General features: G+C 63.3%; 48 protein-coding genes (2 of these 48 cut by a window edge). 13 read left to right on the top strand and 35 right to left on the bottom strand.

Annotated features, from left to right (window positions below):
- From tsaD to INT40_RS07195, 8 genes are all read right to left on the bottom strand, one after another.
- A protein-coding gene (tsaD, locus tag INT40_RS07160; RefSeq protein ID WP_193071433.1) for a tRNA (adenosine(37)-N6)-threonylcarbamoyltransferase complex transferase subunit TsaD crosses the window boundary here: on the bottom strand, positions 1–272 show its beginning. The gene continues 808 nt to the left of window position 1, outside the view; the window shows 272 of its 1,080 coding nt (coding positions 1–272); its start codon is at positions 270–272; its stop codon lies beyond the left edge, outside the window.
- Entirely contained in the window at positions 269–898 is a 630-nt protein-coding gene (locus INT40_RS07165; RefSeq protein WP_101574118.1) for a hypothetical protein, read from the bottom strand. The genes tsaD and INT40_RS07165 overlap by 4 nt, the downstream gene beginning before the upstream one ends.
- Positions 895–1,833 (bottom strand): aldo/keto reductase, encoded by a 939-nt coding sequence (locus tag INT40_RS07170; protein WP_257930238.1) that lies wholly within the window; start codon positions 1,831–1,833, stop codon positions 895–897. The genes INT40_RS07165 and INT40_RS07170 overlap by 4 nt, the downstream gene beginning before the upstream one ends.
- Positions 1,834–1,983: 150 nt before the next feature.
- The gene (locus INT40_RS07175) at positions 1,984–4,290 is read right to left on the bottom strand and encodes an HtaA domain-containing protein (RefSeq protein WP_193071432.1); all 2,307 of its coding nucleotides are present in this window, start codon (positions 4,288–4,290) and stop codon (positions 1,984–1,986) included.
- A gap of 89 nt (positions 4,291–4,379) precedes the next feature.
- Positions 4,380–5,729 carry a hypothetical protein gene (locus tag INT40_RS07180; protein WP_193095803.1) on the bottom strand — a complete coding sequence of 450 codons (1,350 nt, stop codon included), beginning with the start codon at positions 5,727–5,729 and terminating at the stop codon, positions 4,380–4,382.
- Between the two features lie 2 nt (positions 5,730–5,731).
- The gene (locus INT40_RS07185; protein WP_193071430.1) at positions 5,732–6,577 is read right to left on the bottom strand and encodes a heme ABC transporter ATP-binding protein; all 846 of its coding nucleotides are present in this window, start codon (positions 6,575–6,577) and stop codon (positions 5,732–5,734) included.
- A complete protein-coding gene (locus tag INT40_RS07190; RefSeq protein WP_193071429.1) occupies positions 6,574–7,740 on the bottom strand; it encodes a FecCD family ABC transporter permease in 1,167 nt (388 codons plus the stop codon). The genes INT40_RS07185 and INT40_RS07190 overlap by 4 nt, the downstream gene beginning before the upstream one ends.
- Positions 7,740–8,924: a heme/hemin ABC transporter substrate-binding protein gene (locus INT40_RS07195; RefSeq protein WP_319020869.1), complete on the bottom strand. Its 1,185-nt coding sequence runs from the start codon at positions 8,922–8,924 to the stop codon at positions 7,740–7,742. Before INT40_RS07195 ends, INT40_RS07190 begins: the two co-directional genes overlap by 1 nt.
- Before the next feature lie 287 nt (positions 8,925–9,211).
- Here INT40_RS07195 and INT40_RS07200 point away from each other — a divergent pair, with 287 nt between their 5' ends.
- On the top strand, positions 9,212–11,671 hold the full coding sequence (locus INT40_RS07200; RefSeq protein WP_193071428.1) for an LPXTG cell wall anchor domain-containing protein: 2,460 nt from the start codon (positions 9,212–9,214) through the stop codon (positions 11,669–11,671).
- 141 nt (positions 11,672–11,812) lie between these two features.
- Positions 11,813–12,475, top strand: coding sequence for a heme oxygenase (biliverdin-producing) (locus tag INT40_RS07205; RefSeq protein WP_193071427.1), 663 nt, complete (start codon positions 11,813–11,815; stop codon positions 12,473–12,475).
- A gap of 28 nt (positions 12,476–12,503) precedes the next feature.
- Here the strand turns inward: INT40_RS07205 and INT40_RS07210 are convergent, their stop codons facing one another.
- From INT40_RS07210 to INT40_RS07235, 6 genes are read right to left on the bottom strand one after another with little or no spacing between them, the layout of a single operon-like run.
- Positions 12,504–12,965 (bottom strand): GNAT family N-acetyltransferase, encoded by a 462-nt coding sequence (locus INT40_RS07210; protein ID WP_193071426.1) that lies wholly within the window; start codon positions 12,963–12,965, stop codon positions 12,504–12,506.
- A 22-nt stretch (positions 12,966–12,987) separates the two neighbouring features.
- A complete protein-coding gene (gene tsaB, locus INT40_RS07215; RefSeq protein ID WP_193071425.1) occupies positions 12,988–13,671 on the bottom strand; it encodes a tRNA (adenosine(37)-N6)-threonylcarbamoyltransferase complex dimerization subunit type 1 TsaB in 684 nt (227 codons plus the stop codon).
- On the bottom strand, positions 13,668–14,318 hold the full coding sequence (gene tsaE / locus INT40_RS07220; RefSeq protein WP_101574123.1) for a tRNA (adenosine(37)-N6)-threonylcarbamoyltransferase complex ATPase subunit type 1 TsaE: 651 nt from the start codon (positions 14,316–14,318) through the stop codon (positions 13,668–13,670). Before tsaE ends, tsaB begins: the two co-directional genes overlap by 4 nt.
- Positions 14,318–15,544 (bottom strand): alanine racemase, encoded by a 1,227-nt coding sequence (gene alr / locus INT40_RS07225; protein ID WP_193095804.1) that lies wholly within the window; start codon positions 15,542–15,544, stop codon positions 14,318–14,320. Before alr ends, tsaE begins: the two co-directional genes overlap by 1 nt.
- Before the next feature lie 49 nt (positions 15,545–15,593).
- On the bottom strand, positions 15,594–17,237 hold the full coding sequence (locus INT40_RS07230) for an NAD(P)H-hydrate dehydratase (RefSeq protein WP_101574125.1): 1,644 nt from the start codon (positions 17,235–17,237) through the stop codon (positions 15,594–15,596).
- A gap of 10 nt (positions 17,238–17,247) precedes the next feature.
- Entirely contained in the window at positions 17,248–18,537 is a 1,290-nt protein-coding gene (locus INT40_RS07235) for a M20 metallopeptidase family protein (protein ID WP_226830904.1), read from the bottom strand.
- A 54-nt stretch (positions 18,538–18,591) separates the two neighbouring features.
- Between INT40_RS07235 and INT40_RS07240 the strand changes: the two genes are divergently transcribed.
- Complete coding sequence (locus tag INT40_RS07240) at positions 18,592–19,221, top strand: GNAT family N-acetyltransferase (protein WP_226830905.1); 630 nt, start codon at positions 18,592–18,594, stop codon at positions 19,219–19,221.
- Positions 19,222–19,307: 86 nt separating this feature from the next.
- Here the strand turns inward: INT40_RS07240 and INT40_RS07245 are convergent, their stop codons facing one another.
- Positions 19,308–19,778, bottom strand: a complete 471-nt coding sequence (locus INT40_RS07245) for a holo-ACP synthase (RefSeq protein WP_193095805.1) — start codon at positions 19,776–19,778, stop codon at positions 19,308–19,310.
- 75 nt (positions 19,779–19,853) lie between these two features.
- Complete coding sequence (gene glmS, locus INT40_RS07250) at positions 19,854–21,728, bottom strand: glutamine--fructose-6-phosphate transaminase (isomerizing) (RefSeq protein ID WP_101574127.1); 1,875 nt, start codon at positions 21,726–21,728, stop codon at positions 19,854–19,856.
- Between the two features lie 89 nt (positions 21,729–21,817).
- On the opposite strand from glmS, the gene coaA reads away from it, so the two are divergent.
- Together coaA and INT40_RS07260 are read left to right on the top strand one after the other, a co-directional pair.
- Positions 21,818–22,855 (top strand): type I pantothenate kinase, encoded by a 1,038-nt coding sequence (coaA, locus tag INT40_RS07255; protein ID WP_193095806.1) that lies wholly within the window; start codon positions 21,818–21,820, stop codon positions 22,853–22,855.
- Positions 22,856–23,122: 267 nt separating this feature from the next.
- Positions 23,123–24,985 carry an ABC transporter ATP-binding protein gene (locus tag INT40_RS07260; protein WP_193071423.1) on the top strand — a complete coding sequence of 621 codons (1,863 nt, stop codon included), beginning with the start codon at positions 23,123–23,125 and terminating at the stop codon, positions 24,983–24,985.
- A 316-nt stretch (positions 24,986–25,301) separates the two neighbouring features.
- On the opposite strand, the gene INT40_RS07265 is transcribed toward INT40_RS07260, so the two are convergent.
- The 4 genes from INT40_RS07265 to rplM form a co-directional block, all read right to left on the bottom strand.
- Complete coding sequence (locus INT40_RS07265; RefSeq protein WP_193071422.1) at positions 25,302–26,369, bottom strand: hypothetical protein; 1,068 nt, start codon at positions 26,367–26,369, stop codon at positions 25,302–25,304.
- A gap of 367 nt (positions 26,370–26,736) precedes the next feature.
- On the bottom strand, positions 26,737–28,089 hold the full coding sequence (gene glmM / locus INT40_RS07270) for a phosphoglucosamine mutase (protein WP_193071421.1): 1,353 nt from the start codon (positions 28,087–28,089) through the stop codon (positions 26,737–26,739).
- Positions 28,090–28,350: 261 nt separating this feature from the next.
- Positions 28,351–28,866 (bottom strand): 30S ribosomal protein S9, encoded by a 516-nt coding sequence (rpsI, locus tag INT40_RS07275; RefSeq protein WP_101574132.1) that lies wholly within the window; start codon positions 28,864–28,866, stop codon positions 28,351–28,353.
- A 35-nt stretch (positions 28,867–28,901) separates the two neighbouring features.
- Positions 28,902–29,345, bottom strand: coding sequence for a 50S ribosomal protein L13 (rplM, locus tag INT40_RS07280; RefSeq protein WP_101574133.1), 444 nt, complete (start codon positions 29,343–29,345; stop codon positions 28,902–28,904).
- A 316-nt stretch (positions 29,346–29,661) separates the two neighbouring features.
- Between rplM and INT40_RS07285 the strand changes: the two genes are divergently transcribed.
- Positions 29,662–32,340 carry a hypothetical protein gene (locus tag INT40_RS07285; RefSeq protein ID WP_193071420.1) on the top strand — a complete coding sequence of 893 codons (2,679 nt, stop codon included), beginning with the start codon at positions 29,662–29,664 and terminating at the stop codon, positions 32,338–32,340.
- Positions 32,337–34,538 carry a hypothetical protein gene (locus tag INT40_RS07290; protein ID WP_193095807.1) on the top strand — a complete coding sequence of 734 codons (2,202 nt, stop codon included), beginning with the start codon at positions 32,337–32,339 and terminating at the stop codon, positions 34,536–34,538. Before INT40_RS07285 ends, INT40_RS07290 begins: the two co-directional genes overlap by 4 nt.
- 13 nt (positions 34,539–34,551) lie before the next feature.
- Here INT40_RS07290 and INT40_RS07295 read toward each other — a convergent pair whose 3' ends face one another.
- From INT40_RS07295 to INT40_RS07305, 3 genes are all read right to left on the bottom strand, one after another.
- The gene (locus INT40_RS07295) at positions 34,552–37,125 is read right to left on the bottom strand and encodes a bifunctional metallophosphatase/5'-nucleotidase (RefSeq protein ID WP_193095808.1); all 2,574 of its coding nucleotides are present in this window, start codon (positions 37,123–37,125) and stop codon (positions 34,552–34,554) included.
- A 188-nt stretch (positions 37,126–37,313) separates the two neighbouring features.
- Positions 37,314–38,168: a tRNA pseudouridine(38-40) synthase TruA gene (gene truA / locus INT40_RS07300; protein ID WP_193095809.1), complete on the bottom strand. Its 855-nt coding sequence runs from the start codon at positions 38,166–38,168 to the stop codon at positions 37,314–37,316.
- Complete coding sequence (locus INT40_RS07305; RefSeq protein ID WP_193095810.1) at positions 38,165–38,776, bottom strand: LemA family protein; 612 nt, start codon at positions 38,774–38,776, stop codon at positions 38,165–38,167. Before INT40_RS07305 ends, truA begins: the two co-directional genes overlap by 4 nt.
- Positions 38,777–39,033: 257 nt before the next feature.
- Between INT40_RS07305 and INT40_RS07310 the strand changes: the two genes are divergently transcribed.
- On the top strand, positions 39,034–40,188 hold the full coding sequence (locus INT40_RS07310) for a glycosyltransferase family 4 protein (RefSeq protein WP_257930234.1): 1,155 nt from the start codon (positions 39,034–39,036) through the stop codon (positions 40,186–40,188).
- Positions 40,189–40,204: 16 nt separating this feature from the next.
- Here the strand turns inward: INT40_RS07310 and INT40_RS07315 are convergent, their stop codons facing one another.
- Positions 40,205–40,768, bottom strand: coding sequence for a cysteine hydrolase family protein (locus tag INT40_RS07315; protein WP_101574138.1), 564 nt, complete (start codon positions 40,766–40,768; stop codon positions 40,205–40,207).
- 238 nt (positions 40,769–41,006) lie between these two features.
- On the opposite strand from INT40_RS07315, the gene INT40_RS07320 reads away from it, so the two are divergent.
- Positions 41,007–41,204: a hypothetical protein gene (locus INT40_RS07320; RefSeq protein ID WP_193095811.1), complete on the top strand. Its 198-nt coding sequence runs from the start codon at positions 41,007–41,009 to the stop codon at positions 41,202–41,204.
- Positions 41,204–42,118 (top strand): hypothetical protein, encoded by a 915-nt coding sequence (locus tag INT40_RS07325; protein ID WP_193095812.1) that lies wholly within the window; start codon positions 41,204–41,206, stop codon positions 42,116–42,118. Before INT40_RS07320 ends, INT40_RS07325 begins: the two co-directional genes overlap by 1 nt.
- 14 nt (positions 42,119–42,132) lie before the next feature.
- On the opposite strand, the gene INT40_RS07330 is transcribed toward INT40_RS07325, so the two are convergent.
- The 8 genes from INT40_RS07330 to INT40_RS07365 all read right to left on the bottom strand — a co-directional run bounded on the left by INT40_RS07330 (position 42,133) and on the right by INT40_RS07365 (position 49,597).
- The gene (locus tag INT40_RS07330; protein WP_226830906.1) at positions 42,133–42,771 is read right to left on the bottom strand and encodes an energy-coupling factor transporter transmembrane component T family protein; all 639 of its coding nucleotides are present in this window, start codon (positions 42,769–42,771) and stop codon (positions 42,133–42,135) included.
- The gene (locus INT40_RS07335; protein ID WP_193095813.1) at positions 42,768–43,538 is read right to left on the bottom strand and encodes an energy-coupling factor ABC transporter ATP-binding protein; all 771 of its coding nucleotides are present in this window, start codon (positions 43,536–43,538) and stop codon (positions 42,768–42,770) included. Before INT40_RS07335 ends, INT40_RS07330 begins: the two co-directional genes overlap by 4 nt.
- Entirely contained in the window at positions 43,535–44,236 is a 702-nt protein-coding gene (locus tag INT40_RS07340) for a biotin transporter BioY (protein ID WP_193071412.1), read from the bottom strand. Before INT40_RS07340 ends, INT40_RS07335 begins: the two co-directional genes overlap by 4 nt.
- 93 nt (positions 44,237–44,329) lie before the next feature.
- On the bottom strand, positions 44,330–45,910 hold the full coding sequence (guaA, locus tag INT40_RS07345) for a glutamine-hydrolyzing GMP synthase (RefSeq protein ID WP_193095814.1): 1,581 nt from the start codon (positions 45,908–45,910) through the stop codon (positions 44,330–44,332).
- A 44-nt stretch (positions 45,911–45,954) separates the two neighbouring features.
- On the bottom strand, positions 45,955–46,392 hold the full coding sequence (locus INT40_RS07350) for a DUF3817 domain-containing protein (RefSeq protein WP_101574144.1): 438 nt from the start codon (positions 46,390–46,392) through the stop codon (positions 45,955–45,957).
- Entirely contained in the window at positions 46,389–47,378 is a 990-nt protein-coding gene (locus INT40_RS07355) for an SURF1 family protein (RefSeq protein ID WP_193095815.1), read from the bottom strand. Before INT40_RS07355 ends, INT40_RS07350 begins: the two co-directional genes overlap by 4 nt.
- A 31-nt stretch (positions 47,379–47,409) precedes the next feature.
- Positions 47,410–48,543, bottom strand: coding sequence for a GuaB3 family IMP dehydrogenase-related protein (locus INT40_RS07360; RefSeq protein ID WP_101574146.1), 1,134 nt, complete (start codon positions 48,541–48,543; stop codon positions 47,410–47,412).
- A gap of 151 nt (positions 48,544–48,694) precedes the next feature.
- Positions 48,695–49,597 carry a LysR family transcriptional regulator gene (locus INT40_RS07365; protein WP_193095816.1) on the bottom strand — a complete coding sequence of 301 codons (903 nt, stop codon included), beginning with the start codon at positions 49,595–49,597 and terminating at the stop codon, positions 48,695–48,697.
- Between the two features lie 226 nt (positions 49,598–49,823).
- On the opposite strand from INT40_RS07365, the gene INT40_RS07370 reads away from it, so the two are divergent.
- Positions 49,824–50,594, top strand: a complete 771-nt coding sequence (locus INT40_RS07370) for a LysE family translocator (protein ID WP_101574148.1) — start codon at positions 49,824–49,826, stop codon at positions 50,592–50,594.
- Between the two features lie 134 nt (positions 50,595–50,728).
- Here the strand turns inward: INT40_RS07370 and INT40_RS07375 are convergent, their stop codons facing one another.
- From INT40_RS07375 to panB, 3 genes are all read right to left on the bottom strand, one after another.
- The gene (locus tag INT40_RS07375) at positions 50,729–52,417 is read right to left on the bottom strand and encodes a mechanosensitive ion channel (RefSeq protein WP_226830907.1); all 1,689 of its coding nucleotides are present in this window, start codon (positions 52,415–52,417) and stop codon (positions 50,729–50,731) included.
- Between the two features lie 351 nt (positions 52,418–52,768).
- Entirely contained in the window at positions 52,769–53,620 is an 852-nt protein-coding gene (gene panC / locus INT40_RS07380; protein WP_193095817.1) for a pantoate--beta-alanine ligase, read from the bottom strand.
- The gene (gene panB / locus INT40_RS07385) at positions 53,620–54,585 is read right to left on the bottom strand and encodes a 3-methyl-2-oxobutanoate hydroxymethyltransferase (RefSeq protein WP_413463553.1); all 966 of its coding nucleotides are present in this window, start codon (positions 54,583–54,585) and stop codon (positions 53,620–53,622) included. The genes panC and panB overlap by 1 nt, the downstream gene beginning before the upstream one ends.
- A 263-nt stretch (positions 54,586–54,848) precedes the next feature.
- Between panB and nadA the strand changes: the two genes are divergently transcribed.
- The gene (nadA, locus tag INT40_RS07390; RefSeq protein ID WP_193095819.1) at positions 54,849–56,132 is read left to right on the top strand and encodes a quinolinate synthase NadA; all 1,284 of its coding nucleotides are present in this window, start codon (positions 54,849–54,851) and stop codon (positions 56,130–56,132) included.
- A gap of 7 nt (positions 56,133–56,139) precedes the next feature.
- Positions 56,140–57,671, top strand: the 5' portion of a protein-coding gene (nadB, locus tag INT40_RS07395) for an L-aspartate oxidase (protein WP_193095820.1). Its footprint extends 244 nt past the window's final position; only the first 1,532 of its 1,776 coding nucleotides appear in the window; the start codon lies at positions 56,140–56,142; its stop codon lies beyond the right edge, outside the window.

A 57,671-nucleotide genomic window follows, 5' to 3' on the forward strand; every position in this document is an offset into this window, starting at 1 on the left:
ATCAGCGCACCGCTGAGGCCGGGACCCGCAGTCACCGAGATGGCGTCGAGGTCGCCCAGCTCAATGCCTGCCTGATCGCAGGCAGAGGCAATGGCCGGTCCGATGGCCTGGACATGTGCCCGTGAGGCAACCTCGGGGACGACACCTCCGAAGCGAACGTGCTCATCCATCGACGATGAGACCGTGTTGGTCAGCAGCGTCCGTCCCCGAACGATCCCTACCCCGGTCTCGTCACACGAGGATTCGATGCCCAGCACCAGCGGTTCGCTCATACGTCGTTCGACCCGCCCTCACTGTCCTCGGGTTCGGGTTCTGCGGTGCCAGCAGTCGCCGCTTCAGCAGTCTCGGCTTCGCTGTGCTCAAGTTCGAGATCCGCGTAGAGCGCGAGCAGCTCTTCCTCAGTGGCTTCGACGACGTCGAGTCCCAGGGATCGGGCGAACAGCCGCATATGGGTGTCCCACATCGGTCCGAAGTCCGCAGCCTTGAGGCGAGCGCTCTCCACATCGGGTGCGGACTGGGTGAAGATCAGCAGGGTCGCGTCCCCGTCGGTGAGTTCGAGGGGCAGCAGCTGCACTCCGAGCACACCGAAGTCCTCGAGTTCGACGAGCACATGGTCTTCGACTTCGCTGCTGAGGATCTCACCGTGCAGTTTGGTCTCACCCAGATCGAAGGTGATCGCGGGATTGGCATCAGCGCCCGGGCTGCCTGCGTCGCCTTCACCATCGCCACTGCCATCTCTCGCAGCCTCACCGATGGCGAAGGCGGCGAACCATGAGTTCGCGGTCTCGGCGTCGACGAGCTTGGACCAGACGGTCGCAATGTCGACGGCCAGCGGCAGTTCGATGACGAGATCGGTGCCGTTCTCCCAGTTCACAAGGCGTGGGCTGGTACTCGTCATGCTTCCACCCATGCTTCGTTGAGGGCCGTGATCTCGTCATCGGCCAGCTGCAGTTCGGTTCCTGCGAGCAGTTCCGTGAGCTGCTCCGGCACCCGCGCCGAGGCGATGGTGGAGGGAATGAAATCGTGTGACAACTGCCAGGCCAGGGTGGTGGCGGTCATCGTGGCGTTGTGCGCCGAGGCCACGTCGTCGAGGATCTCAAGGGCGCGAAGTGCCTCTTGGTTATCGAGGAAGTCGGCAACTCGTTCACCGCGCACGCTTCCGGTGGCGTCTCCCCCGGTGTGCTTTCCGGTGAGGAATCCCGAGGCCAATGAGTGGAACGGAAGTTCAGCGATGTCATTCGATCGCAGGAAGGCCTGTTTCTGTGGGTCCACAGCACCGCGGGACACGAGATTGTACCGGTCCTGGACGACACGATAACGGGCCAGGGAGTATTTCGCGCTGATCTTCATGGCCGACTGCAGACGATCCAGGCTGAAGTTGGAGGCGCCGAGGTAGCTGACCTTCCCGGAGCGCACCAATGCGTCGAAGGTCTCCGCCACTGCCACCTGATCGACGTTCTCGTCATCGGTGTGGGCGTAGTAGACGTCGACGTGGTCCGTTCCGAGGCGACGCAGGGAGGCGTCGACGCATTTGCGGATATTGGCCGGGTCTAGGCCCTTGTGCTTCGGATGCATTCCCACCTTGGTCGCGATGACCATGTCATCGCGGTTGCCTCGCGAGGCCATCCATTCGCCGATGATGGTCTCCGACTCTCCGCCGGAGTTGCCTTCGACCCACACGGAATAGGCATCCGCTGTGTCGATGAAGTTTCCACCCGCCTCGGCGTAGGCGTCGAGGACTGCGAAGCTCTGATCTCGGTCCGCACCCCAGCCGAAGGGATTGCCTCCCAGATGCAGCGGGTGGACCATCAGATTTGTGTCAGCCAATTGCACTCTTTCCATGGCCCCAGCCTACCCTTTGGCCGACCTGACCAAAGGGTCCGGACCACGTTATGAGCCAACATGGCCCGGCCCCTTGTACAGCACAGCCAATGGCAGTCGCACCGGCGGGATCGGTCCGACTCAGGGCAATCTGGGCCCGACTCAGACGAGGTCCGAGGGGTCGAGCCCGATACTGCGCCTGATTCCCGACCGGATTCCGAAGCCGGCGACAACTGCCACAGCCAGTCCCGTTCCCATCACGATCCACACACGGACCGGAACCTCGGAAGCCGCGCGCTTCTCCTCGGCTTCCTGGGCGAAGACCGTGTCATCGTCGATATCCGAGCCCTTCTTCACAGTGTCGTCCTTCTTGCTGTTCGCCGACTGCTTCGCACCGGCGCCTGATCCTGTTCCGGATCCGGCCCCTGATCCTGCCCCGGCCCCAGCACCCTGTTGTCCCGAGCCTGCTGATCCGCCGCCACCCTGCTGCTGGCCCTGACCGCTTCCGGCTGCCGGTGAATAGTCAGAGGCCACCGGCGAGTAGTCGCCGAGGGCGACGGTCAGCGGTTCGGCGACCTTATAAGGATCGCGCACACCGCCGGAGGTGAACCAGTACGAGTACTGCCCGGTTTTGTGCTGGAAGTCGACGAAGTCCTGCGGGAATGAGCCCCAGTAGGCTGAGTTCTCACCGTTCTTCTCCGCCTGTGCCGAAGCATTCTCATCCGAGCCGCCAATCGAGCTGCCGGAGGATCCGGACTTACCCTTATCGTCGTATTTCACTCCGAGGAAGTTCGGCTGCGCGGTGATATGACCGTCGTCGAGGAGCGCATCGACGTCGATGTCATTGAGTTTCGCCATTGTCACAGTCGTTGGCTTGAGCTCAACCCACTTGGACGCGTCGAACATGTCGGCACCATAGCCGCTCAGCGACGCCTTGAGCGTGCCCTTCCCGTTCGAGTCCACGTCGAGGACCGGGTCTGTGGCCGACCAGTAGGTCATGCCGCCGTAGAAGGCGACGGTGAAGCTGCCCTTCCACTGCACGCTCACGCGGGAGTCGGTCGCTGTCACAGCCCCCTGAGTCAACTTGACCCGTGATTGTGTCCACGATCCCTTACGCGTGGTGGAGACAGTCTCACCGGCGGAATCGAGGCACTTATTCGCCCAGGTCGCCTTTTTGAACGCGGACCCGTCGGGCTTTTCGATGGTCACATTGCCTGCAGATGATTTGTAGACACCGTCCTTCTCAGTCCAGACCGCCGCTGCGCCCGTGTCTTCGGCCTTGCCCGCGGAGAGGAAGTTGCATCCACCATAGAACGCTCCGGCGTTGGCTTCTTGATTGAGCGACCAATAGAGCGTAGCTGAGCCGTCGCCGGTGGCACCCCCGCCGCTGCCGTCGCCCTTGCCATCCGAGTCTCCCCCACTATCCTTGCCGTCTCCGTCCCCTCCGTCGCCGTCGTCACTGCCTTCACCGCCGTCGCTTGGCTTGTCAACAGGTTTGCCGTAGCCGACCGTGACCGGGTTGGTCTTCTTCCGCGGCTGCAGAGTCGTCTCCGAACCGGCGGAGGTGAACCAGTACGAGTCTTGCCCGGTCTCGACATTGAAGTCGATCCAGTCCTGAGGCATGGCACCCCACCAGGACTCGTTCTCGGCAGTCTTCGGTGCTTGTGGGTTGCGTCCTTCCGTGTCGGTTTTCACCCCGAGGAATTCAGGAGTGAACTCGAACCCGTCGTCAGTGACGTCGACATCGCCCTTGTCGATGTCGACGATGGTCCCCTGAAGTGGTGTGAGTTTGTTCCAGATGCTGGGGTCATCCATGTCCGCGCCGTAGCCGGAATAAGTGCCAGTGATGGATCCCCTGCCGTTCTTGACCTCGAGCTTTGGATCGGAGATCGTCCAATAGGTCATGCCACCGTAGTAGACGAAGCTCCAGGAGCCGTCCCATTCGATCGTGGCGCTGTTGGTCTCGGGGTCGACGGTGCCAGTGCCGTTGACGATCCGGACGCTGTCACCCGTGTGGTTCTTCTCGGCTGCGGCGTTGGTCTTGCCGTTGACCGATGTGCCGTCAAGCGTTCGGCACTTAGTCTCATAGTTCGAGTATTGCGTTCCATTGGATTTGAGGATGGATGTATTGCCTGCCGTGAAGTTGCCGCCGGCATCGGTCTTGAACACCGCACCCGCGTCTTCGGCCTTCCAAATCCTCGCACTGCCAGCGTCTCCGGCTTCACCGGCGACGAAGAAGTTGCACCCGCCGAAGTATGATCCGCCGGTCGACTCGTCGTTGACCGACCAGTCGAAGACGGCGTCCTCAACGTCCCTCTTACCGGTCGGCTCATCCGTCGCACCGTCCGAAGAGCCGTCGGCCGCCGTCGTTTCCTGAGGAGTCGAATACGGGGCCGACATCGCCTGTGCCGGGGCAGCGAAGCCGAGACCCACCAGCCCGAGCGCGGCAATTCCGGCGGCTCCTCGCACGAATGCACTCCGTAAGAATGAGGAGATTCCAGTTCTCATCGTTCTTCGTCTTCCGTTCTCGTCCGCGTGGACGGTACGTGGTGTCGTTGTCATGATTTCGTCGTCGGCAGGGTTGTCGTCTCTGTGTTGTCCGCTGGGACAGACGACAGCACCCTGGTGTCCCTCTCTTCTGCCGGCTCTGTCGCGGCATGAGCCGGAGCGCCGCCGGTCGGATCTGTCCAACCGCGGGCCGCATCACCGTCGCCTTTCTTCTCGTCTTGGAAGAATGCGATGACCTGGGGAGGCAGTTTTCCGGTGCCGGCTCCCTGATGAGTCGACTGCGCCACAGCACGCTCGGACCCGCGTTCGAGCTTGGCCAGCTTCAGTTTCTTGCGGCGCTGCATCTTGATCCTCCGTTTCTGCAGCTTGTGCTTGGTCTTGATCCGCTTCTTCTCTCGTCGGTCGCGTTCCTTCTCCATCGCGGCCGGACTGACGCCGAGCAGGAGGCTCTTCACCGCGAGATACCCGCCGATGCCGAACCCGAGGCCGATCGCGATGATGCTGCCGAGCACGAGGACACCGGCCAGAATGGCGAAGAAGATCAGCCACGATGTGCTCATCGGAGGTTCACTCGCGACGGGCGCGACTACCGGAGTCTGGTTGCTGGTGTCAACGGGCGAGACTGCGTCGGAGCCGCCTGCAGCCGCTGCGGTTTCGGCGTCCTTGCCAGCGGTCGTCTCGGTATCGGTCGTCTCAGCATCGGTCGTCTCGGCATCGTCCTGCTTGGCCGATTCGTCTTTCTTCCCATCGTCTCCGGAATCCTTGTTCTTGCTGTCCCCGCCTCCGGCAGCACCTGCTGCGGAGAAGTCGACCGGGGTGAATGATTCGTTGTTCGCGTTCGTCACGCCGTGAGCGCCGATCGTGATGATTCCGCATTGGACCTCGGTGCAGTCCACCTGGGTCTCGTTCTGCGAGCGGTCGTAGGTCGTGAACTTCGATCCAGGTATCCTGATCGTCGCGTTCCAGGCACCGTTGCTCGCGAGTTCACCGCCGTTTGCTGCTTCGGCAGTGCTGCTGCCCGGGAAGGTCACGAAAACCTGGTACCCGGTCGGGTTCGTCTCATCGTCGTAGACGTAGCGGTAGTTCGTTCCCGTGGCTCCACCCTTGCTCGGCCGCCAGCTGCCGCCCGGGTCATCGACCCAGCCGAAGAGCACGTAGACGCCGCCGAATCCGTTCTTCACGGACTGGAATCCGGATCCCGAGAGGTCGAGTGAGAACTCCCCGTCGGCCTTCGGAGTCCCGGACACCGACACCTTCGGCGCGGCCTGGGCCGGGCTCGGGTTCGCCATCGTCGTGGCCAGCCCGAGGACCAGGGCCAACAGGCTCGCGATCGTAAACATGGTGAGGATCTTCTTCACCGGCGCCGAGGCGGTCGCCGGCTTCAGTGCTGTGTTGAACATGGTCAGCTGTCCTTTCGACCGGCTCGCACCGGCACCACGAGTGGTGCCCCGGTGTTCGGGTCGGAAACGATTGTCACGGGGTAGTCGTAGACCTCACTGACGAGGTCGGCAGTGAGAATGTCGGTGGGTGGTCCCTGAGCGACGATGGTGCCGTCGGAGATCACGGCGATCTGGTCCGCATAGGCACCTGCGAGGTCGAGGTTGTGGACGATGATGACCACGGCACCGCCTGTCGCCGCGTATTCTCTGGCCTGTTGCAGGACGAGCTCCTGGTGCCGGATGTCCATCGGCGCCGTGGGTTCGTCAAGCAGAAGCGCGGGTGTCGCCTGCGCGAGCACTCTGGCAAGTGCCACTCGTGCCTTCTCACCTCCGGAGAGCGAGGTGAACTTCCGGGCGGCGAACTGGACCGTCTCGGTCCGGGACATTGCTCCGGACACGATGAGGTCGTCGTGCCGTGATTCGCGCGTTCCGACCCACGGGGACCGTCCCATCTCGACGACCTCAAGGACGGTGAAAGGGAAAGCGAGGCCGATGTCCTGAAGCAGCACGGCACGTCGCATAGCAAGCTCCCTCGTCGACCACGAGTGCTCCACCTCGTCGTCGATGATGACTTTGCCGGCGTCGAGTTCGACGTCCGCGGTGATGACATTGACCAGCGTCGATTTGCCGGCACCGTTGGGCCCGACGACGGCCAGCACCTCACCGCAGCGGATGTCGAGGTCGATGCCCTTGAGGATGCGCTTCTCGCCGAAGCTGACTTCGGCCTCCTGGACGGAGATGATGGATCGACCTGCGACCGGGAATTCCGGACGTCGGGTCGAGGAACGATTCAGGGATATGACACTCATGCCCATCCTCCGGATTCTTTTCGACTGCGTCTGATGAGATAGAAGAAGAACGGTCCGCCCACCAGTGAGGTGAGCATCCCGATCGGCAGATCGGCGAATTCGACGAGTGTTCTCGCCGCCAGGTCGGCGATCGACAGGAGCACTGCACCGCCCAGCACACTCGCCGGAAGCAGCAGACGGTGACCGGGGCCGATGACCATGCGGATGATGTGAGGCACCACGAGTCCGACGAAGGCGATGATCCCGCAGAAGGCGACGGCAGCGGAGACGAGGAGTGCCACGATCACCATGACGATGATGCGCAGCCGTTCGACGTTGATGCCGACGTGTCGTGCGCTCTTCTCGCCCAGCGACAGGATGTCGAGACCCGGTGCCAGTGTCTGGGCGATGATGATGCCGAACACGATGAGCGGAAGGATGAGCCCGACCTGTGACCAGAGGCTGCCGTTGAAGCTGCCCATCTGCCAGAACACGATCTGCTCTCGGGCAGAGGTCGGCGCAGCGAACGTGATGTAGGCGATGGCCGCCCCCGCGATCGCATTGACCGCAACACCGGTGAGGACGAGAGTGATGACCTCGGTGCGTCCACCTGACCGGGAGACCGCGTAGACGATGAACGTCGTGAGCAGTCCGCTGGCGAACGCGAGCGCCGGAGTCGTGAAGCTGCCGAGGAAGCTCCACCCGAAGAGGATCGACGCACTGGCGCCGACGGCCGCACCGGAGGAGACGCCGACGACTCCGGGTTCGGCCAATGGGTTGCCGAAGACACCCTGCATCATCGAGCCGGCCACGGCCAGCGCGGCTCCGACCAGAACGGTCATGACCACGCGGGGGAAGCGCACCTGCCACAGTGCTTCCTCACCGAAATCGTGGCTGGGTCCCGGGAGCCAGTCGATGCCGACCTTGCTCAGCAGGGATCCGATCACTTCGAGGGGTGGAATGAAGAGCTGGCCGATGGCAGCTGAGAGTATGCAGGCAGCGATGAGCGCGAGGAAGAGCACGAGGAACAAGGTCCCTGCTCGGCCCGTGCGCTGTGAGCGGATGCGCTGCAGATCGACACCGTTGCCAGCGGACTCTTTGCCCGCGTTCTCGTTCGGATTCGTCGAGGCCAGCTGTTGGTCACGACGCAGAGGGAGATCCCGCGTTTCGATGGATTCACTCATCAGTCGTCTTCGTCCAGTTCTTCATTGATCTCTTTCAAGCGCTTGTCGATGGATGCCGGTGGATGTTCAGGGTGGTAGGCGAGCTCGGGGGCGTAGATCGATGTGCCCAAAGCTGCGATGACCTCGGCCGAACGTGGTCCGAAGCTCATCACCTCGTAGTCGCTCATGTCGATGATTCGCCTGTTCTCGCCCGCCGGCGTCTGCTTGATGCCGGGCAGCTCAAGTGCCTTGTCGACGCCTCCCACCGAGGCCAGGCCGAGGGTCATGACGATGATGATGTCGGGAGCGGCCTTGATGAGGGCCTCGGAGTTCGTCGGCGACATGCCCTTGAAGCCGACCTCAGCCGCCACGTCGCGGGCGGACACCGACTGGATGAGGGAATCGGCGCCGGATCCGACGCCGAACCAGTAGTAGATGCTTCCGCGCAGGTAGAGGAACACGGTGCGAGGTCGATCGGCGGGATCCTCCGGAGCAAGCTTCTCTACGGCCTTCTGTGTGCCGTTGATCTCGCGAACGGTGCGCTCAGCGAGCTTGTCGCCGAGCTCAGGTACGCCCAGAGCACTCGCCACTTCGCGAATCTGCGGTCCGGCTGAACGCACGCCGTCCTCATAAGAGGATGAGATGAAGATCACAGGAATTCCCGCGTTCCGCAGCTGCATCTGAGCGTCGTAGGGTCCGATCGTCGAATCAGTGAGGATCACGTCCGGGGACAGCGCCAACACTGCCTCGGCGTTGATCGCATGTCCCCCCTGAGTGATGAGTGGCAGCTGTTCGGCGCCAGGAACGAGTTGGGTGAAGTCGGTAGCGATATCGCGGCCAACGAGGTTGCAGGCGAGCCCGAGACCGACGACAGCAGCGGCGATTCCGCCGTTCTGGTTCATCGCAAGGATCCGATCGGTCTTCTTCACTGTCTGGCGAGCCCCGTCAGCGCTCTCGACGGTGACAGGCAGATTCGCCTCGTGCTCGGTGGTGTCGGATACCGGCGGGATCTCTTCGGACTGGGCGTAGGCTGTCGTCGGTCCCGTGATATCGGTCGGGTCAGGGAGCGTGGACCTGTCGACCTCGGGAACCTCGGGAAGGTTGGGTGCTTGACGCGCGGGTGGCTGCAGGCACTCGGTCTCACCTTGGGCGTTGATCGATCCGATGTTGTGCAGCCCGTTGTTCCACAGCAGAACGGCAACCACGCATCCGCCCGCAATCCAGGCGGTTCGACGGAACGAACGCCGACGATGGACTCGTCTCAATTGCCACTTCATCATGAGTTACCCGGGTATCTCCATCGGTAGCTTTAATAAGGCAAGGCTACCTTCATGAAGGTTAGGCACACCTTGGTTTTTTACGATATATCTGTGTAGTCTATTTATCGTTCAGCATTTCCACAACTTTTGCTGATGACGAATCCAGGTTCTATTCACGGACCTGGGACCAAACCTTTCAATGCCGTCTTCGGCAAGAAGATTGAGGAGAATCTATGTCGCAGAGGAGTGTGCGCGCGAGTGTCTCGAAAACACGACGCATCACACCAACACTGGCTGTCGGCGCCGCATGTGCGGCGGTCACCGGTCTGCTGGGTCTCGGAATGTCGGCGCCGGCATTTGCCGCGGACAAAACCGTCGATGACGCAGTCTTCGACTGGTCGGTCAACGATGAGTCCACGGGCGGATCGTATTTCGGCGGGTGCAACTTTCTCGTCGCAGGCGAAGCCGGGGACGCCGGCAGCGCGAGGATCTGGAACAAAAACGATGCCAACGAGGTCTACCCGACCGATGCTGACGGCAACTTCGTCGACGGCAACACGTCGATCGTCAAGACCAACGACAGGAAGTCGACGTTCGCCACGAAATGCCAGACCGGCGATGGAGTATCCGTCAACGGCAAGATCAATGCGCAGGCCGAGAACAATCACACCGGGGACCGGATCGAGATCAAGAATGGTACCGGAACCGTCGATCCTGATGGCAACAATGCCTCAATCCAGTGGGACGGCTCCTGGAGCTTCGCCTACTACGGGGGCATGACCTACTGGACGATCTCCGACCCGAAACTCGAGGTCAAGAACGGCAAGGGCACGATCACCGGCACCTACTCCGGCTACGGTGCGGACATGGATGACCCCAGCATCTGGCTGAAGCTCACGCCCCGTGAGGGCGACGTCGTGGAGATCCAGAATGGTGATGTCGATGTTACCGACGAAGGTTTTGAATTCACTCCTGACTACCTCGGTGTCGAGACCGACACCGAAGGACGCAATCCGCAGGCACCAAAGAACTCTGAGAATGAATCCTGGTGGGGTGCCATGCCTCAGGACTGGATCGACTTCAATGTCGAGACCGGTCAGGACTCGTACTGGTTCACCTCCGCCGGTCCGGCGACATCCATCCAGCCGCGCAAAACGACGAACCCAGTCACGGTCGAATACACGGCGAAGGCCCCAGCGTCCGATGTCGCGACTTCTCACTCCGTGAAGTCTGCTTCAGCTGCGGACGGCCTGGCCGTCAACGTCAAGGGCGAAGGCTACGACAACCTTCCCAACTCCAGCCTTGGCACTCCAGCGGCCGGCGTATACGCCGCGGTCGTCGACCGTGAGCTCGCCAGCGATGACATCACCGCAGGAAACACCGCCGGCGTGCAGTATGTGCGACCCACGCAGATCAACGACGGAAAAGTCGATGTCGACGTAGTCGCCGAAACCAACGCTCTCAGCAAGGACAAGGACTACGACCTCGTCACCTGGGTAGCCCATGGTCTCGCCCAGGGCGATGCGCTGCTCTACCGCGAAGCCATCAAGTTGACCGACGAGCAGAAGCAGGCTCTCTTCCCGGGCGATGACACGGACGAGGCAGCAGCCGAGACCGACGCCGCAGGAAACGACGATGGTGTTGAAGCCAGTGCCGAAACCGACGGCGCAGCCGACGGAGAAGAAGCAGAGGCCGAGACCGACGGCGCAGCCGATGGCGCCGAAGCCGAGACCGATGGTGCCGAAGCTGAAGCCGAGACCGATGGTGCCGAAGCTGATGGCGCAGAGTCCGACGATAAGGGCTCCGCTGACTCCGACGGCGCAGCCGACGTGTCCGAAGCAGCTGCCGAGGCTGATGGTGCCGCTGACGGTGCAGAGGCCGATTCCGCAGATGCAGCCGACGGATCGGAAGCCGAAGCCGATGACACGTCCGCAGCCGATGGCGCAGAGGCCGACGATAAGGGCTCCGCTGGTTCCGAAGGCGACACCGACGGGTCCGAAGCAGCTGCCGAGGCCGATGGTGCCGCTGACGGCGCGGAAGCCGACAGCGCAGCCGACGGTGACGACTCCGACGGATCTGACGACGGTGCCGATGACAAGCCTCAGACTCCCCAGATCGGCGACCAGACAGTCGGCGAGAACGGTGAGATCAAGGGCACAACGGCCCCGAACGCCGAGGTGACCCTTTCCTGGGCACCTGCAGGCAGCACTCCGCAGTCTGCGACCAACGTCACGGTCTTCGAGGATGAGGTTCCCTCCACCGGCACCGCAACCGTGACTGCCGATGACGAAGGAAACTTCACGGCCAAGGCCCCGTCGGAAGCTGGCGCCTACGCCTACTCTGCTGTGACCACGGTCGAGGGTGTTCCCTCCGATCCTGCTCAGTTCACTGTGACTGTGGAGCCTTCTGCTGATGATGGTTCCGCCGGTTCGGCCGGTGGAACAGAAGCCGCCGATGGAGGAGCTGGGCCCGCCGACGGCGGATCCGATTCCGCAGAAGGTGCATCCGACGGGACCGGTGGAACTGCGGGTGCAGGCGGCGAAGGCTCATCGTCTTCAGGATTCGACACCGGCAACTCTGACGGATCGAATCTGCCGCGCACCGGAGCCGAGCTCGCGACCCTGCCGATCGCAGCAGGTCTGATAGTGCTCGGTGCAGCATCCGTGATGTTCTCTCGGATGCGCAAGCGTTAGACTGCATCTCAACAAGGAATGTAGTCAACCAGTGAGATCGTCCCGGTTCGGTGTCTTCTCACCGAACCGGGACGGCCTCACAACCAACAATCTCATCACGAACCGATTGCCGGTTCATCGGTCTCTCAATGAGGAGTCATCATGACTGAAACATTCTCAGCTCGTCTCAAGGCCAGCACAGCCACGATCCACGACGAGGTCGAGCACACCAATTTCATGGTCGATCTCATGGAGGGCAGGCTCGACGCACACGCCTACGCGCTCCTACTCACGCAATACGCTCCTATCTATGCAGCCCTCGAAGCGAAGTCCTCGGAGTTCGCCGCGGATCCGATCTTTGCACCGTTCTATGACGCGGGTCTGTTCCGAACCGAGCGCATCCACAGCGACCTGCAGAAGCTGGCACACGACGGCTTGCCACTCACCAGCAGCGCCGAAGCATATGCGGACCACCTCAACCGGCTCACGAAACCGGAACAGCTCATCGCCCACCACTACACGCGCTACCTCGGGGATCTCTCCGGCGGACAGGCCATCGGCGCTCTCATGGGACGCCACTACTTCGTGCCCGCCGAGGCGCTGACCATGTGGGACTTCGCCGAGGTGGGCAAGACGAAGCCGTACAAGGACGCCTACCGCAGTCGTCTCGATGAAATCGGGGCGGCCGGTGGTGATGAACACTTGGTCATCGAGGAGACGATGACGGCGTTCAGGCTCAACGGCAGACTCCTCGCCGAACTCACGACCAAAGTTCAGGCTCCCGCCACTGCCACTGTCACTGCCACTGCGACTGCAATGTCTTAGTCCGCAATGTCGCAGACTGCGGAGGTTCCTAGGAGCGATAACGCATGAGGATCGCGTCGGCACCCGGGTAGTAGTCGGGGCGTCTGCCCCATTCGCAGAATCCGCAGGAACGGTAGAGTCCCAGCGCCGGTTCATTGTGCTCATCGACCTCGAGGTGCACCACTTCCGCTCCCCTGCTCTGGGCCCAGTCGATCCCAGCCTGCAGCAGCAGGCGTGCGATGCCCTTGCCCCGTCCCGCCTCGGTGGTGGCGATGGTCATGACGTCGCCTTCTCCGCCGCCAGCGGACATGACGATCCACCCGGCCAGCGCCGAGGTGGGTGTCCGTGCCGCGAACATCACCGTTCCAGCCTGCGCCTTCACCGCCCAGTAGTAGGCGTGCGTCCACGCGGTGGGGCCGAAGATCGCGGCATCGTTGTCCGCGACCTCCTCAAGCTCCCACCAGCGCAGTTCGCAGATGTTGGCCTGTTCGTGCACCGAGCCGTCACTCATTTCAGGCTGCTCATCGGTGTGCTCATTTCAGCGAACTCTGCCGAGCGGGCGTGGCTTTGGCATCAGGCTCTCGCAGGTATTCGGGAACCGGTTCGACCAGCTCACGACCGGCTGCGATCTCACGGGCTGCGGCCAGCGCAAGGTATTCGGCACGCGGGTCGACGATCTCCGGGACGCTGGGTACTCCGACTACCTCGGGATAGAGGAGGAATCCGCGACCGACACGGCCCCCGATGTCCGTCTGTCCCACAGCCGCGAGGACCTCGTCAACCTCGGCGGGTTTGGCGACGAAGGGCCCGGCCTGCAATGAGGCGTCGAAGCTCTCGTAGACGCTGAAATACACTTCCTTGCGTCGAGCATCAGCAGCGATGAGCACGGAGCCCGTCGTCTGAGCATTCTTTCGGCGCAGCTCCTCGGCGAGCGCGGCCTGCGACAGGAGTCCCCTGACCGGGATACCGCAAGCCTGGCCCACGGCGATGCCCGCAGCGATCCCGACACGCAGCCCGGTGAAGGGGCCCGGACCGATACCGGTGACGACGAGGTCGGGCCGGGCAGGATTCTCAAGCACCCGAGCCAGTGCCGGGCCGATGAACTCGACATGTCGGCGCTGGTCATCGGCCTGTTCTGCCGCCAGCACCGTCTCGGATTCGGTATCGACCAGAGCCACGGACGCGGCCTGGGAGGTGTCGATGCTGAGTATGATCACTGCTTGTCCTCCTCGTCGACGGATCCTAATGGCCCGTCGAATGTGCTGATCTCAACCGCACCGGCCAAGCCGCGAAGCGATTCGCTCACCTGCTGCAGTCGTGCATCCCACGTGCTGCCATGGCCGTGCAGTTCAACGATCCGTCGTTCGTCCTCGTCAGCCTCGTCGTCGGCGTCCGCCGCAGCCGCGCCGTCGGCATCCATGCCGGCCACAGCCTCACCGTCAGTGCCTTCTGAGGCGTCAGAGGTATCGGCTTCGAGGCCGAACATCGGGGTGATCGTGAGCCCGAGGTAGTCTGTGCTCAGCTGTTCGGCGAGTCCGGCACCCCATTCGACGACGGTGATCGACTCCTCGAGTTCCGAGTCGAGGTCAAGGTCTCCCAGCTCCTCGGCGTCGGAGAGCCTGTAGGCATCCACATGCACCAAGGCAGGTCCGTCACCGAGCGAGGGATGCTCGCGGGCGATGACGAAGGTCGGTGAGGTGATCCGTCCGGCGACGCCCAGGGCCCGTCCCAGGGATTGCGTGAAGGTGGTCTTTCCCGCGCCGAGGTTGCCGCTGAGGATGAGGAGATCACCTGCCTGCAGGTGCCCGGCAAGCACCTCGGCGAAGGTCCGCATCTGCTCAAGTGACGTCAGCCGAAGCTCCATCACAGACCCGCACCTTGGTTGGGTTGTGCCGCACCCTGGGTGGGTTGTGATTCCACTTCCACGCGGTCGACGCGGGAGCTGATGCGGGTGACGATCTCGTAGTTGATCGTATCGGCCCAGTCTCCCCACTCGGTTGCGCTGGGACCGCCGGGGCCGAAGATGACGGCTTCATCTCCGATGGCGATCTCGCCGGCACCGACGTCGACGATCATCTGGTCCATCGCGATCCGGCCGACGACCGGATACCGGGTGCCGCGGATGGAGACCTCGGCCTTATTCGACGCCGAGCGGGCGATTCCGTCGCCGTAGCCGCCGGGCACCAGAGCGAAACGGGTGTCGGCTGCAGCGGTGAACGTGAACCCGTAAGATGCGCCGTGCCCGCTGGGGATGTCCTTGAGGTTGACGACCTGGGAGACCAGCCGCATCACCGGCACCAACCCCAGATCCTGCGAATCCTGATCACCGAGCGGAGACAGACCATACAGCGACAGACCGACCCGAGCCGAAGTGCCCGGGAACGGTGAGAGCGTCAGCGCTGCCGGTGAGTTCGCGATGTGGACGTCGAGTCGATCCGATTCGCCGAGGTGGCCCTGAGCACCGTCGAGCAGCGCTGTGAGTTCCCGGTGGGCCGAGTCGAAGATCTGCGTCTGCTGCCCGGTCTCGACACGCTCGGGTTCATCGGCCACGGCGTAGTGGCTCATAAGACCCACGATTTCGATCCCGGAGTCCCTCGCAGTCGCACCCGAGTCTGCGAGTTCCTGCAGGTACCCAAGCGCACGTTTCCAGCCAGCGGGGGCCAGACCGTTGCGGCCGAGTCCGGTATCGACCTTGAGATGGAGGCGGGCCGTGGTATTCGTGCGATGGGCCGCGTCGCGCAAACGGTCGAGGCACTCGACCGTGGACACGCCCAGCTCGATCGACTCCGCAACGGCAGCGTCGAGATCGGTGTTCGGCCCATACAGCCACGCCATGATGTTCACGTCATCGCCCAGAATTTCGCGCAGCCTCAGCGCCTCGTCGATCGTGGCGACGCAGAAGTCGCGCCAGCCGGCTGTGTAGAGTCCGCGGGCGACGATGTCGATGCCGTGACCGTAGGCGTTGGCCTTGACGACGCATTTGAGGCGGGCGGGTGCGAGCAGCTCGGCGAGGACTGCGGCGTTGGCGCGCAGTGCGGTCACGTCGATCTCGGCCTTGACCAGTGCCCCTGAAGAATCGGTTGATGTCACTGGATAAGAATACCGTGGACCGTCATCCCTCAGTCGAACAGGGACCTGCTCACTCGATGAGGGATCCACCGTGGATGAGTTCCCCTGCCACCTCGGCGACAGCATCGCCCAAGGCTCCGGCGTTCACGGACCGACGACCCGCGGCATTGTGCACCAGCACGCCGAGGCCTGCGATGTGGGCAAGCTCGCGTTCCGGGAGCGGATTTTCGGCCGAAGAATGCTGGTTCCTGGCGTGGAAAGTCGCCACCAGGGCACCGATGATCCCGGCCAGAACGTCCCCCGACCCGGCGGTGGCCAGGCTGGCGGGTCCGACTTCGGGGAGCACGCAGAACCCATCGGGAGCGGCGATGACCGTCTGGTGGCCCTTGAGCAGAACAATACAACCACTGGACTGTGCGGCTCGCTGCGCCCAGCCGATGGGGTCAGCGTTGATCCGGCTCGCGGTGATGATCTCGCCGAGCAGCCGGCTGAGCAGCCGCGCCAGCTCTCCGGCGTGCGGGGTCAGGACGACTGGCCTCTCGGCCAACCAGGTGCCCTTGAGCGATTCTGCACGGCCGACCATGTCCAGCGCCCCGGCGTCGAGGACGACAGGGACATTCGTATCCGCCAACTCGTCGACACAGGCGTGGACGTATTCGTCCTCCGGGTCGCCTGGGCCCATGACCACAGCATTCATCCGTCCCGGAGCGGTGACCACCTCGGCATGGAGGCCGATGACGTAGTCGGCGACCATCTGAGACCCCAAGGAACGGACCATGCCGACACCGCAGTTGACCGCCGAGGTGGTGGTCAGGACTCCCGCACCCGGGTACGCCTCGGACCCGGCGAGGATGCCGACGACTCCGCGGTCGTATTTGTGTCCGTCCGGTTGGGGACGGGGGAAGTCCACATTGAGATCATCGGTGTCGACCACCTCGGCGGTGGCCTGCTTCTCATCGAGTTCGAGTCCGATGTCGACGAGGTGGACTGTGCCGGTGAATGGGTCGACGCGGGGGTCGATCAGCACGGTTTTGAGACCGCCGAAGGTCACAGTGTGGTCGGCGTGGATGCGATCCTTCGCACCTGCTTCGTCTGGGGAGAGGTCGGAGGGGACGTCGACGGCGATGACCGTCTGTGTGATGTGCGTGCCGGAGTTGATGCTGGTGCTGGTGCTGGCACTGGCGTCCGCGCTGGACGAGCGTCGCCAGTCGCGGATGAGCGAGGCGATGTGCTCGGGAAGACCGGGACGGCCGCCGATGCCGAGGATTGCATCGAGGACGAGATCGGACCGATTCAGTTCCCGCAGGACATCGACGCGCAGGCGATCGGACACCTCCGTGTGCGAACGATCAGGCACCTCGGCGTCCGCGTCTGCGGTCTCTTCTGAATTCGGGAAGCCGATGACGACGGCACCGGCTCGACGTGCCGCGGCCAGGCCCTGATCGTGGGTGTGATCGAAGAGTGTCACGACGGTGATGTGCGCCCCGCGCTGGGCCAGTCCGGCGGCGGCGAAGAGCGCGTCCCCGGCATTGTTGCCCGGACCAGCGAGCACGCACACCCGAGTGCCGAAGATCTGGCCCCGAGTCGCTCGCAGCCTGTCGGCGGAGAACCGAGCCAGGGCTCGTGCAGCCCTGGCCATGAGATCGACGCCGGCGTCGAGGAGGGGGCGTTCGGCCTCGCGGATGACAGTGCTGGGGTAGGCGAAGACTGACATCAGTGGTTCCTCATTCCTGGGCCAGACGAGCGAGCTTGCGACCGGCCAGATGAGCCAGGAACAGTGCCTGATCGGCCAGACCTTCGTCGCTGTGTCGGGCTCGGGGCGAATGGTTGGCTTCGCGTTCCTCGACGGGCAAGTTCGGCACCGCCACACCGAAGTGGCCGTACGCGCCGGGAACCTGTTCGAGTACGCGGGAGAAGTCCTCGGATCCGGGGATCGGATTCGGGCGGACCACGGCACGGTCGGCACCGAAGAGGTCGGCGAAGGTCTCGAGGAAGAAGTCGGCTTCCTCGTCATCGTTGATCGTCGGCGGCAGGACTCGCTCGTAGTCGACCTCTGCTTCGAGGCCATGTGCGGCCACCAGTTCGGTGACCAGCTGCGGAAGCTCGGCATCGGCACGGGTGGTGACTTCGTCGGAGAAGGAGCGGACACTGACGACAAGCTGGGCGAAGTCGGGGATGACGTTCGGGGCGGTGCCGCCGTTGAACTGGCCGACGGTGATGACGAGGGGATCGAAGATGTCGAAGCGCCTGGTCACATACTCCTGGAGCTGGCCCACCAGCATCGCACCGACTTGGATGGGATCGCGGCCGGTTGCCGGTCGGGAGGCGTGGGTGCCTTTGCCGCGGACGGTGATGGTCATCTTCGAAAACGCCGCCATGTACGAGCCGCGACGGCAGTAGGCGACGCCGAGGTCCTGGTCGGCGGAGACGTGAATGCCGAAGGCGGCCTTCACCCGCGGTCCTGCCGCGTCGAGGACACCTTCGTCGATCATCTTCCCTGCCCCGTCATAGCCTTCTTCACCGGGCTGGAACATGAAGACGACGTCGCCGGGCAGGGAGTCCCGGTCACGGTGGAGGAGCTTGAGCGCACCCACCAGGCCAGTCGTGTGCAGGTCGTGGCCGCAGGCATGCATCCGCCCAGTTGTGGCCGCGAAGTCGAAGCCTGTCGCCTCCGGCACAGGCAGACCGTCCATGTCTCCACGCAGCAGCACGGCGGGCACCACACCGGTCGAGTCCTTCTTCCGGTCGCCTCCGCGCAGCACGACGACGAGTGAGGAGAGTCCGTTGCCCTTCGTCACCTCGACGTCGAGGCCTTCGATGGCTTCAAGGACGAGTTTCTGTGTGATGGGCAGGTCAAGCCCGACCTCTGCGTTTTCGTGCAGGGCACGGCGCAGAGTCACGAGGCCACCTGCGATGTCCGCGGCATCCTCTGTAGTCGGGAGGTGGATGTCCGTGATGGTTGGACTCTGTGCGCTGTCGGCAACGATTTCAGCGTAGTCGGGAAGTGAGTTCATGGTCCCGAGTCTATTACCGTGCCAGCTGCTCCAGGGTCGTGCTCTTCACCTGAAATGGATGAAGGAGGAAATAGCACCGCCAACTCCATCGACCGCTGCGGCATACTGATGACCATGGTCCATGAGGTCACCCATCAAGGAATGAACCATCCGCGCGCACATCAGAATCAGATCGCCTTCCGTTCAGAACGGCTGAGTCTGCGTCCGTGGGCAAACAGCGATGCGGCCTTCCATCGTGGGCTCTGGGAGGAGCGCGACGAACGCGTTCCTGCCTGGCGGCGCATTTCGGTCGACGGTCATCCGACTCATGCGGAGATGGAGGCCTGGATTCGCACCTGCAGACCAGCGCCGGAACCGGGGCTGCTCGTCGTGGAGAACAGACTGACAGCGGTCCGCATGGGATATTGCGGACTCGTTGACAACAGCGTGGGTCAGCCCGACGAACCGGAGTTGGCTTACGATTTCCTGCAGGAGTTCTGGGGACAGGGGTTCGCGACCGAGGCCTCCCGTGTGGTCATCGATCGTGCACTGGAGATCGGCTACCGATGTTTATCCTCCACTGTTCGCGTGTGGAACACCGCCTCGCTCCACGTACTCGGCAAACTGGGCTTCGTACTCACCGGGGAAAGGGAGCACGACGCTGTCCATGGCGATTCGCTTCTGCTGCGACTATCGCTTCGATGACGGAAGAGTTCGCTCAGCTGAGTCTGCGCCGGCTATCGCGCAGACTGCTTCCTGCCCTCTGCCGTCGTGGCGGGCCGACGATGCGTCTACTGCTTCGGGATCTCACCCAATCGCGCACCCGGCCCGTACATCGACTGCGTGAAGTGCTCGACTTCCCCGTCCACGCCGGGACTCAGCGATGCCCCCTCGCCTTCGACGATGACGAAGGTCATGGTGAGGTTCGCATCATGGGTGATCGAGAGGTGGATGTTCGTGGCGCCGATGCGGTGGAAATGTTCGAGCACGAGACCCCGCAGGCGAAATGAGGGCGCACCAGATCTCGCGGGGACCACCTCGGCGGATTGCCAGGGCAGCCATCCGGGGAATCCGATGGCTTTCTTCAGTGCCTCCTTGGCGGAGAATCTAGCTGCCAAGGAGGCATCCGTCCGGCGTTTGCCGTTGCGTTTGAGCTGTTCGGCGGGGGTGAGCAGGCGATCGAGCAGTTCGGGGACACGCTCGATGTGCTCGGCGAAGCGCGGCACATCGGCTATGTCGGTTCCGATTCCCAGAATCGCCATGTCTCTCCCTTAGCTCTGCAGTCGCAGCCGCAGCTGTCGCGGGCGGTCCGGAGGCCTGCCCGCTTGCACTGAGTCTTACTCCACGGTCACGGACTTGGCGAGGTTGCGTGGCTGATCCACGTCGAGGCCTTTGGCCGTGGCCAGTTCCATCGCGAAGATCTGCAGCGGAACCGTGGTCAGCAACGGTGCCATGAGTGTCGTCGTCTGGGGGACGTAGATGACCTCGGACGCGAATTCCTGGACCTCTTCGTCGCCCTCTTCTGCTATGACTACGGTGTTGGCGCCTCGGGCCCGGACTTCCTGGATGTTCGAGATGACCTTGGCGTGCAGGGAATCGCGGCCGCGCTTGGACGGCACGACGATGATGACGAGCTGACCATCGTCGATGAGTGCGATCGGGCCGTGCTTGAGTTCACCGGCGGCGAAGCCCTCGGCGTGGATATAGGCGAGCTCCTTGAGCTTGAGCGCACCTTCCATCGCCACGGGGTAGCCGACGTGACGACCCAGGAACAGCACCGAACCGACATCCTGGTTCCGCTGTGCCAGTGCCTGGACCTGCTCCTTGTCGTTGTCGAGGAGACTCTGAACCTTCGCGGGGATGGTCTGGAGTTCGTTGAGGATGTCGCCGATCTCGTCGCGGAACTTGTTGCCGCGCAGCTGTGCCAGGTAGAGGCCCAGCAGGTAGCAGGCCACGACCTGTGAGAGGAAGGCCTTCGTCGAGGCGACGGCGATCTCCGGACCGGCGTGCGTGTAGAGCGCGGCATCGGATTCGCGGGGAATGGTGGATCCGAAGGTGTTGCAGATGGCGATGACCTTCGCGCCCTGCTGACGAGCGTGGCGCACGGCCATGGTCGTGTCCATGGTCTCTCCCGACTGGGAGATTGCGACGACGAGGGTCTTCTCATTGACCACGGGATCGCGGTAGCGGAACTCGTGGGCGAGTTCGACCTCGACTGGCACACGGCACCAGTGTTCGATCGCGTACTTGGCGACCTGGCCGGCGTAGGCCGCGGTGCCGCAGGCGATGACGATGATCTTGTCGATGGTCTTGAGCACGGTCTCGTCGATGTGCATCTCATCGAGTGTGAGCTTGCCGTCGATGTCGAGGCGGCCCAGCAGTGTGTCCGCGATGGCCTGCGGCTGGTCGTGGATCTCCTTGTCCATGAAGGAGGGGAATCCGCCCTTTTCCGCAGCAGCGGCGTCCCAGTCGACTTGGTATTCAACGCCGTCGACCTCGTTGCCGTCGTTGTCCGTGATGACCACGGAGTCCGGGGTGATGGTCACGACTTGGTCCTGACCGATCTCTACTGCGGTGCGCGTGTAGTCGATGAAGGCTGCTACGTCGGAGCCGAGGAAGTTCTCTCCCTCGCCCAGGCCGATGACCAGGGGCGAGTTGCGGCGTGCGGCGACGACCTGTCCGGGAGCGTCGGCGTGGACGGCCAGGAGGGTGAAGGCACCTTCGAGCTGGGTGGCGGTCGCGCGCATGGCCTGTGTCAGGTCGCCGGTGTCCTGGAAGTTCTTAGCCAGCTGAGCAGCCGCCACCTCGGTGTCGGTCTCGGACTGGAATTCGACGCCCTCGGCGATGAGGTCGCGCTTGAGCTGGGCGAAGTTCTCGATGATGCCGTTGTGGATCAGCGCCAGCTTTCCACCGTCGGCCACATGCGGATGGGCGTTGAGGTCGGTGGGTCCACCGTGGGTGGCCCACCTGGTGTGGCCGATGCCTGTCTGCGCCTTCGGCAGCGGGTTGGCCTCGAGCTCATCGGTCAGCGCCGAGAGCTTGCCCGCCTTCTTCGCGGTCTCCAGATCACCGGCAGGAGTGACAAGGGCGACTCCCGCAGAGTCATAGCCCCGATATTCGAGCCTCTTCAGGCCGCTGAGCACCACATCGAGCGCCGAGTGATCAGCATTGTCAACGTCTGCTTTGGATACATAACCAACGATTCCACACATGAGAGGAATTTTACGCAATCGAGTCAAGAATCGTTGCATCGACCACCTCGGCGATCCATGAGGGCATGACGCATGACACAATTGTGCCCATGCCTCATGTCGATCCTATCCTTGACCGTGCGCGGCGCCTGGCCGGCCTCAACATCGGACGTAAGCCCGAGGTCGAACCGACGTCCCCGTTCTGGGAGTTCGATCGAGACGTCTGGGGCACGCTGGCCCAGGCCACTCCCCTGCCGTTGAAACAGCGCGACATCGAACGCCTGCGCGGGCTGGGCGAACGGATCAACCTCGACGAGGTGGCTCAGGTGTACCTGCCCCTGTCCCGCCTGCTCAACCTCTACGTCTCCGCCCGGCGGGCCAAACACGAGATGACCCGCGAATTCTTCTCACCGCTTCACGAGGTCGGCTTGGAACCGCAGGAAGCTAAACGGACCCCCTTCGTCATCGGCGTGGCCGGCTCCGTCGCCGTCGGCAAGTCCACCACCGCCCGTGTTCTGCGCGAACTCCTGGCCAGGTGGCCCGACACTCCCCGGGTCGAACTCATCACCACCGATGGCTTCCTCTACTCCAATGCCGAACTCGATCGCCGACGGCTCAACGGGCGCAAGGGCTTCCCCGAGTCCTACGACCGGCGCAAACTGCTGCGGTTCATCTCGGCCGTGAAGTCCGGTTCGCCCGAGGTCCGCGCACCCGTGTACTCGCACCACACCTACGACATCGTCCCCGGCGCCGAGGTGGTTGTCCGCTCCCCCGATGTCCTCATCGTCGAAGGCCTCAACGTCCTCCAACCCGCCCGTCCCCGCAGCGACGGGACTCTGGGCCTGTCGATCAGCGACTACTTCGATTTCTCCGTCTACGTCGATGCCCGTTCCCGGGATATCCGGCAGTGGTACATCTCCCGCTTCCTCAAGCTCAAGCACGGTGCCTTCCAGGACACGGACTCCTACTTCCACCGCTATTCGAAGCTTGATGACGACGAGGCGATCACCCTGGCCACGGAGATCTGGGATTCGATCAACTTCCCCAATCTGCGTGAAAACGTCCAGCCCAGCCGCGGCCGCGCCGACCTCGTGCTGCACAAATCCGCTGACCACACGATCCGCAAGGTCCAGCTGCGCAAGCTCTGAGGTCTGCGCGGGAGGACGCGCAGGCGCGACGGTGCGCATGAGCCCCTCGGGCGCACCGTCAGCGACCTGCCGGGCGTGAGGTCTCTCACGTCGGGTCCTGGTCCGAGCCGATGAGGAAATAGATTCCGGGTTGTGATAGTTGCACTCAGTGCATGCTTCGGAGCCTGCCTTGTTTCTGTGGTCTGGTTTCGAATCGAAGGACAGCTGTGTCCGTTTGCGTCTCTTCGACCCTGACGCATAGGAACACCACCAGGAAATGAGGCCGATATGAGTCTGCAGTCAGCACATAGGGTGATGTACACCTCTGTGTCGAGCAAGAAGACCCCGAAGACTTCCATCAAACCCGGGACCTATCGCCGCATCGCCTCGTTTGCGACCCGGCACAAGGCCAGGCTCATCGTCTTCCTCACCCTGTCCATCGGCACAGCGGTCATCGGCGTCCTCAACCCTGTCCTCGCCGGCAAAGTCGTCAACGCGATCACCGGTGGTGGACCCGTCGCGACCGTCGTCTGGCTGGCCGTGGCGATCGGAGGACTGGCGATCGCGGACGCCGCGATCTCGATCTTCAACAGGTACCTGTCCTCGCAGATCGGAGAGGGTCTCATCTTCGATCTGCGCACTGCGGTCTATGACCATGTGCAGAAGATGCCGATCGCCTTCTTCAACCGCACCCGCACGGGCGCTCTGGTCTCGCGCCTGAACACCGATGTGATCGGGGCTCAGCGGGCGTTTTCCAACACGCTCTCGGGCATCGTGTCGAACTTCGTGTCCCTGATGCTGACGGTCGGAGTGATGGTCACGATCTCCTGGCAGGTCACAGTGCTCTCGATCCTGCTGCTGCCGCTCTTCATCATCCCCACCAGACTGCTCAGCGGAAAGCTCGCGGACCTCCAGTTCCGGGCCGCCGACAACAGTGCGAGCATGTCGACGCGCATGACAGAACGCTTCTCGGCGGGAGGTGCGACTCTGGTCAAGCTCTTCGGCGATCCGAAGACCGAATCAGACGAGTTCTCCGATCGTGCCGATCAGGTCCGTGACATCGGCGTCAAGGTGGCCATGCTGCAGTCGACCTTCGTGTCCTCTCTGACACTGGTCTCTGCACTGGCGCTGGCACTCGTCTACGGTGTCGGCGGCGTGCAGGCAGTTCTCGGTAACCTCAACGCCGGCCAGGTCGTTACCCTGGCACTGCTCCTCACCCGCCTCTACACTCCGCTGACAATGCTCGCCAATGCTCGCCTGGACATCATGAGTGCCGTCGTCAGCTTCCAACGCGTCTTCGAGATCCTCGACCTCGTGCCCCTGATCAAGGAACCCGCGAACCCGAAGTCACTGCCGAAACGTGGCCTGGACGTGACGTTCTCGGACGTCGACTTCGCCTACCCCAGTGCCGACCAGGTCAGCCTCGCCAGCCTCGAGGACGTCTCCGTGCTCGATGCCCGCGGCGGGGAAGAAGTCCTGCATTCCCTGAACTTCACGATCCCTGCCGGTCACACCGTTGCCCTGGTCGGCTCTTCCGGTGCAGGCAAATCCACAATCGCCTCGCTCCTGCCCCGCCTCTACGATGTGACTTCAGGGTCGATCGCCATCGGCGGCGTGGACGTGCGCGAGCTGTCGTATGAGTCTCTGCGGAAGTCGGTGGGAGTAGTGACTCAGGACGGCCACGTCTTCCATGAGTCGATCCGTTCGAATCTGGCCCTGGTCAAACCCGAGGCCACCGAGGCCGAACTGCACCAGGCCATCGATCGCGCCCAACTGCACAATGTGATTGCGGTCCTGCCCGATGGTTTGGACACCGTCATCGGTGAGCGCGGCTACCGACTCTCCGGTGGTGAGCGTCAGCGGCTGACGATCGCGCGCATGCTCCTGGCCGCCCCGGAGGTCGTCGTCCTCGACGAAGCAACCTCGGCCTTGGACTCGACGAACGAGGCAGCGGTACAGCAGGCCCTGTCTCAGGCCATGAGCGGTCGCACCGCCATGGTCATCGCCCACCGTCTCTCCACGGTCCGTCAGGCCGATACGATCCTCGTGATCGAGGCCGGGCGCATCGTCGAGTCAGGCTCGCATGACGAGCTGTTGGCTCGCAGCGGCCGCTATGCCGAACTCTACGAAACACAGTTCGCCCCGAGCTGAGGGGCAGCGACGAGCTGAGGGGCAGCGACGACAGAGGCCGAGGTGAACTACACCTCGCTCGCCGCGCTGAATACTGCATGCTGAGCGCTGAGCGCTGAGCGCTGAGCGCCCAAGCCGAGGATTAAGCGCTCAGGCCTGTGGAAGGAGCGCCGCGTCCCCTAAAGCACACCCTTCGGACCGCGGGCAGTTCGCGATGGTGACCTGCACACCGCACAGCGGGTCCTCCCTGTTCCTTTGCACAACGCCCTCGATCAACACTTGGCTCGAATATGTCGTCGCCGGCGACGACATATTCGAGCGCACCGTTGATCGAGGATCATCGTGTCTCCGAGAGCCCATGCTTCGGCGTGTTTCCTACGGCCACCGTGCCTCGTGGACGTCTCTTCGTCTTCTGTTCGACAGCGGTTCTGATGCGAATGAACTGTTCAGCGGAGAAGATCTGCGACCATGTCAGCCGAAAGACCGTGTACCCGAGGTTGCGGAGGCGATACTCTCGACGTCTCTCGAGTTCGAATTCCTGCCTCGGATCTGCATTCTTCAGATAGTACTTTCCAGCACCATCGAACTCGGCAATGACTCCGGCTTGCTCGTTCGCGAAGTCCGTCCTCGCGACGAAATTGCCGAGCTCATCACGGATCACCACCTGCGGTTCGAATCCGGGTACGGAGTGCTCGACGAAGCGCACTGCGGTGATCGACTCGGCGATCGATTCTCGACGGGGATCGATATTCTCCAGCACCGAGGCGATCCGTGCCTGATGGGTTCTCGGCGGGCGGCTGCCGCAGTAGCTCACGAAGTCACCCGCGGACACGTGTGATTGGCGAACGGCCTCGTCGACTACGGCAACGGCGAATGCCAGTGGGAAATCACGGGCGATGTCGAACAAGGTACGCAGCACCGAAGTAGTGCGAATACCGTTGACCAACACCGTATCGTCGTCGCTGAGCTCTCTCTTTCGCAAAAGAATTGAAGCGCGGCACACACCGAATTTCGGATGCACTGCCTCCGCATAGGGGTTTGCGCCCTGGGCGAAGTAGGGAACCGACAGCCCATGGATGATCAGCGCACTTCGGTGCGAGAATACGGCATCCTGCGGTAGGTCATCGACGTACGATCTCACCATGACCCGCAGATCCTCTCCGGCCTTGAGCATTCCCTTCGATTCCTGCGGCAGGTTTGTGCTCTCGGCTTCGGCAATCGTGGCCACAAACAGGTGAGCAGGCTCCGCGCAGGTCCTCGTCACAACGTAAATGCCGCGACGGACGCGTCGCAGACAGCATCGTTCGGCAAGAGCGATCTGGTAGACATTCATTCCGGCGTTCTTGAGCTCCGCAGCGGACAGGCACGCAAACATGAGGCAAGCATCGCCGAACACTGTGATCATTACAACGGTGATGATCCAGGCTGTGGATCAGTCGTCACTCGAATGCACAGACAGCGGAAACGTCCGTCACACCCCGCCCCTCACTCCATAGGAGCACGAAGAGATTCTCCGGAAACCAACCGTCACCCGACACAATGCGGAGAAACCCGTGGCAGCCTTTCAGCGCGACCCAAACAAGACGACGCGCTGTCGAGACATTCGGTCCTCGATCAACGCGGCGTCAGAATATGTCGTCGCCGGCGACGACATATTCTGGCTAACTGTGGGTCGAGCAGACAACGTGACGCTGAGGCCGCACGGCTGAGCGCAACTGCAGCCGCTGAGGCCGCTGAGGCCGCTGAGGCCGCTGAGCGCAGCTCCTGCGTGGCTACAGCCCCAGGTGCTCCTGAACATTGGCGGCCAGGCGTTCGGCCTGGGCCTGGGCGATGTCTTCGGTCTCGGCTTCGACCATGACGCGGATCAGCGGCTCGGTGCCAGAGGCCCGCAGCAGGACGCGGCCGGAGCCCTCGAGCTCGGTTTCGACGGCCTGAACCTCCGAGGAGACCTTCGGGTGATCGACCCCGTGCTTGTCGACGCCCTTGACGTTGACAAGGGCCTGCGGCAGCTGTGGAATCTCGGCAGCCAGATCAGCCAGAGTCCGCTTCGAATCGGCCATGCGCTTCATCAGGTGCAGGGCCGTCTGCACACCGTCGCCGGTCGTACCGTGGTCGAGCATGAGCACGTGCCCGGACTGCTCCCCGCCGAGGACGTAGCCGTCTGCGAGCATGCGTTCGAGGACGTAGCGGTCACCGACAGCGGTCTGGACGGTCTCGATGGAGTACTTGTCCATCGCGTGCTTGAGCCCGATGTTCGACATCACGGTCGTCACGAGCGTGTTCCCGGTCAGTTCGCCGAGTTCCTTGAGGCCGATCGCCAGGATGCCCATGAGCTGGTCACCGTTGATGACACGGCCCAAAGAGTCCACCGCCAGGCAGCGGTCGGCGTCGCCGTCGAAGGCCACGCCCAGGTCGGACTGGGTTTCCACGACGAGGCGCTGCAGCGGCTCCAGATGCGTGGAGCCGACGCCGTCGTTGATGTTGAAGCCATCGGGCTCGGCGGCGGAGACGATGACCTCGGCACCGGCCTGACGCAGTGCGGCGGGGCCGACGATGGAGGCGGCACCGTGGGCGCAGTCGACGACGACTTTGAGGCCGGACAGGGGACGTGTGCCCTCAGCGTCGAGGGAGCGTACGAGCTTCTCTGTGTATTCGTCGGCAGCGGCGGGATAACGGGAAATGCGACCCACCTCGGCGCCGGTGGGACGAACCCAGTCCTCATCGAGGATCTCCAGGATCGAGTCCTCGACCGAGTCATCGAGCTTCGTTCCGCCCGCTGCGAAGAATTTGATGCCGTTGTCGGGCATCGGATTGTGGGAGGCGGAGATGACGACGCCGAAGGCGGCACCGGTATCGGCGACGACGCTGGCGATGCCCGGAGTGGGCAGCATTCCCGCGTCGAGCACGTCGACTCCGGCGGAGGCAATTCCAGCGGAGATCGCGGCGGAGAGGAACTCACCGGAGACACGGGTGTCACGGCCGACAACGGCGAAGGGACGTTTGCCTTCCGGCCATCCGCGGGTGAGTACCCGCGAGCCTGCCACGGAGAGTTGGAGCGCCAGCCGTGCGGAGATGTCACGGTTGGCGAGTCCACGGACACCGTCGGTGCCGAAGAGTCGTGTCATGGAAAGTCCTTTCCTCAATTTCTCGTCGATTTTAGTCCATAGAGCCGCCGAGGCGTTCGTGCCGGACCGTGCAACGTCCGAAATCCGTGCGAGATATGTCGCCTGCATCGGTGCGAGGTGACGCCGCCGATGGCGGTGTGGCATATGAATGCACGAAATGCGGCCCCGAATCCGGTTCGGGGCCGCATTACGATGTTCATCGAGCTGAACTGTTGAGGACTGCACTTCAGCGGCAGACCAGGCGCAGTCCTGACAGCAGAATCAGCGCTTCGAGAACTGAGGTGCCTTACGTGCCTTCTTGAGACCGGCCTTCTTGCGCTCGGGGACGCGTGCGTCGCGGCGCAGGTAGCCTGCCTTCTTCAGCTCAGCACGGTTCGACTCTTCGTCGATCTGGTTGAGCGAACGGGCGATGCCCAGACGAACGGCTCCGGCCTGGCCGGAAGGTCCGCCACCGGAGATGCGCACGACGACGTCGAAACGTCCTTCGAGGTCCAGGAGACGGAAAGGCTCGTTCACGAGCTGCTGGTGCAGCTTGTTCGGGAAGTACTCTTCGAGAGTGCGTCCGTTGATGGTCCATTCACCGGATCCCGGGATCAGGCGGACGCGAGCGATTGCCTGCTTGCGGCGGCCGACTCCGTTGCCGGGAGCGGTCAGGGACTGTCCACGTCCGCCGGCGGTCTGTTCGCCCAGGCCTGCGGAATCGGGGGTCTCCGACGTGTATTCGGTTGCGGTTGGTTCTTCGACAGATTCTGTCGCAGTGGTGGTTTCTTCAGCCACGGTTCTCCTCGGTATGTCTAGAGCTGGGGCGCGCTTTACTGCGCGACCTGGCTGAGTTCGTACGGCTGCGGATTCTGAGCGGCGTGTGGGTGCTCTCCACCCGTGTACACCTTCAGCTTCTGCATCTGGGCACGTCCGAGACGAGTCTTCGGAACCATACCGCCGACAGCCTTTTCGACTGCGCGCTCGGGATTGGTGGCGAGAAGCTCGGCGTAGTTGACGCTCTTCAGACCGCCCGGGTAACCCGAGTGGTGGTAAGCGCGCTTCTGATCGAGCTTCGCACCGGTCAATGCGACCTTGTCTGCATTGATGATGATGACGAAGTCACCGGTATCGATATGAGGAGCAAAGGTGGTCTTGTGCTTGCCGCGCAACAGGCGTGCAACCTGTGAGGCAAGACGACCGAGCACCTGGTCAGTGGCGTCAATGACGTGCCACTGGCGCTCAATATCGCCGGGCTTGGGTGTGAACGTACGCAAAAGTAGCCTTCTTTTCGTATCTCTTGGTGTAGTGCTGATGACTCATCGGGTCGTGAGTCTGATGAGTCAAGGCACTCGTTGTCTTGAATCGGGTCTGTCCATCGAAATCGTCCCCTCACCTACGGGCCTGCAACGCATGAGGCTATGTAAGGGAGCACGACGGACACACACAACGACAATCAAATATACATGCATCCGCTCTCGCGGAGCAAACGCTCAGGCCAGTGCCAGAGCGGGTGGAAAGCTGAGCCGATACTATTGACCTGTGCCGCCTACATCCCTTCTGCCCACGCGCCTTCCCGCATACAGACTCCTCGTGCTGGGATCAGTTCTCGGGCTCCTGCTGCTCGTACTCGGTCCGGCACAGTCACCGGCCACCGCGGCGGATGAGTCACCGACTGCAGGCGGGGACTTCGCAACGACGGCGAGCACACCAGTGTCATCGACCACCTCAGCGACTGCGGGCACGGGAACAACGGATGCAGATTCGGATGCCGCAGGGTCCCCCGACGGCAAGACCATCGTCTACGGCATACCCGGCCTGACCATCAATGATATCGATCCGAAGCGCACACCGAACCTCTACGAGCTCTTCTCCAACGGTGCTGCAGCCAACCTCAACGTCCGCACCATCGGCTCAGCCACCTGCCCCGGTTCGGGCTGGCTGTCCATGGGTGCCGGCGCCCGCGCCCAGGCGGGTCCGCCGACCGACCCGGAACAAGAAGGAAGCAAGTCGACCTGCCCGTCTCTGAGCGCTCCGTCCACCGGCGAAGAGGCAGTGGGCAAGACAGCCGAAGATTCGGATAGCACCACGAAATCGAGTGGTGGAGCAGCCGTATCGGGTGATGAAGATCTCACGAAACAGCAGGTGAAGGGTACGACCACTGCAAGGATCGATGACTTCGAGTCCATCAAGGAGCCGAACATCGATTCTGGCTACTCGGTGGACTACGGGATGCTCGCTCGACTCGTGCGTGAACAGGGGAAGGCTGGCTCTGAAGGGACGACTGTGCCTCAGGGGACAGACGCAGCGGGACATGCTTCGCAGCTTCAGCCCTGCGTCGCCGCCGAGGGACCGGGCGCGGCCTACGCCGTCGCCGACGAGAACGGCGTTGTGGCCAACTACACGGACGATGCCGCCGCCACAGACTGCCGGCTCGATCTCGTTGACTTGGGCTCGATCGGCTCTTCGGCCTGGCTCTACGATCCAATCCCCAACTTCTCCTACACCGTCCCTGTCTTCTTCGACCGTGACGAACGCGTCGCCGAGGCCGACAAACGTCTGGGCGACAAACTGCAGCAGGTGAAGGAGAACGCAAAGCCGGGAAGCGCGGAGCCGACGATCATGGTGGCCGGCCTCGGCGACAGTTCGGGTCTGCCGCAGCTGCGCGCCTTCGTTGCCTCCGGTCCCGGCTACGAACCGGGCAGCCTGTCTTCACCCAGCACTCGCACACCCGGGCTCCTGCAGATCACGGACATCGCTCCGGGAATCCTTGACCAGTTCGGCATCTCCTCTCCCAGCGGCATCAAATTCGACAACACGCCCAGCGAGGACGATCCGCACAAGCGCATCGACGACCTCGTGTCCGAAGCGCAGAAGGCGACGTCGATCTATCAGCATCTGTCGACGTTCTCCCTCCTCCTCGACATCATCTTCTATGTCCTGTTCCTCCTGTGCGGACTCCTCCTGAGCCGCAATCTCCTCGGTCGCCGAGGCGGTGCGACGGTGGCTCCGAAGGTGCACCGATTCCTCGCCTGGGTCTCACTGGCCGTCGCGACCGTGCCGATGAGCGCGTTCGTGGCCAGCCTGTTCCCGTGGGCCAGACTGCCGCACCCCGGGTTCGGACTCAGCGTGTCGATCGCTGTCTCAGCAGCGCTCCTCTTCACAGCCTCTCTGCTCCCCCCGTGGGGTCGCACCTGGCGCGGTCGTGTGGCTGCACTCTCGCTGCTGAGTTTCCTCATCCTCTCCGCGGATCTCATCACCGGTTCGCATCTGCAGGGGAACTCGCTGCTGGGCTACAACCCGATCGTCGGTGGCCGCTACTACGGGCTGGGCAATCAGGGTGCGGCGATCTTCATCGTCAGCCTCTTCATCTTCCTGGGTCTTGCGATCTCCTGGCTGAGGGCTAAAGGGCATCGCCGGATGGTCTTCCTCCTGCCCCTCGTCCTTGGACTGTTTGCGGTCTTCGTGTCCGGGAACCCGGCATGGGGTGCGAAGTTCGGTGGCACGATCGCCACCTTGGCGGGCCTGCTTGTGCTGTTGGCACTGGTCAGCCGCATCCGCCTGTCCGTCTTCCGCCTCGTGCTCATCGGCCTCGCCTCCTTGGCAGTGCTGCTGGGCATCGCATTCCTCGATTGGCTGCGCGTGCCCGGGGCACGATCACACTTCGGGAACTTCTTCGACCAGATCGTGACCGGTGAAGCTCTGCAGGTGGTCGGTCGCAAGCTTGGAGCCAACCTCCACATCATTCAGATCAACCCGGGACTGGCGATCGTGACTCCTCTTGCAGTCATCGCCATCCTGTTCTTCCTCCGCTACCTGCTCCACTTCCCCAGCATTGCGCCCACCAGCCGCACGGGTCGACTGACGAACAAATGGCGCGGTCGCCTGCCGCAGGTGTTCGCGGACCAGGACATCCACTTCGGGTTCCTCGCCGCGGCCACAGGCATGGCGGTGGGTCTGGTTCTCACGGATTCCGGGATCGCCGTGCCTTCCACCGGTGCCATGGTGCTGCTGCCCTACCTGTTGGCCCTCAGCGCCGAACACGCGAACGAACCAGTCACAGACGGAAACCCAGATCAGGGCAGACCACGCCACGACACTCCAAGTGGGCGCGGTTCAGGTGGGCGCAGTTCAGGTGGGCGCGGTTCAGGTGGGCGCAGCCGCCACACCATCCTCATGGCTGCCAAGCCCGCAGCCGCCTCGCCTGCCGCCGACTCCGCTGCCACCGACTCCCCCGATGGTTCGACCGGGACCGGGAGGGATCGGACATGAGGGGCAGTATCTTCCCGTTGCGGGTGCTGCTGGGCGTCTTCGTCATCGCCCTGCTCGTCCTCGGCCTCCCGCCGGCTTCCCAGGCGAGCACGAACACGACCGAGAGCACCAGCACAACCACCAATACCGCTGCCTCGGCCAGCAATACTGAGAGCACCACCTCGGCGAACACTGCCACGGACGCCCCACCTAAGACACCCGAATCGGGCACCGCACCGATCTTCATCGGAGTGTCCGGCTTCAGCTTCGAAGACCTCGACCCGCGCACCACCCCGAATCTGTGGAAGATGATGAAGTCCGCGCAGATCGGCACCATCACTCCACGCAGCGTGCACTCCAGCAGCTGCCCCGTCGACGGCTGGCTGGGTGTCGGGTCGGGCCGTCGCGCCGCCGACGAACCGCGGGAGGAGTGCCGTCAGTCTGCCCCACCGCTCGATGGCTGGGTCGCGGACTGGGACGTCTATCGCCAGGTGGCTCGTGGGGACAACTACGATGCCCTGTTGGGCGGACTCTCCGAGTCGGTACCGACGATCAAGGCCTTCGGCTCCGGTGCCGCCATCGCCGCAGCTTCACCCAACGGGCATGTCACTGGGTGGACTCCGGCCGGCGATGACCTCGCCGACAAGGCCACCCAAGCCTCGGAGGGTGGTGAGCTCTCACTCATCGACCTCGGAAACACGACCGCGGACGGATACTCCCTTAAGAACCTCGACAAGCGGGTCGGCACGATCCTTGCCGCCACAGGGTGGAGCGACAGCAACGCCGCCCAGGGACTGTCATCTGGGAAATCGCCGGTGATCTTCTCCTCCATCGCTGACGGCGCCAACGACGGCTCCTCGATGCAGGCGACGATGATGCTTCAACCCGGAGGTGCCCCGGGACTGCTGACCTCCTCGTCGACACGTCAGCCGGGTCTGGTGCAGGTTCCTGACATCGCACCGACGCTTGTCGAACTCAGCGGCGGTGAACCCATGGCCAATGCGGCCGGTGCTCCGATGACCTCTGACACCGGAGGCAGCTGGGAGTCTCGCTACCAGGCCGTTCTCGACCGTCAGGTGGCGGTGAAGACCCAGAACGAACTGTCCACCTGGTTCTTCCCCGTGGTCGCTGCGCTCATGATCGGCCTACTGGTCCTGGCCTGGTTCCTGCGTAAGAATCATCGCGATCTCGTCCATTCCGGTGCCTACCGGCTGGGCACCGTCTTCGCCGCAATGCCGGTGTCGACCTACCTCGTCAACACGGTGCCGTGGGAGCGAGCGACCAACCCGGATATTGCGATGTTGGGAGCCCTGGTCGGCTGGTCGCTGATACTCGGAGCCATCGCCCTGCTCGGACCGTGGCGCGGGAACAAACTCGGGCCGATGCTCTTCATCTGCGTCGTCACAGTTCTCGTCCTGGCCTACGACGTGATCACCGGTTCTCAGCTCCAGATGTCGACGCTGCTGGGCGAGCCGCTGCTCATCGCATCGAGGTTCTACGGCATCGGCAACTCAGCACTCGCGCTCTACTGCTGCGCCCTCCTGCTGGCCGTCGCCGGGTTCGCATCGCTGACAACCCGGCCGATCGTGCGCATCCTCATCGTCACCGTGCCGGTCCTCGTGTCGAGCGTCATCCTGGCTGCCCCGGGGCTGGGCACGAAATTCGGGTCCGTGCCGACGCTGATCATCGGCGTCGCCTACCTCGTCCTCGCGGCCGCGAGCATCAGATTCTCGCTCAAACGCATGGGCCTGACGGTGGGGATCGCCGGCTTCGTTATGCTGGCCGTTCTGTTCATCGACTGGCTGCGCCCGGCCGATCAGCGCACCCACTTCGGCCGTTTCTTCGATTCCATCATCAGCGGTGAGGCCCTGAGCGTGCTCGCCCGCAAGATCGGCATGAACATCGACATCTTGACCCAGTCATGGATGACACTCGTCCTGCCACTCATCATCATCGGCGTGTTCTGGCTGGCGCTCGATCCGCAGCGCTTCTCACTGCAGGGCATGACCGACTCCTACACTCGGATCCCACTGCTGCGGGCCGGCATGATCAGCCTCGCCATCCTGCTGGGGGTCGGCACCATCATCAACGACTCGGGAATCGTCGTCCCCGCCGTGGGCATCCTCTTCCTCGTTCCCGTTCTCGTCCATCTCGAAACCTTCGATCCGAACCAGACGGCAGACAACGGCGGTCAGACGAAACTCTTCAGTTCCGTCTGACCGCCGTCTGCCCTCACACGGCGGTTCTGCGCCGGCGCACCATGGTCACTGCCATGCTGCCGGCGACGATGAGTGCGAGTGCCGCCGCCACCAGGTTCAAGGCATCGAAGCCGGTGCGCGGCAAGTCCCCGCCGTCCTTCGAGCCGTTCGCGTTCGCTCCGCTTCCGTCCGCATTCGCCGAGGTGGCCCCGGAGGCGTCCGCGTTCGCACCGTCTCCGTTGGAGCTTGCATTCGACCCGGAAGCGTTCGCCGATCCGTCATTTCGACCATCGGCATCAGCGTTTGATCCTGCACCGTCGGAGGTGCCGTTGTCGCCGGCTGCCGCGTTCGCCTCATCGCCGACCTGCGCCGTGGCTTCGAACTTGTGGCTGACCGGCAGCGGGTTGTCATCCCACCACTGCCCGTCTCCGGCCTGCAAACCCACCTCGACGGTGACCTCACCGGAGGCGTCCGCGGGGGCGGTGACGTTGATGGCGACATCACTGGCACCGGCCGGGATCGATTCCAAGGTCATGGTCTTCGCCGCAGCGTCCACCTTCACCTCGGGGCCCTTCGCGGTCGCCGACTTCGCGGTCGCCTGGGTTCCCGTCGATCCGGAATCGGCGGCGCTGACGGTGTAGCCCTCGGGCAGGTCAACGGTCACCTCCACGGGTCCTGGCACCTCCGTCTTCGCGGTGGTGTTGAGAACGAAGTCCCTGCTCTCACCGGGCTCGATACTCTTGCCGGGGGCGGCGAGATCGACCTCGAGCTGGCCGTTGTCGATGACGTCCATGGCCAGGTCGGCCTGACGTTCGTCCTTGTCCGGTGAAACCTTCTCGTCGGCTTCTGTTCGCTCTTCGAAGTAGTCGACCCAGGTCTCGAAGTCTGTGAGCCCGGAGAGTTCGAAGTCACCCTTGGCGAAGGAGAAGAAGTTGTCTCCCCCAGCGGCGAGGAAGCTCAAGGTAGCGACCCTGTATTCCTTGTCAGGGTCAAGCTTCTTGCCGTCGACCTCGACCGACTTCACGTGTTTGCCCTGTCCCGCCTCGGAGTCGTAGACGACTTCGAGTTCCTCGGAGATGCCGAGGTGGAGGAACGGACGCGAGGCATCGTCTGGTTGCCACTGCTCTTCGAACAGGCCGATGACATCGGAGCCCTTCATCGTCACGACACCATGGTCGTTGGCGAAGGGCAGGACCGAGCTGAGCTCGGCGGCGGTGACTTCGCACTTATCTTCTTCGTTGTAGATGTCCTCGCATTTGAGGTCTGTGCGCAGTCCGCCCGGGTTCGTGATGCCGAAGTCGGCGTCGTCGAGCTGGGTGCCCTCGACTCCGTCCTTGAGTGCGTCGGCGACGAGGTTGCCCAGGGTGCTCTCCGCACCGCGATCCTCTTTGCCGTCCTTCTTCGCCCGATTGATGTCCTCGCTGATCTCACCGGCAACGACAGAGCCCGGGACCTTCGCCTTCTCGTCAGCGTCGGCGATGATCTTTGCAACCTCGTCGACGACGGGCGAGTCGTAGCTCTTGTCCTCCGTCTTGATGAGACCGGAGTTCTCGGTCGTCCAGTTTCCGTTCGCATCGGCTTCGAGCTGAACCTGGCCGACGTATTCGCCGTAGCTGCCGGCCTCGATCACGGGTCGTGTCCGCTCGGGTGCGCCGGGTACGGGTGCCTCGAACGAGTACGGCAGGTGGGTGTGACCGGTGAAGAGCACATCGACGGAGGCATCCGCCTCGGTGACCAGCTTCTTGAACTCGGCATTCGAGGCTTGCGCATCCTCCAGGCTCTCGGTGTCTGAGGCGCCGAGGTGGGCCTCAACGACCGTCATATCCGGCTGTTCATCATCGGGCAGAGCCTCGATCTCACCGGCGACGCGGTTGACGGCCGCGGTGGGGTCACCGAAAACGAGACCGTCGATGCCATCGGGTGAGACCAGTGATTTGGTGTCCTTGGTGACCACGCCGATGACGGCAACCTTCACGCCACCCACGTCGACCGTCGTGTAGCTCTGAAGCCCGTCGACGAGGTTGCCGGGTTTCTTGTCGTAGACGTTGGCGGCAAGGTAGGGGAAGTCTGCTTCGGAGGAGACTCTGCCGGTCAGTTCGTCGACGCCCTGGTCGAACTCATGGTTGCCGACAGCCGAGGCCTGAGCGCCGATGGCGTTGAGCACGTCGATTGTCGGGGTGTCCTGCTGGGAGGAGGAGACATAGGTGGAGGCGCCGATGTTGTCACCGGCGGAGAGGAACCCGGTCCCGGCAGTGCCTTCCTGGGCTGCGTACTTTGCGCGCTCTTCTTCGACGACCGAGGCGAGCTGTGTGCCGGCCTCGGCGATGCGTCCGTGGAAGTCGGTGATGTTGAGCAGCTGGACCTTGGTGCCCTCGGCTGCCGCCTGAGCGGAAGTGCCTGTGTCTTCTTCGTCTTCGGCGTCAGTGCCGGCGGATGAATCGCTTGGGGATGTGGTGTTCGGGGATGATTCGGGGATGCTGACCTCGGCGGGTGCTTCCTTGGGGGAATCACCTCCGAGAGATGCGGCGGCAACAGGGGCGAGTCCCGGCAGCGTCAACATTGACACCGCAGCTCCTGTTGCCAGCATCTTCGTGACAAATTTCGACATGTATGTGTTTTCCTTCAGTCATGACATCCACTGCACAGCACCTGCGCTTGTGCCTGAGTGGATCAAGCAGACTTATTCTGCAGGGCCAAAGCGAACGATGAGTTACCTACATGTGAATGTACACAGGATTCTCACATCTGGATAGGGGGATTCTCTCAAAAAAACGAGAGTTTCCCTGTCATACCGGATTATTCCTGAGAGCGACGTGCCATCGTCTCGGCCGCGCGGGAGGCATAGAGCTCGGCCTCGGGGTAGCCCACCCCGGTGAGGACGAGCCCATGTGCGGGCGTGACGAACATGGGGTACGAGGGATCGATCCCGACATCCGCCTCGGAGAGAAGTTCCGCAGGCCGAGTCACCGGCCAGGTGCCGGACCCCACCTTGATCAAGCCTCCCACCAGGGCACGGACCATGTGGTGGCAGAATGCATCGGCACGCAGATCGATCATGATCACGGCGTCCTGGTCCCGGGTGACCTCGAGCTCGTAGAGGGTGCGGATCGTCGTTGCACCCGCCCGAGGTTTGCAGAAGGGAAGGAAGTCATGCAGGCCCTGAGCCTCGCGTGCGGCTTCGGCCATCGCCTCGGCGTCGAGTTCGCCTTTGTGCTTCAGGGTCACCGGAGTCAGAAGTGGGTCGATGAAGGACCGGCGGTCGGCGAGTCTGTACTGGTAGGTCCGCCACAGTGCGGAGAATCGGGCGTCGAATGCCTCAGGGACTTCGGATGCGGAATGGATGATGATGTCATCGGTGTCGTCGGCGGTGAGGACGCCGCGCAGCCGCGAGAGGAGTGCCGCCTCGGCGGGTCGGGAGGAGTTGCCGATGAGCTTCTCGATGCCGGCTGCGGGCAGGTCGATGTGGATGGTCTGGCGTCTGGCGTGGACGCCCGAGTCGGTGCGACCGGCGACGATGGTGGCCACCTCGTCGCCGGTGATTCTGGCCAGCCCTGCTTCGAGTGTGGCCTGTACGGTACGCAGGCCAGGCTGCTTTGCCCAGCCATAGAATTCGGTGCCGCGGTAGCCGAGGTCAATGCGAAACCGCGTCATGATCCGGCCGGTCCTCGCTGGTCCTGAACTCCAGACTGCTCCTCAGGCTGCGCGTCGATGAACGGTTCGCGGGCCTTGAAAACATTCTTGAACAGCCGTGACACGAAATGCTCGCGCTGCCGGTGGTAGAGGTCGACGTTCGTGTTGTAGATGCGGGCCCCGGACAGGATGCGCTCGGACAGCACGGTCAGCTGCCCGTGCAGGAGGCCGATGGTGGTGTCGAGCTCTTCCCGGGGGCTCGTCTGCATCACCGGGGTCGATTCGTTAGAGATTGCCTTGTCGCTGAGCTGGCTGGGAATCTGTGCCGCGTCGTCGATGGCGCGAGTCAGCGCTCTCTCCGCGGCAGCTCCGCGAGGCCCGAACGGAGCACGCTCGGCCGAGGTGAGCGCGAGTTCGACAGAGCTGAGATCTCGTGTGGTCACCTGCTGCAGGGTCCCGATGTAGGCGGGTACGAGGGCGTGCCGGCCGCGGAGTTCGACGAGCAGCTGCCGTTTGGCCTCATCGCAGAGTGAGCGAGCCATCGACAGCTGGTTGAACCGCAGGAATGTCAGAACAAGGGCGAGGATGACCAGGGCGAGCACACATGCTCCGACAATGATCCAGACCATTCCCGCTCCCCCTTTCACTTCCGTTCCCGACACTTAAGTTTACGCGGGGTTCAGACTCGCCGCGAACCTGCCGTCGGTTCCTCATGAAGGCGTGAGCCTGCCGTCGCCGGCAGTCCATTGGGAGTTCGGACGGCTGCTATCCGCGCGGCGCCGTGCGCAGCGACATCAACGGTCCGTGCGGCGATTTCGGCAGTTCGTCGCCGGAGGGTCGCCTCGATGTCGCCCGTCCTTCACCCTGGGGGCGTGAACTGAGTTCTGTGAGAGTAGCGATCATTGCAGAGTCCTTCCTCCCCAACATGAATGGGGTCACCCACTCCCTCCTCCGCGTCCTCGACCATTTGTCCGACCGCGGCGACGAAGTCCTCATCATCGCACCAGGCACGCGCCGCGACGGCCCGAAGGAGGTCGCCGGAGCCCGTATCATCCGTGTCCCTTCGATCGCCCTGCCGAAGTATCGTCGGGTCCGTGTGGCTCCCGGCGGAGTCAGCCGCATCAGACGACTGCTGGAGGCCTTCGCCCCCGATGTCGTCCACCTCGCCAGCCCCTTCGTTCTCGGCTGGCGCGGGGTTCTGGCAGCTCAGAGCCTCGACCTGCCGACAGTGGCGATCTATCAGACCGAGGTTCCCGCCTACGCCGCCCGCTACGGCATGCACGGCATCGAGGCCATGCTGTGGTCGCATGTGCGCAACATCCACCAGCACGCCTCCCTGACGCTGGCCCCATCGAGCTACACCCTCGATCAGCTCTCCGGACTGGGAGTCGCCGAGGTGGATCTGTGGGCACGTGGAGTCGATTCCTCCCGCTTCGACCCCAGTCACCGATCAGAGGCTTGGCGTCGGTCGGTGGCACCGAACGGTGAGAAGATCATCGGCTACGTCGGCCGGCTCGCGGCCGAGAAGCAGGTGGAAGACTTGGCCGTATTGGAGGATGTGCCCGGCGCGAAACTCGTCATCGTCGGTGACGGACCCTGGCGGGCTCGACTCGAACGCTCGCTGCCGAATGCGCATTTCGCCGGCTTCCTAGGTGGCGATGCTCTGGCTCAGGCGGTAGCCAGCTTCGACCTCATGGTTGCTCCCGGCGAGCTCGAGACCTTCTGCCAGACGATCCAGGAAGCCATGGCCTCAGCAGTGCCCGTCATCGCCCCCGCTCGAGGCGGCCCGCTCGACCTCGTCGACTCCTCCCACACCGGGTGGCTCTACACGCCGAAGGACCTGACGGCGATGCGCGGACATGTCATCGACCTCCTCGGCGATGAGGCGAAGCGTCGAGCGTTCGGTGTCGACGGCCGCCAGCAGGTGCTGCGCCGCAGCTGGAAGAGCGTGTGCTCACAGCTCATCGGCCACTATTCGCGAGCGATCGAGAATCCGCACCCGCAGGTCCTGGGCCGCGGCTTCACCGTCCAGACAAGCTGAGAGGCTCACTCACCGCTCAGGCCTGCGCGGACCATTCGGCGACGGTGAGCACGGTGGCCTGCTTGGGGAAGACTTTCTGTGTAAGCACTCGGTGGACTTCTTCGTCTCGATCGGCGCAGGCGTCGGAGAGCACCGTCAGCCGGTAGTCGAGGTCGGCCGCCTGACGAACGGTCGAAAGGACCACTCCGCTGGTGACCACACCTGCAAGGATCAATGTGTCGGCTCCGTAGCCGCGCAACATCACCGCGAGATCGCTGCCAGCGAAGGCGCTGATACGACGCTTCGTCACGATCGGCTCGCCCTCGTGGCGACCCAACGTGTCGTGGATGCTCGTCGAAGCATGAGCCTCATCAAGATCACCATGGGCAGCAATCTGCTTGAACGATGCAGTCTCTGGAAGTTCAGGATGACCATTCCGCAGAGCAACGCGCACCCAGACGACGGGAATCCCCTTCTCTCTCGCGGCAGCGACCGCATCACGGGCACGCTCGAGAACTCCGGTCTGGGTGAAAGCCTCATCCCCGGCGATGCCGTTCTGGAAGTCCATGGCGAGTAGGACGGGGCGGTGTGTTGCAGTCATCGTGTCTCCTTCGCAGTACTGCGCGACAGCCGAGTTATCTGCTCGTTGAGACATGAATCGGTTGCCGTTCTACCGCCGAGGATACTCTTCGTTCGAAGCTCCCGTCACCGAGGTCTGCTTTGGGCTTCAGACGAGGTTCGGTCTTTCCCGTTCGTCCCGTTCGACCTGCGGGACTCGCTCAGCGGTTGAAGATAGCTGACCTGGCAAGTCGATACAGGAACCTGGAAGGATGGCCACCATGCCAAAGGTCTATCCGCAAGGATTCGGTGACACCGTCGTCCCCGCCGTACTGGGTCGGGGCAAAAGGTCTGGAGCCGCCCAGTTCGCCGAAGAGCGCCGAGTCCTGCGCAGCAAGGCCGGGTATCTGTCGCATGCGAAACTGCCGCTAGAGGGTGCCATCTTCAAGGTTTCCGACACATTAACCAGGACACGCTGATGTTGCTCATCATCATCGGTGCCACGTTTCAGGGCGCGGCCAATGCTGTCGTCGGCCTCACCGTCAGTCCAGGATCGATGTTTCTCTTCCTCGGGTGTGCGTTCCTCGTAGCGTCAATCACCGGGATGTTCCTCAAGGCCACGCACAAGACCTCCGATGCGAAGATCGGAGCGGCGGGCGCTGTCGCGTTGAACCTGGCAACCGCAATCACTTTCGGTGCTTTCTATCTTGCACTGATCTGGATTCCAGCTTCGTTGGCTGCGGGAGCCGAAGCAGCGGCAGCCCCGCTCGCGGCGCTTGTCATCGCCAGTTTCAAAAATCGTCTGCCACTTCTTCGCCTCTGGTTGATCTCCATCACGATCTTCCTCCTCTCAATCGGGTTCGGCTGGTCGCAGCACATGACGGGGGCGTCGGCTCCCGGGCTCGGCACGATCATAGGAATGCTGCTCGGCGTCATTGCAGGAATCGGGCTTGCAGTTCTCGCGACGATTTCGCGCAGCCTTTCCACACAAGGCGTCTCAGCATATTCAATCTTGGCAGTGCGCTACCACGCCACCTATATATTGGCGTTCGTCTGCGCCGCGGCGAGCTGGCGGGAGTACCCTTCCCTAGCGCATGCCGGATCACTGGTGATGTGGTTCGTCCCTCTCGGGCTCGCTGCCGTCGCGCTGCCACTCATCATGATCCAATCCGGGATGATGAGAACATCAGCCACCATGACGTCAGCCATCATGGCATCAGTCCCAGGGATCAGCTTCATCACAGAAACGGTCATCTTCCCCGACAGAAGCTCAATCAGTTCCTGGATATTGCTTGTCGCTCTCATCCTCACCGTCTGCTTCTACGGTCGAACAGAACACCGTGCGCCAAAGACCGTCAGCCGAAAACTGACCGTGTCAGATCAGCAGACATAGCCTTCTCGGCCGGTTCAGTCCACGATCCCGCGGGCATCGAGTGCTCGGCCTGTGTCCTGGGCGTACTTCACCGAGCGCAGGATCGCAGGGACGACCCTGGCCTTGATGCTCGAGTCGAGGCCGCGGGCTCGGGCGGCACGGTCGGCCTCCCCCAGAAGTCCGGAGATGTGGGAGATGGCGCGCACCATGAGGCTTGCGGTCAGTGCGATCGTATCCGGGCTGGCGCGAAGATAACGCAGCGGCGAGACGATGACGGTGAAGGTGTCGAGCAGCTGCGCCACGGTCGTCGTCAGGGTCAGCAGCAGGGCGGCCTGCACACAGGCGAACACGGTGCCGCCGACGGTGAGGCCGGCTTGCAGCGATCCGAAGAAATACTGCATGACCACGACAATGAGGATCAAGACCCCTGCGTAGAGCCAGGTTTTGAGAAAATGGTGCAGCTTCAATCTGGCGCTGAAGCCGAGAACCACGAGCACGGCGAACATCGACCAGTTGATGATCGGGTCACGAAAGATCAGTGCCACGACTCCGATCAGGGCGATGACACCAAGCTTCACCCCGGGTGCTGTTCTGTGCAGCCAACCGGGCGTGTGCGCCACCTTGCCGAACAGCTGCGGTCGCGGTCGGATACCGGCACGGGAGCGGCGACTCATGAACAGTCGCTCATGATCAGCTCACGGTACATTTGCGTCGCCTCGGCGGGGGCCGAGTCGTGGACGATACGGCCGGAATCGACGACGAGAGCACGGTCGGCCAGCTCGGCGAACTCCAAGTCGTGGGTCGAGAAGATCACGCGCACACCGCGACGAGCGACAAGGTCTGTGAGAAGTTTGCGCAGCTTCTCCTTGTTGCGCAGGTCCAGCAGCGTCGTCGGCTCGTCGAGGACGAGGATCTGCGGGTCGACAGCCAGCACAGCGGCCAGTGCCACTAGCTGCCGCTGACCGCCGGAGAGTTCATAGACGCTGCGATCGGCCAGCTCAGCGATGCCCAGTTCCTCGAGCACGGCTAGGGCAGCTCCACGACGTTCCGCCTTCGGCACACGCTTGCGCAGGGAGAGTTCGATGTCCTCCAGGGGGGTCGGCATCACCAACTGCGCAGCCGGGTCGGTAAAGACGAAACCCACACGCGAACGGACTTGTTTGGCGTCGACGACCGGGTCGAGACCGTCGATGAACACCTGGCCCGAGTTCGCGGTGACCAGCCCATTGAACAGCTGCAGCAGTGTGGACTTCCCAGACCCGTTGGCTCCGATGATGGCAACTGTCGGCTCGTCCACAGTGACGTTGACGTCGGTGAGGATCGGGCGGTAGACGTCGCCCGTTGGAGTGTCATCGAGGACCCCGACCGAGACCTCGGAGAACGAGATCTCCCGTGTCCCCTCCCCCGCTGAAGCAGGACCGCCCTTTCGTCCGAAGATCACTGCGCCGCAGCACCTTCGGAACCAGAACCTGCAGAGCCAGCGCCGGCAGTCCGCGCGTTGGGCACCGGCGTCGGGACACCTCGTCGACGGAGGACATCTGGAAAGGCCCGGTGGATGAGGAGGGCGACGGAGACCGCGAGGACGTTTTTGATGATGTCGCCTGGCCAGTACATGAGGTCCGCGACCGCTGCCACGCCCAGGGGCAGGTCGGCGTTGATCGACATCCCGAGGATTCCCAGTGGGTGATTGAGAAGCAGACTCGACCCCAGCGCGCCGAGGAACAGTGCGATCCACAGCTTCGATCCGCGGAAGCGGCGAATGGCCCAGCGGGCGACGAAGCCGGTGGCTAAGGCGTAGAGCGTGAACGAGGTGATGTAGCCGGCGCTTGGTCCGGCGAGCACGCCGATGCCGCCGCTCATGCCGGAGAAGATCGGCAGACCCAGCAGCCCCAGGACGACGTAGAGCAGAACTGCGGCCCCGCCGCGCCAGGGGCCCAGCACCAGACCGCAGAGCGCGATGGCGAAGGTCTGCAGGGTGATCGGCACACCGGCGGGTCCCACCGGGATCGGCGGCATGATCGCGAACGCCGCCAGCAGAGCGGCGAAGACCGCGATCAGTGCGATATCGCCGGCCCTGCCCGCCGAATTCGCTCGCGGGCCCCTCGCCGAGGCTGGACTGTCGGTGTGCGCATATGACATGAGTTCTCCGATGGTTAGGTGATGCCCGAGGCTCACTCGGGCATCACCCACCCTAGCTGAACACTGTTCAGGAATTGTGGTCGGGGACCAGGATCATTCCCATTCGATGGTGCCCGGAGGCTTGGAGGTGACGTCGAGGACGACCCTGTTGATGTCGTCGACTTCGTTCGTGATGCGGTTCGAGATCACCGAGAGCACGTCGTAGGGAACGCGTGTCCAGTCAGCGGTCATCGCGTCCTCACTGGAGACTGGGCGCAGCACGACCGGATGGCCATAGGTGCGCCCGTCGCCCTGGACACCCACCGAGCGCACTTCGGCCAGAAGGACGACCGGGCACTGCCAGATCTCCCCGTCGAGGCCGGCCTTGGTCAGCTCTTCGCGGGCGATGGCGTCGGCGCGGCGCAGGATCGACAGACGATCCTCGGTGACCTCACCGATGATGCGGATTCCGAGTCCCGGACCGGGGAACGGCTGGCGGGAGACGATGGCATCGGGGACGCCGAGTTCACGGCCGATGGCGCGGACCTCGTCCTTGAACAGGGCACGCAGGGGTTCGATGAGCTCGAAGGTGATGTCATCGGGCAGGCCGCCCACGTTGTGGTGGCTCTTGATGTTTGCAGTGCCCGAGCCGCCGCCTGATTCGACGACGTCGGGGTAGAGCGTGCCCTGGACGAGGAACCCGATCTCTTCGCCCTCGTCCTTGGCCTCCAGTACGAGGTCGGCTGCGGCCTTCTCGAAGGTGCGGATGAATTCGCGGCCGATGATCTTGCGCTTGGTCTCCGGGTCGATGACACCGGAGAGTGCGGACAGGAACTGCTCACGTGCGTCGATGGTGACCAGGCGGACGCCGATCGAATTCACGTAGTCGTTCTCAACCTGTTCGCGTTCGTTCTCACGCAGGAGTCCGTGATCGACGAAGACGCAGGTGAGCTGGTCACCGATGGCCTTGTGGACCAGTGCGGCGGCCACGGAGGAGTCAACTCCTCCTGACAGGGCGCAGATGACCTTCTTCGAACCGGCGCGGGCGCGGATCAGTTCGATCTGCTCGTCGATGACCGAGGTGTTGGTCCAGTCGGCGCTGAGTCCGGCGACGTTGAAGAGGAAGTTCTCGAGGATCTGCTGTCCGTACTCGGAGTGGAGGACCTCGGGGTGCCACTGCACGCCGGCGAACTTGCGTGCGGCACACTCGAAGGCCGCGACCGGGGTGTCCGCGGTCGAGGCGAGGACATCGAAGTCAGCGGGCGCCTCGGCGACGGAGTCACCATGGGACATCCACACCTTGTAGCTGTTCGGCGTCTCGGCCAAGAGCGCACCGGTGCTGGCGACGGTGACCGGGGTCGAGCCGTACTCGCGTTTGTCGGTCTTGGCGACCGTTCCACCCAGGGCCGTCGACATGAGCTGGAAGCCGTAGCAGATGCCCATGGTGGGCACGCCGAGGTCGAAGACGGCGGTGTCGAATCCGGGGGCGCTTTCATCGTTGACGCTCGACGGTCCACCCGAGAGCACGATGGCGACTGGATTCTTGGCTGCGAACTCCGCGGCCGGGGCGTCATGGGCGATGATCTCGGAATACAGTCCGGCCTCGCGGATCCGTCGGGCGATGAGCTGCGCGTACTGCGCACCGAAATCGACCACGAGGACAGGAGGCACCTGTGTGCTCTGGGTTTGCGTCATGACCTAATTCTAAACACCGGGCACCCAGTGCCCAACTACTGGCCTCAGCTCTTGGGAGCGACCACGACGGCCGCCGCCAATTCTGCTTCGACCTGACGGTGGATTCGACGCTCGAGGATGAACGACATCACCGGGACCACGCCGGCCAGAGCCAACACGATATAGCGGCCCAGGGTCCAGCGCATCTGCTGATTGAGCCAGAAGCAGCCGATGAGGTAGACGACGTAGCACCAGCCGTGGCAGATCGCGATCGCGGCTGCCAGGTTGAAGCCGCCGAAGTTCAGTGCCGTCGCGGAGTCAGCGGCGATGAGGTACTTGTAGACCATCTCGACGGTGAGGATGAGGAGCATCGTTCCGGTGATGATGGCCATCACACGATAGAACTTCAGGGCATTGCGCGCCGAGGTGAAGCGTTTGACGCTCCACACATTGCTGTCATCGAAGTCGGGGCGGGAATCCAGGGACTCGGGTTCTTGGCTCACGCTCGGTTTCCTCCGGTCGGGGTGGTGTTGGTCGAATTGGCGGTGGCATCGGTCGAATCGGCGTTGCCGCCGGCAGCGGATCTGCCGCGGCGGGTGCGAGGTTTCTTCGCTCCATGCCTGTGGGCAGGAAGCCCGGTCAGTCCCGACATCACCTCGGGATCGATCTTGGACTGGCCTGCAGCCTTCACGACAACATACTCGTCGCGGTTCACCGGATCCTGAGAATCGGAGTCAGCATCAAGGCGGCGGCGCATGAAATCATCGCGCAGCAGCTGCCACCACATGTACAGGGCCATGCCTGCGAAGATCAGCCATTCGATCGCGTAGCCAGCGGACTGCATATCGAATCCACCTTCGTCCCGCGTCATCGTCGGCGGCACGAAGGACAGTCCGTCTGTCGCGATGGAGGCTGCGTCACCGGTGGCTTCTTCGGGGATGAGGAACCCCGAATAGGTCAGCAGGTCGGGGAACATGTTGATCAGCTGCGCTGTGGAGACGCTGCGCACCTGCCCCTCGGGCAGTGAATTTCCGGGCATCGGACCCTCAACGGGACCGATCTGCGCCTTCATCTTGACTGGGCCCTCTGCCGCACGGGAGTCCATGGCGGTCTTCTCATCGGTGGTGAAGCCGCGCAGAACCGGAATCGCGATGGTCTTGTCGTCGGCGTTGGCACCGGCCGAATCGCCGAGGCGGGCATCATCGGGTGCGAACATCGTCACCACCCAGAAGCCTTTGTCCCCATCAAGGACGCGTCCGGGGACGACGACCTGATCGTCCGGGAGCCAGTGTCCGGACAGGCTCACCCGCTGATCGGCGAGGATGCCCGGCATGGGTGCTTGGGCCTCCATGACGTCGTTGAACGGTTCGATCTCCTCGACGTTCGCCGAATCGACAGCATCGTTCTTGTGCTGAGCCCGTTCAACCTGCCATGCCGAGAGTCCGACGAAGCAGGTGACCAGGATGAGCACGATCAGCAGGGACCCCAACCATTTGGGGGTCAGCGCCAGGCGGAACAGATCAAACCACCGATCCAGGCTGATAGGGCGAGACGGTGACGTCCACGCGCTGGAATTCCTTCAGGTCGACATAGCCGGTGGTCGCGAGTGCACGACGCAGGGCACCGGCGAGGTTGAGTTCGCCGATGGCGGTGCGTCCGGGGCCGAAGAGAACCTGCTCGAGGCTGCCCACGGTTCCCAGCTCCACGCGGTGTCCGCGGGGAAGTTCGGGGTGATGCGCCTCGGCGCCCCAATGCATTCCACGGCCAGGGGCCTCGGTCGACCTAGCCAGAGCAGTGCCGAGCATGACGGCGTCGGCACCGACGCCGAAGGCCTTGACGATCTCACCGCTGCTGCCCAGTCCGCCATCTGCGATGACGTGGACATAGCGTCCGCCGGATTCGTCCATGTAGTCACGCCGAGCAGCGTGGACATCGGCGATCGCGGTGGCCATCGGAGCGTGGAGACCCAGGGTCTTGCGTGTCGTTGCGGCCGGCCCCCCGCCGAAGCCGACGAGGACACCGGCAGCGCCGGTGCGCATGAGGTGCAGAGCCGCGGTGTAGGTGGCGGCACCGCCGACGATGACGGGAACATCGAGTTCGTAGATGAACTGTTTGAGGTTGAGCGGCTCCGTGTGCGAGGACACGTGCTCGGCGGAGACCGTGGTGCCGCGGATGACGAAGATGTCGACACCTGCGTCGATGACGGTCTTGTAGAACTGCTGAGTCCGCTGCGGGGTCAGGGCACCGGCGACGGTGACTCCTGCTTCCCGGATCTGTTCGAGGCGGGCCGTGATGAGTTCGGCCTGGATGGGTGCGGAGTAGAGTTCCTGCATCCGCGACGTCGCCATCTCAGCAGGCAGCTGAGCGATCTCGGCCAGCAGCGGAGTGGGGTCCTCGTAGCGGGTCCAGAGGCCCTCGAGGTCGAGGACGCCCAGGCCACCGTGCTTGCCCAGGGCGATCACGGTCTCCGGCGACATGGCGGAGTCCATGGGGGCTCCGATGAATGGGAGGTCGAACTTGTAGGCGTCGATCTGCCAGTCCAGGGATACATCTTCGGGATCTCTGGTGCGCCGAGCAGGGATGACGGCGATATCGTCGAGTGAATAGCCGCGACGACCGCGCTTGCCTTTGCCGATTTCGATTTCAGAACTCACCCGAACAGCCTATCCCACCGCCCTGACGCCGGGGACTCAGCCCACTATGAGGAACGGTGAGTCTCCCTGGGCAGAACGGGTATCTCAGCGTAGGCAGAACGGGGCCTCGGCCTAGGCAGAATGAGTATCTCAGGGCGGGAAAAGCGGTATCTCAGCGTGCCAGGTAGTCGGCCACGACCGCCTCGGCGGCGGTGACGAAGGAGCGCACGTGCGGCAGATGCGCCTCGCGCTCGCGCACATGCATGACGACGCGGCGCACGGGGGTGGGGTCGGTGAGGCCGACCGCGGTCAGACCCGGCCGCAGCTGGGCAGACGACAGGCGCGGCAAGACGGTGATCGCCAGATTCGAAGCGACGAGGGCGAGGGCAGCGAACTCGTCTTCCGAGGCGGCGAAGGTCCGGGGTTCGAACCCGGCGGCAGCGCAGGCGAGGTCGACGACCTTGCTAGTCGGCCCAGCCCACAGGTCATAGTCGACCCACCGCTCGTCTTCGAGATCTTTGAACGGGACGGAGTCGAGCCTCGCGAATCGATGCCGGGCCGAGACCACGACTCGGTAGTCATCGTCGAAGAGGACCGTGCGCGTCATTCCTGGCAGGTGGACCTCGTCGTCCTGGGGAACTTCGCTGCGGACCTCGATCGTGCAGTGGCTGCGGCGGACCTTGGCCGGTTCATTGAGTTGGATGTCGAAGCGCATGTCCGGGTGCTCCAGGGCCACCGACTCGATGATTCCCGGCAGCAGTCCGGCGTTGAATGAGGTGAACGCTGCGATGCGCATACGGGGTCGACTTACGGTGCGAAAACTCTCCACGAGGCTGTCGAGTCTGCTCAGGCCGGTGAAGACGTCGGCAGATTCCTCGGCCAGGCGCTTGCCCAGATCTGTGATCTCGATGCCGCGCCCTGACCTGCGGTAGAGGGGGACGCCGACGGATTTCTGCAGCGTCGTGATGTGCTGGCTGATGGTGGCCGGCGTGTAGTTGAGACTCCTGGCGGCGTCGACGACGGAACCGGTGGCCACGACGGCCCGCCAGATGCGCAGTCGGTTGAGATCCCACATGCGTTCAGACTAGCCGATGATCGTTCGGTAACGCCGAATGGTTGTTAGCAAATGATTGCTTTTCTCAATATGTTTATTCGGGGTGCTGTACGGCAGACTTGAGGCAGAGCTCGTCGTGCCCGGTACATCCCTGTCCGTGCGCATTGCATCGGGCCGTCATCGTGCAGCGTCGCATTTGCCACTGAGACCAGGTCAACTGCCTGGTCTCCGTCCTTGAAGGAGCACCATGACCGGAGCCGAGCTCATCACCATCGCCGGGGCCGCGACCGCTCTTGCCGTCACCCCCGGGCCCGAGACGATCCTCACGGTTCGCCTCTCGGCCCTGCGCCGCAAGGCCGGGCTGATCTATTCGCTCGGAACCGCCACCGGCATGACGATCTGGATGATCGCGGCCCTGACCGGAATCTCCGCCCTGCTCACAACTTTCCCTTCCGCACTCATCGTGCTCAAGGTCGTCGGCGGACTCTACCTGTGCTTCCTCGGCGCCCTGGCGGCCCGGCAGGCCCTGCGGATCCGCTCCGAACTGCGCGGGATGCCTCCGCGCGGCCAGGTCAGTGAGATCGCGGCAGCCACCGATGATCTCACCGAACTCGAAAGCGCTGAGCTTGAAGCCGCGCAGTCCGAGGCCGCCGAGGTGGGTGTCGGCTCCTCTGCCGACGCGAGCACCGAATCCGGTGCGAAGAAATCATGGGGACAGCTGCGGTCCGTCATCTCATATCGCCGAGGCCTGATCTCATCGTTGAGCAACCCGAAGGCGGGACTGTTCTTCCTCGCCGTCATGCCGACATTGGTGCCCTCATCTGCGGCGGGAGCCGATTACCTGCTGCTGGTCTCGGTCGTGGTCGGGCTGATGCTGGCCTACCAGATCCTTCTCGCCTTCATGGCCGGTATGGCCGCGGCCGCCCTGCAGAGAAGAAGCACCGACTTCTACATCGAAGCCGTCTCCGCCGCCGTTCTCGTGATCATGGGCATCGCCGTCATCGCCATCCCGATGTAGTTCCAGCCGGCGCTCGGGGTGCCGACTGGGCACGCTGGCAACAGTCGCAGACAGACAAAGGTGCGGGCCGGGGGAAATTCCCCGACTCGCACCTTCCTCGTGTCATGCAATATGACCTGAACCTGTCATGGCTCTCAGCTGGCAGGCGGTACGGGACCGCTGCCGTCTGGACCACCGAGTGGACCTGTGTCTTCGGGTCCACCGCGGCGACCGGTGTCGTCGGGACCGCCCAGTGGGGTGTCGCTCCCGGCACTGGCGCCGCCGTGGCCGACGGTTCCGGCTGAACCATGTCCTGCGGTTCCGGCTCCACCGTGTCCGGTGCTGCCGACTCCGCCGGTTCCGATTCCGCTGTTTCCGGCACCGGTGGTGCTGGCGCCGCCGGCGTTGCCGCCAGCGCTGTTGGCACTGCTGGCACTGCGGGCACCGCTGGCACTGCGGGGGTGACGGTCAGCTCCACCGTCATTGTCGACAGCGGCCTCGACATCGACCTTGTTGAGCATCTTGGCTGCGGCATCGCGACCACCCAGACCGAAGGCCAGGGCAGCGGCGGCGGCTCCGCCGATGACCACGGCACCGAAGGCCAGGTTGATGATCGAATCGGCCAGCCCCATGTAGCGCAGACCCATCGCGATGAAGAGTGCAATGGCCGAGTACCGCAGGACCTTGCTGGCGGCGGAGTTCGTGATGAACTTGCCGATCAGTGCTGCGATGAGGAAACCTGCGGCGATGATTGCGGCACCGAAGAGGACGCTGCCACCGAGGTCGAGGATCTCATTGAGGATGTTCGTGATCTCGGGGAACCCGAGCAGACGCGTCGCCATGATTGCGAAGAAGATCATGATCGCAACCTGCACGATCTTGGTGATCACGCTTGAGGCGCTTGTGCCTTCGGGAACGATTCCGATGGACTCGACCGCACGATCCGTGCCGACTCCACGCAGAACCTCTTCGAGCAGGTTGCCGAGGAACTTGGCAATGACCATGCCGATCGCCAGCAGGATGCCTGCCGCAATGATGAGCGGAATGGCGTTGAGGAAGATCTCCAGCATCTGCTGTGCCGGCTGCGAGATCGCCGCGATGCCCAACACCTGCAGTGCCGAGATCGAGACAACGATGATGATGATCCCGAAGACGAGGTTGCCGACAAGGGATGAGATCTTGGCGTTCGCCTCAGCGTTGGGATTACCGGCACCTGGGTGGCCCTGCTGACCTGGCTGACCCGGATGACCGGGCTGACCCTGGTAGCCCTGCTGGCCAGGCTGACCCTGCTGGCCGGGATGGCCGGGATGGCCCTGCTGGGGCTGGCCGTAGGCAGCCTGCTGTGCGTTGACGTTGTTCTGCTGCGGCGCGGTGCCGGCGGCAGTCTCGGTGACACCCGTGGCGCGATCGCCGAATGAACGGAACTTCGACGTCAGCTTGGTCAGATCCACGGCATTGAGTGCCGTCTGAACCAGCTGTTTGGCGATCTTGGCGAAGACGAAGCCGATGAAGAAGATGAAACCTGCACCGATGATGTTGGGCAGGAATCCGAAGATTCCGTCGAGCAGTCCCTGCAGAGGACTGAGGACCTGATCGAGGTTGAACAGCTGCAGCACAGCGATGAGACCGAGCAGCCAGATGATCAATCCGCCGATCTGACCGATCGACTTTCCGATCTGCCGACCGTCGCTTCCGTCACGCTGCAGTGCCGGTATCTTCGTCACCAATTTCCCGATCGCCCATTTGACGATTGCAGCAAGTATCCATGTGACGATGAGTATAAGAATCGCCAGTCCCACTTTCGTGAGGACCGACCATATATCTGCGCTTTGCATTTCCGTCATCTCCTTCGGCTACGGCGAACTAGCAGTCCCTTTTTTCGCGGTTGCTGATTTGGAGTCTATTCACACCGGACACTCAGAACAAGGGCTAGCGGAGAGACGACGTCGGATAATGGAACAAACGATGCTGTGCCCAGAATCCCGTCCACAGGCGTATTTCAGTAACTTAACAATTCCTATATATTCAGGTCACGTTTACGCATCGGATAGGGTGTGATGCTCGTTTTTTCATTTCTCCACGGCAAACACCGACGGTGTTATCCGATAGACGAATGTTGGGGAATTTCACGCTCGATAGTCGAACTCACCGGGCCGTGACAGCCAAGTTCGCAGACACGGTGGCGTCGAATTCGCTCACGCAGAACGGTGAAATTCAAGCGCCACATTGTCGATGAGGTGAGTGCCTCCAACAGTCGCCGAGACCAGCAGCAGGGCCTGTCCTGCGAAGTCCTGGGCACACGGTCGAAAGGTCGTGGCGTCAACGAGGGCGAGATACACGAGGTCAAGGTCTCCTCGCTCAGCAGCTGCCTGAAGCACCGTCTCTGCTGCCGCTTCGACTCCAACCGGCGATCCGTCAGAAGCCGCGTCGGCTGCGGCATCCAGAGCACGAGGGATAGCCAAGGCTGCCGCTCGATCGGCCGGCGCCAAGTATTCGTTGCGGCTCGACATGGCTAATCCGTCGTCGTCGCGGACCACGGGCAGACCGATAAGTTCGATGTCGAAGTTGAGGTCAACGATCAGGCGTTTGACCAGGCAGAACTGCTGGATGTCCTTGAGCCCGAAGACCGCCGAGTCCGGTTTCGTCAGGGTGAAGAGCTTGGCCACCACCGTCAGGACTCCGTCGAAATGCCCGGGTCGCGCCGCGCCTTCATACACGGCGCCCATTCGTCCCGAGGAGACGGTGGCTTCGGGGGCCGAAGGGTACATCTCCCCCAGTGCCGGAGCAAACACGAAGTCCACTCCGGCCGCCTCACAGACGTCCAAGTCGGCCTGGAAAGGACGTGGGTATTGGAAGAAGTCTTCATCGGTTCGAAACTGCAGCGGGTTGACGAAGATGCTGGTCACGACCGCGTCTCCAGATGCCCGAGCCCGGTCCATCAGCGCCTGATGACCCGAGTGCAGTGCACCCATCGTCGGAACCAGGGACACGGTGCCCGTCTGCTGTTTCCGCCAGGCGCGCAGAGCTTGGATTCCGCTGACCTCCATCAGTCGAAGCTCCGCTCTGGTTCAGGGAATTCGCCGCTCTTGACCTCGTCGACGTAGCGGCCGACGGCATCGGTCAGCACCGAATGCAGGTCGGCATATCGCTTGACGAACCTGGGTGCCTTCCCTGTTCGCAGGCCCGCCATGTCCTGCCACACAAGCACCTGGGCATCGCAGTCGGCACCGGCGCCGATTCCCACGGTCGGGATCGCCATCTCTGCGGTCACCTGCCCAGCCAAACCGGCTGGAACCATCTCCATGACCACGGAGAATGCCCCCGCCTCGGCGACGGCACGGGCATCGGCCAGCAGCGCATCACCGGCGCCCCCACGGCCTTGGACCTTGTACCCGCCGAGGTTGTGCTCGGCTTGGGGCGTGAAGCCGATGTGAGCCATCACCGGGATGCCGGCGGTGGTGATCGCCTTGATCCGCGAGGCCACGGCCACGCCTCCTTCGAGCTTGACCGCGTGGACACCGGCTTCCTTCATGAAGCGCACGGCAGTCGCAACCGCCTGCTCATCGGAGATCTCATAGCTGCCAAACGGCAGGTCCGCGACGATGAGCGCCCGGGAGGTCGCGCTCGAGACGGCTCGGGCCAGCGGAATAAGCTCATCAACGGTGACGGGCAGCGTGGTCTCATGGCCGTAGACATTGTTGGCCGCGGAGTCACCGACCAGCAGCACCTCGACTCCGGCTTGCTCGAACAGTGCCGCCGTGTACTGGTCATAGCTCGTCAGCATCGCCCAGCGACGGCCCTCTGACTTGGCTTTGAGGAGGTCAAGAGTCCGGACCCGCCGAGGCGGAAGTGTGGCCGCACCAGCCGAAGCTGCACTCGCCGAAGCGGTACCGGCAGTGGGTGCGCTGGGAGCGGCCTGGCTGGAACCGCCCCCGTAGGGCGGAACCGTCTCGTCTTGATCAGCCACGGAATTCTCGGGCTGTGCGGGTGACTGTTCATGGGGCAAGGGCATGGGCATCCTCTTCGGTCGGCCTTCGTCTGGGTGGCGACGCATCGTCAGCGTCGCATGTGCACAAGTCGGCGGCAGGCGGTGGTGCCGGCCGAATCGTGCGGGTTCGCGTTCGGGTCGACTCGGATTACGAGCCAGTTTCCAGACTAGATCATCGACCCCGGTCTGCCGCACATCGGTGTTTTACATTACGAGCGATGATCATTAAGCTCAAATATGCGCAAAACTTTTTCGGGACGTACTGTTCCACTCTGTGAAGGACGATGATGACCACAACAGCTTCGATCGAGCTCACCCTCAAGGACATCTCCACGACCGGTTCGGATGACGAAATGTGCTCGACAGACCTAATCGACGCCCCGTGGGATGTCGACGTCAAACCCGGTTATGGGCCGGGTGCCTCGATGGACGATCCGATTCCTTCTTCGGCTCCGCGCCAGGGTGAGATTCCACGGGAGTACAGGGACGCCTCGGCGGCAGAATTGGACGAACGGATCGTGGCGGCCAAGACCGAGCTCGGCGATCGGGTCGTCATCCTCGGCCATCACTATCAGCGGGTCGAGGTCGTCGAGCACGCCGACTACATCGGCGACTCCTTCATGCTCGCCAAGGCCGCGCAGAACCACCCGGAGGCCGAAGCCATCGTCTTCTGCGGCGTGCATTTCATGGCCGAGACCGCGGACCTGCTCTCCACCCCGGAGCAGTCGGTGATCCTGCCCAACCTCGCTGCAGGCTGCTCGATGGCAGACATGGCCGACATCGACCAGGTCGAGGACTGCTGGGAACAGCTGAATGACCTGCTGGGCGCCGAGCTCGACGCCGATGGCAAGGTGCCCGTCATCCCCGTCACCTACATGAATTCTTCGGCCGCGATCAAGGGGTTCTGTGGCCGCAACGGTGGGATCGTGTGCACCTCATCCAACGCCGAGGTGGTCCTCGAGTGGGCCTTCGAGCGCGGTCAGCGCGTGCTCTTCTTCCCCGACCAGCACCTGGGCCGCAACACCGCACTGAACATGGGCATCGACCTGGACGCCATGCCACTGTGGAACCCCGCTCGCCCACTGGGCAACAACTCCCCCGACACCATCGAGGATTCGAAGGTCATCCTGTGGCAGGGATTCTGTTCGGTGCATAAACGCTTCACCCCCGCACAGATCGAAAAGGCGCGCATCGATCACCCCGATGTCCGCGTCATCGTCCACCCCGAGTGCCCGCAGGAGACCGTGGCCGCGGCCGACGAATCCGGATCGACGGCCTACATCACGAAGGCCATCGCCGAGGCAGCTGAGCCCACCACATTCGCGATCGGCACCGAGATCAACCTCGTCCAGAGGCTGGCTGCTGAGCATCCCGAGCACACCATCTTCTGCCTCGATCCCGTCGTGTGCCCGTGTTCGACGATGTATCGCATCCACCCCGGCTACATCGCCTGGGTCCTCGAAGCCCTGCTCGAGGATCAGGTGATCAACCAGATCACGGTCGACGCCGAGGTGGCTGATCCGGCTCGTGTGTCCCTGGAGCGGATGCTCGCCGCGAAACCCCGGATCTGAGCGGCGCATGAGTCACGTACTCATCATCGGGTCCGGGATCGCGGGCCTGACCGCGGCCCTGCGACTGGCGGGCAGACACGAGGTCACCGTGGTGACGAAGGACCGCCTCGGCGAGTCGAACACTGCCCTGGCACAGGGCGGGATCGCCGGAGTGCTCAGTGCCGATGACACCGTAGAATCGCATATCGCCGACACGGTGGCCGCCGGGGCTGGGCTCAGCGACGGCGCAGCGGTGCGCGTTCTGTGCAGCGAGGGACCGGAGCGGATCCTCGAGCTCGCGGCTGCTGGTGTCGCCTTCGACCGCGACGAGACAGGTGACTGGGCGCGCGGTTTAGAGGGCGCACACTCGATTCCGCGCATTCTCCACGCCGGAGGAGACGCCACGGGAAAGGTGATTGTCGAAGCCCTGTCGAAGGCACTACGCGCCGCCGTTTCCGTGGGCACTGTGCGCCTGCTCGAGAACACGATGCTGCTCGACCTGGTCACTTGCCCTGCCGAGTCTGGTGCAGGGTCTGCGACTGGCTCTGATGCCCAGCCTGATGCCGGGTCTGGTGCAGGTACAGGGTGCGAAAGCGATGCCACCGGTGCTGTGGGCAATCGCGAAGTCACCGGAGTGCAGGTGCTCCGGGACGGTGTGCAAGAGCAGCTCACCGCCGATGCCGTCGTGCTGGCCACCGGCGGGGCAGGTCAGCTCTATTCGCATACGACGAACCCCGCGGCTGCTGCCGGAGACGGACTGGCCGCAGCAATCCGTGCGGGTGCAGCCGTTGCCGACATGGAGTTCTACCAGTTCCATCCCACCGCGCTGGCCGGATCCGGATTCCTCATCTCCGAAGCTGTCCGTGGTGCCGGAGCTCTTCTCCTTGACACCCATGGTCATCGCTTCATGCCGGACATCGATCGCCGAGGTGAGCTGGCGCCCCGTGATGTCGTTGCCCTGGCGATCCACCGGAGAATGGCTGCCCAGGATGGTCGACCCTGCTACGTGGATGCCCGAGCTGTACCCGAGGTGACGGCCCACTTCCCCAGCATCGCTCGCGGACTGGCCGCGCACGGCTTCGATCTGGCCACCGACCTCATTCCGGTCACCCCAGCAGCCCACTACTTCATGGGCGGCATCCGCACTGACCTTGACGGACGGACCAACATTGCTCGACTCTTCGCCGTCGGCGAAGTCGCCTGCACCGGTGTACATGGGGCTAACCGTCTCGCATCGAATTCACTGCTTGACGGAGCTGTCTTCGGAGCACGAGCCGCCGCAGCCATCGACGAAAATCTCACTTCCGCGCAGTTCCCGGAAGCGAACCCCACACCGAACCCCACGCGTGAGGCTCACGTCAGGAGATTCTCTCGTGGCATATACGAAGCCTCTATTGCAGAGGACACAGGCTCTTTTTCAGAGAGCGCAGTCTCTCGTGAAGAACTCCAGGCTCTGGCCTGGGCTCACCTCGGCATCGAACGCAACGAGCACGGACTGCGGGCGCTGCTCGACCACCTCGGCGAGGGTGACCGAACCGCTCCACGCACCGTGGGTGCACA

The organism is Brevibacterium sp. FME17 (genome assembly GCF_014897515.1).
GTDB lineage: Bacteria > Actinomycetota > Actinomycetes > Actinomycetales > Brevibacteriaceae > Brevibacterium.

Excerpts from the sequence above, each read along its gene's own strand:
- INT40_RS07165 (WP_101574118.1), bottom strand. The coding sequence starts at position 898 with ATGACGAGTACCAGCCCACGCCTTGTGAACTGGGAGAACGGCACCGAT.
- INT40_RS07180 (WP_193095803.1), bottom strand. The coding sequence starts at position 5,729 with ATGTTCAACACAGCACTGAAGCCGGCGACCGCCTCGGCGCCGGTGAAG.
- INT40_RS07185 (WP_193071430.1), bottom strand. The coding sequence starts at position 6,577 with ATGAGTGTCATATCCCTGAATCGTTCCTCGACCCGACGTCCGGAATTC.
- INT40_RS07190 (WP_193071429.1), bottom strand. The coding sequence starts at position 7,740 with ATGAGTGAATCCATCGAAACGCGGGATCTCCCTCTGCGTCGTGACCAA.
- INT40_RS07200 (WP_193071428.1), top strand. The coding sequence starts at position 9,212 with ATGTCGCAGAGGAGTGTGCGCGCGAGTGTCTCGAAAACACGACGCATC.
- INT40_RS07205 (WP_193071427.1), top strand. The coding sequence starts at position 11,813 with ATGACTGAAACATTCTCAGCTCGTCTCAAGGCCAGCACAGCCACGATC.
- INT40_RS07210 (WP_193071426.1), bottom strand. The coding sequence starts at position 12,965 with ATGAGTGACGGCTCGGTGCACGAACAGGCCAACATCTGCGAACTGCGC.
- tsaE (WP_101574123.1), bottom strand. The coding sequence starts at position 14,318 with ATGGAGCTTCGGCTGACGTCACTTGAGCAGATGCGGACCTTCGCCGAG.
- INT40_RS07230 (WP_101574125.1), bottom strand. The coding sequence starts at position 17,237 with ATGTCAGTCTTCGCCTACCCCAGCACTGTCATCCGCGAGGCCGAACGC.
- INT40_RS07235 (WP_226830904.1), bottom strand. The coding sequence starts at position 18,537 with ATGAACTCACTTCCCGACTACGCTGAAATCGTTGCCGACAGCGCACAG.
- INT40_RS07240 (WP_226830905.1), top strand. The coding sequence starts at position 18,592 with ATGGATGAAGGAGGAAATAGCACCGCCAACTCCATCGACCGCTGCGGC.
- INT40_RS07245 (WP_193095805.1), bottom strand. The coding sequence starts at position 19,778 with ATGGCGATTCTGGGAATCGGAACCGACATAGCCGATGTGCCGCGCTTC.
- glmS (WP_101574127.1), bottom strand. The coding sequence starts at position 21,728 with ATGTGTGGAATCGTTGGTTATGTATCCAAAGCAGACGTTGACAATGCT.
- coaA (WP_193095806.1), top strand. The coding sequence starts at position 21,818 with ATGCCTCATGTCGATCCTATCCTTGACCGTGCGCGGCGCCTGGCCGGC.
- INT40_RS07260 (WP_193071423.1), top strand. The coding sequence starts at position 23,123 with ATGAGTCTGCAGTCAGCACATAGGGTGATGTACACCTCTGTGTCGAGC.
- INT40_RS07265 (WP_193071422.1), bottom strand. The coding sequence starts at position 26,369 with ATGATCACAGTGTTCGGCGATGCTTGCCTCATGTTTGCGTGCCTGTCC.
- glmM (WP_193071421.1), bottom strand. The coding sequence starts at position 28,089 with ATGACACGACTCTTCGGCACCGACGGTGTCCGTGGACTCGCCAACCGT.
- INT40_RS07290 (WP_193095807.1), top strand. The coding sequence starts at position 32,337 with ATGAGGGGCAGTATCTTCCCGTTGCGGGTGCTGCTGGGCGTCTTCGTC.
- INT40_RS07295 (WP_193095808.1), bottom strand. The coding sequence starts at position 37,125 with ATGTCGAAATTTGTCACGAAGATGCTGGCAACAGGAGCTGCGGTGTCA.
- truA (WP_193095809.1), bottom strand. The coding sequence starts at position 38,168 with ATGACGCGGTTTCGCATTGACCTCGGCTACCGCGGCACCGAATTCTAT.
- INT40_RS07305 (WP_193095810.1), bottom strand. The coding sequence starts at position 38,776 with ATGGTCTGGATCATTGTCGGAGCATGTGTGCTCGCCCTGGTCATCCTC.
- INT40_RS07315 (WP_101574138.1), bottom strand. The coding sequence starts at position 40,768 with ATGACTGCAACACACCGCCCCGTCCTACTCGCCATGGACTTCCAGAAC.
- INT40_RS07320 (WP_193095811.1), top strand. The coding sequence starts at position 41,007 with ATGCCAAAGGTCTATCCGCAAGGATTCGGTGACACCGTCGTCCCCGCC.
- INT40_RS07325 (WP_193095812.1), top strand. The coding sequence starts at position 41,204 with ATGTTGCTCATCATCATCGGTGCCACGTTTCAGGGCGCGGCCAATGCT.
- INT40_RS07330 (WP_226830906.1), bottom strand. The coding sequence starts at position 42,771 with ATGAGTCGCCGCTCCCGTGCCGGTATCCGACCGCGACCGCAGCTGTTC.
- INT40_RS07340 (WP_193071412.1), bottom strand. The coding sequence starts at position 44,236 with ATGTCATATGCGCACACCGACAGTCCAGCCTCGGCGAGGGGCCCGCGA.
- guaA (WP_193095814.1), bottom strand. The coding sequence starts at position 45,910 with ATGACGCAAACCCAGAGCACACAGGTGCCTCCTGTCCTCGTGGTCGAT.
- INT40_RS07365 (WP_193095816.1), bottom strand. The coding sequence starts at position 49,597 with ATGTGGGATCTCAACCGACTGCGCATCTGGCGGGCCGTCGTGGCCACC.
- INT40_RS07370 (WP_101574148.1), top strand. The coding sequence starts at position 49,824 with ATGACCGGAGCCGAGCTCATCACCATCGCCGGGGCCGCGACCGCTCTT.
- INT40_RS07375 (WP_226830907.1), bottom strand. The coding sequence starts at position 52,417 with ATGACGGAAATGCAAAGCGCAGATATATGGTCGGTCCTCACGAAAGTG.
- panC (WP_193095817.1), bottom strand. The coding sequence starts at position 53,620 with ATGGAGGTCAGCGGAATCCAAGCTCTGCGCGCCTGGCGGAAACAGCAG.
- panB (WP_413463553.1), bottom strand. The coding sequence starts at position 54,585 with ATGCCCTTGCCCCATGAACAGTCACCCGCACAGCCCGAGAATTCCGTG.
- nadA (WP_193095819.1), top strand. The coding sequence starts at position 54,849 with ATGACCACAACAGCTTCGATCGAGCTCACCCTCAAGGACATCTCCACG.